Annotated in this window: 60 protein-coding genes and 2 pseudogenes (1 of these 62 running past the window's edge); 36 read left to right on the forward strand and 26 right to left on the reverse strand. The window is 56.8% G+C overall.

Translation table 11 applies throughout. From position 1 onward, the window contains the following. Positions 1 to 127: 127 nt before the first annotated feature. From J3A71_RS29720 to J3A71_RS29740, 5 genes are all read left to right on the forward strand, one after another. Positions 128 to 1,123, forward strand: coding sequence for a lambda-exonuclease family protein (locus J3A71_RS29720; RefSeq protein ID WP_232435465.1), 996 nt, complete (start codon positions 128 to 130; stop codon positions 1,121 to 1,123). Positions 1,124 to 1,217: 94 nt separating this feature from the next. Next, positions 1,218 to 1,763, forward strand: coding sequence for a hypothetical protein (locus tag J3A71_RS29725; RefSeq protein ID WP_004577629.1), 546 nt, complete (start codon positions 1,218 to 1,220; stop codon positions 1,761 to 1,763). Between the two features lie 402 nt (positions 1,764 to 2,165). Next, positions 2,166 to 2,315 carry a hypothetical protein gene (locus tag J3A71_RS29730; RefSeq protein ID WP_154670349.1) on the forward strand — a complete coding sequence of 50 codons (150 nt, stop codon included), beginning with the start codon at positions 2,166 to 2,168 and terminating at the stop codon, positions 2,313 to 2,315. A gap of 162 nt (positions 2,316 to 2,477) precedes the next feature. Next, complete coding sequence (locus J3A71_RS29735; protein WP_004577630.1) at positions 2,478 to 2,762, forward strand: hypothetical protein; 285 nt, start codon at positions 2,478 to 2,480, stop codon at positions 2,760 to 2,762. 24 nt (positions 2,763 to 2,786) lie between these two features. Then, complete coding sequence (locus tag J3A71_RS29740; protein WP_004577631.1) at positions 2,787 to 3,947, forward strand: hypothetical protein; 1,161 nt, start codon at positions 2,787 to 2,789, stop codon at positions 3,945 to 3,947. Positions 3,948 to 4,033: 86 nt separating this feature from the next. Here the strand turns inward: J3A71_RS29740 and J3A71_RS29745 are convergent, their stop codons facing one another. Beyond that, positions 4,034 to 4,402, reverse strand: a complete 369-nt coding sequence (locus tag J3A71_RS29745) for a histone-like nucleoid-structuring protein, MvaT/MvaU family (RefSeq protein ID WP_004577632.1) — start codon at positions 4,400 to 4,402, stop codon at positions 4,034 to 4,036. Positions 4,403 to 4,511: 109 nt separating this feature from the next. On the opposite strand from J3A71_RS29745, the gene J3A71_RS29750 reads away from it, so the two are divergent. Further along, positions 4,512 to 4,835, forward strand: coding sequence for a hypothetical protein (locus J3A71_RS29750; RefSeq protein ID WP_004577633.1), 324 nt, complete (start codon positions 4,512 to 4,514; stop codon positions 4,833 to 4,835). 39 nt (positions 4,836 to 4,874) lie between these two features. Here the strand turns inward: J3A71_RS29750 and J3A71_RS29755 are convergent, their stop codons facing one another. From J3A71_RS29755 to istA, 3 genes are all read right to left on the reverse strand, one after another. Further along, positions 4,875 to 5,492, reverse strand: coding sequence for a hypothetical protein (locus J3A71_RS29755; RefSeq protein ID WP_004577634.1), 618 nt, complete (start codon positions 5,490 to 5,492; stop codon positions 4,875 to 4,877). Positions 5,493 to 6,148: 656 nt separating this feature from the next. After that, positions 6,149 to 6,904, reverse strand: a complete 756-nt coding sequence (gene istB, locus J3A71_RS29765) for an IS21-like element ISPpu7 family helper ATPase IstB (protein WP_019437637.1) — start codon at positions 6,902 to 6,904, stop codon at positions 6,149 to 6,151. Positions 6,905 to 6,921: 17 nt separating this feature from the next. Continuing rightward, positions 6,922 to 8,436, reverse strand: coding sequence for an IS21-like element ISPpu7 family transposase (istA, locus tag J3A71_RS29770; RefSeq protein WP_019437638.1), 1,515 nt, complete (start codon positions 8,434 to 8,436; stop codon positions 6,922 to 6,924). Positions 8,437 to 8,755: 319 nt separating this feature from the next. Between istA and J3A71_RS29775 the strand changes: the two genes are divergently transcribed. The 5 genes and pseudogenes from J3A71_RS29775 (at position 8,756) to J3A71_RS29795 (ending at position 12,052) form a co-directional block, all read left to right on the forward strand. Next, positions 8,756 to 9,067 (forward strand): HNH endonuclease signature motif containing protein, encoded by a 312-nt coding sequence (locus J3A71_RS29775; protein WP_245353535.1) that lies wholly within the window; start codon positions 8,756 to 8,758, stop codon positions 9,065 to 9,067. A gap of 120 nt (positions 9,068 to 9,187) precedes the next feature. Beyond that, the gene (locus tag J3A71_RS29780) at positions 9,188 to 9,508 is read left to right on the forward strand and encodes a transposase (RefSeq protein ID WP_004575512.1); all 321 of its coding nucleotides are present in this window, start codon (positions 9,188 to 9,190) and stop codon (positions 9,506 to 9,508) included. Then, on the forward strand, positions 9,505 to 9,840 hold the full coding sequence (gene tnpB, locus J3A71_RS31595; protein ID WP_004575513.1) for an IS66 family insertion sequence element accessory protein TnpB: 336 nt from the start codon (positions 9,505 to 9,507) through the stop codon (positions 9,838 to 9,840). The genes J3A71_RS29780 and tnpB overlap by 4 nt, the downstream gene beginning before the upstream one ends. A 63-nt stretch (positions 9,841 to 9,903) precedes the next feature. After that, positions 9,904 to 11,445 (forward strand): annotated as a pseudogene (locus tag J3A71_RS29790) (IS66 family transposase). A 22-nt stretch (positions 11,446 to 11,467) separates the two neighbouring features. Next, a complete protein-coding gene (locus J3A71_RS29795) occupies positions 11,468 to 12,052 on the forward strand; it encodes a nucleotidyltransferase family protein (protein ID WP_080634931.1) in 585 nt (194 codons plus the stop codon). Between the two features lie 182 nt (positions 12,053 to 12,234). On the opposite strand, the gene J3A71_RS29800 is transcribed toward J3A71_RS29795, so the two are convergent. Then, positions 12,235 to 12,774, reverse strand: a complete 540-nt coding sequence (locus J3A71_RS29800; protein ID WP_004575516.1) for a hypothetical protein — start codon at positions 12,772 to 12,774, stop codon at positions 12,235 to 12,237. A 123-nt stretch (positions 12,775 to 12,897) separates the two neighbouring features. Here J3A71_RS29800 and J3A71_RS29805 point away from each other — a divergent pair, with 123 nt between their 5' ends. Continuing rightward, on the forward strand, positions 12,898 to 13,254 hold the full coding sequence (locus tag J3A71_RS29805) for a hypothetical protein (protein ID WP_004575517.1): 357 nt from the start codon (positions 12,898 to 12,900) through the stop codon (positions 13,252 to 13,254). Positions 13,255 to 13,274: 20 nt separating this feature from the next. Next, positions 13,275 to 13,823, forward strand: coding sequence for an N-acetyltransferase (locus tag J3A71_RS29810; protein ID WP_004575518.1), 549 nt, complete (start codon positions 13,275 to 13,277; stop codon positions 13,821 to 13,823). 538 nt (positions 13,824 to 14,361) lie between these two features. Here the strand turns inward: J3A71_RS29810 and J3A71_RS29815 are convergent. Continuing rightward, positions 14,362 to 14,568, reverse strand: coding sequence for a hypothetical protein (locus J3A71_RS29815; protein ID WP_004575520.1), 207 nt, complete (start codon positions 14,566 to 14,568; stop codon positions 14,362 to 14,364). Between J3A71_RS29815 and J3A71_RS29820 the strand changes: the two genes are divergently transcribed. After that, entirely contained in the window at positions 14,567 to 14,908 is a 342-nt protein-coding gene (locus J3A71_RS29820) for a hypothetical protein (RefSeq protein WP_004575521.1), read from the forward strand. The genes J3A71_RS29815 and J3A71_RS29820 overlap by 2 nt on opposite strands. 251 nt (positions 14,909 to 15,159) lie before the next feature. Here the strand turns inward: J3A71_RS29820 and J3A71_RS29825 are convergent, their stop codons facing one another. The 4 genes from J3A71_RS29825 to J3A71_RS29840 form a co-directional block, all read right to left on the reverse strand. Continuing rightward, entirely contained in the window at positions 15,160 to 15,408 is a 249-nt protein-coding gene (locus J3A71_RS29825) for a hypothetical protein (RefSeq protein WP_004575522.1), read from the reverse strand. Further along, on the reverse strand, positions 15,405 to 15,644 hold the full coding sequence (locus J3A71_RS29830; RefSeq protein WP_004575523.1) for a hypothetical protein: 240 nt from the start codon (positions 15,642 to 15,644) through the stop codon (positions 15,405 to 15,407). Before J3A71_RS29830 ends, J3A71_RS29825 begins: the two co-directional genes overlap by 4 nt. A 114-nt stretch (positions 15,645 to 15,758) precedes the next feature. Continuing rightward, entirely contained in the window at positions 15,759 to 16,355 is a 597-nt protein-coding gene (locus J3A71_RS29835) for a hypothetical protein (RefSeq protein ID WP_004575524.1), read from the reverse strand. A gap of 96 nt (positions 16,356 to 16,451) precedes the next feature. Next, a complete protein-coding gene (locus J3A71_RS29840) occupies positions 16,452 to 16,751 on the reverse strand; it encodes a hypothetical protein (protein WP_004575525.1) in 300 nt (99 codons plus the stop codon). Between the two features lie 681 nt (positions 16,752 to 17,432). On the opposite strand from J3A71_RS29840, the gene J3A71_RS29845 reads away from it, so the two are divergent. Then, complete coding sequence (locus tag J3A71_RS29845; protein ID WP_004575526.1) at positions 17,433 to 18,506, forward strand: HNH endonuclease signature motif containing protein; 1,074 nt, start codon at positions 17,433 to 17,435, stop codon at positions 18,504 to 18,506. Between the two features lie 738 nt (positions 18,507 to 19,244). Here the strand turns inward: J3A71_RS29845 and J3A71_RS29850 are convergent. The 4 genes from J3A71_RS29850 to J3A71_RS29865 all read right to left on the reverse strand — a co-directional run bounded on the left by J3A71_RS29850 (position 19,245) and on the right by J3A71_RS29865 (position 21,446). Further along, the gene (locus J3A71_RS29850) at positions 19,245 to 19,523 is read right to left on the reverse strand and encodes a hypothetical protein (protein WP_004575528.1); all 279 of its coding nucleotides are present in this window, start codon (positions 19,521 to 19,523) and stop codon (positions 19,245 to 19,247) included. Positions 19,524 to 19,958: 435 nt separating this feature from the next. Further along, positions 19,959 to 20,432 (reverse strand): hypothetical protein, encoded by a 474-nt coding sequence (locus J3A71_RS29855; RefSeq protein ID WP_004575530.1) that lies wholly within the window; start codon positions 20,430 to 20,432, stop codon positions 19,959 to 19,961. Between the two features lie 200 nt (positions 20,433 to 20,632). Further along, positions 20,633 to 20,923: a hypothetical protein gene (locus tag J3A71_RS29860; protein ID WP_004575531.1), complete on the reverse strand. Its 291-nt coding sequence runs from the start codon at positions 20,921 to 20,923 to the stop codon at positions 20,633 to 20,635. 46 nt (positions 20,924 to 20,969) lie between these two features. Continuing rightward, positions 20,970 to 21,446 carry a hypothetical protein gene (locus J3A71_RS29865; RefSeq protein ID WP_004575532.1) on the reverse strand — a complete coding sequence of 159 codons (477 nt, stop codon included), beginning with the start codon at positions 21,444 to 21,446 and terminating at the stop codon, positions 20,970 to 20,972. Positions 21,447 to 21,663: 217 nt separating this feature from the next. On the opposite strand from J3A71_RS29865, the gene J3A71_RS29870 reads away from it, so the two are divergent. Together J3A71_RS29870 and J3A71_RS29875 are read left to right on the forward strand one after the other, a co-directional pair. Next, entirely contained in the window at positions 21,664 to 22,716 is a 1,053-nt protein-coding gene (locus J3A71_RS29870; protein ID WP_232435432.1) for a hypothetical protein, read from the forward strand. After that, positions 22,704 to 23,468 (forward strand): hypothetical protein, encoded by a 765-nt coding sequence (locus J3A71_RS29875; protein ID WP_209953686.1) that lies wholly within the window; start codon positions 22,704 to 22,706, stop codon positions 23,466 to 23,468. Before J3A71_RS29870 ends, J3A71_RS29875 begins: the two co-directional genes overlap by 13 nt. Positions 23,469 to 23,542: 74 nt before the next feature. Here the strand turns inward: J3A71_RS29875 and J3A71_RS29880 are convergent, their stop codons facing one another. After that, positions 23,543 to 23,764, reverse strand: a complete 222-nt coding sequence (locus J3A71_RS29880; protein WP_016487020.1) for a hypothetical protein — start codon at positions 23,762 to 23,764, stop codon at positions 23,543 to 23,545. 199 nt (positions 23,765 to 23,963) lie between these two features. Next, the gene (locus tag J3A71_RS29885) at positions 23,964 to 24,206 is read right to left on the reverse strand and encodes a hypothetical protein (protein WP_004575536.1); all 243 of its coding nucleotides are present in this window, start codon (positions 24,204 to 24,206) and stop codon (positions 23,964 to 23,966) included. A gap of 508 nt (positions 24,207 to 24,714) precedes the next feature. Here J3A71_RS29885 and J3A71_RS29890 point away from each other — a divergent pair. The 3 genes from J3A71_RS29890 to dmeF all read left to right on the forward strand — a co-directional run bounded on the left by J3A71_RS29890 (position 24,715) and on the right by dmeF (position 26,560). Beyond that, positions 24,715 to 25,215: an arsinothricin resistance N-acetyltransferase ArsN1 family A gene (locus J3A71_RS29890; RefSeq protein ID WP_004575537.1), complete on the forward strand. Its 501-nt coding sequence runs from the start codon at positions 24,715 to 24,717 to the stop codon at positions 25,213 to 25,215. 131 nt (positions 25,216 to 25,346) lie between these two features. Continuing rightward, on the forward strand, positions 25,347 to 25,622 hold the full coding sequence (locus tag J3A71_RS29895) for a metal/formaldehyde-sensitive transcriptional repressor (RefSeq protein WP_004575538.1): 276 nt from the start codon (positions 25,347 to 25,349) through the stop codon (positions 25,620 to 25,622). 20 nt (positions 25,623 to 25,642) lie between these two features. Beyond that, on the forward strand, positions 25,643 to 26,560 hold the full coding sequence (gene dmeF, locus J3A71_RS29900) for a CDF family Co(II)/Ni(II) efflux transporter DmeF (RefSeq protein WP_004575539.1): 918 nt from the start codon (positions 25,643 to 25,645) through the stop codon (positions 26,558 to 26,560). 120 nt (positions 26,561 to 26,680) lie between these two features. Here dmeF and J3A71_RS29905 read toward each other — a convergent pair whose 3' ends face one another. After that, on the reverse strand, positions 26,681 to 27,748 hold the full coding sequence (locus tag J3A71_RS29905; RefSeq protein ID WP_004575540.1) for an NAD(P)-binding domain-containing protein: 1,068 nt from the start codon (positions 27,746 to 27,748) through the stop codon (positions 26,681 to 26,683). A 44-nt stretch (positions 27,749 to 27,792) separates the two neighbouring features. Beyond that, positions 27,793 to 28,131: a metalloregulator ArsR/SmtB family transcription factor gene (locus J3A71_RS29910; protein WP_004575541.1), complete on the reverse strand. Its 339-nt coding sequence runs from the start codon at positions 28,129 to 28,131 to the stop codon at positions 27,793 to 27,795. A gap of 127 nt (positions 28,132 to 28,258) precedes the next feature. Here J3A71_RS29910 and J3A71_RS29915 point away from each other — a divergent pair, with 127 nt between their 5' ends. Genes J3A71_RS29915 through arsJ form a run of 7 tightly spaced genes read left to right on the forward strand, consistent with a single transcriptional unit; the run spans position 28,259 to position 33,701 of the window. Next, positions 28,259 to 28,615: a metalloregulator ArsR/SmtB family transcription factor gene (locus J3A71_RS29915; protein ID WP_004575542.1), complete on the forward strand. Its 357-nt coding sequence runs from the start codon at positions 28,259 to 28,261 to the stop codon at positions 28,613 to 28,615. A gap of 19 nt (positions 28,616 to 28,634) precedes the next feature. Further along, a complete protein-coding gene (locus tag J3A71_RS29920) occupies positions 28,635 to 29,105 on the forward strand; it encodes an arsenate reductase ArsC (RefSeq protein WP_004575543.1) in 471 nt (156 codons plus the stop codon). Between the two features lie 18 nt (positions 29,106 to 29,123). Then, positions 29,124 to 30,185, forward strand: a complete 1,062-nt coding sequence (arsB, locus tag J3A71_RS29925) for an ACR3 family arsenite efflux transporter (RefSeq protein ID WP_004575544.1) — start codon at positions 29,124 to 29,126, stop codon at positions 30,183 to 30,185. Between the two features lie 4 nt (positions 30,186 to 30,189). Then, complete coding sequence (arsH, locus tag J3A71_RS29930) at positions 30,190 to 30,906, forward strand: arsenical resistance protein ArsH (protein ID WP_004575545.1); 717 nt, start codon at positions 30,190 to 30,192, stop codon at positions 30,904 to 30,906. Positions 30,907 to 30,918: 12 nt separating this feature from the next. Further along, complete coding sequence (locus J3A71_RS29935) at positions 30,919 to 31,422, forward strand: cyclin-dependent kinase inhibitor 3 family protein (RefSeq protein WP_004575546.1); 504 nt, start codon at positions 30,919 to 30,921, stop codon at positions 31,420 to 31,422. 32 nt (positions 31,423 to 31,454) lie between these two features. Then, positions 31,455 to 32,459, forward strand: coding sequence for an ArsJ-associated glyceraldehyde-3-phosphate dehydrogenase (locus J3A71_RS29940; RefSeq protein ID WP_004575547.1), 1,005 nt, complete (start codon positions 31,455 to 31,457; stop codon positions 32,457 to 32,459). 9 nt (positions 32,460 to 32,468) lie between these two features. Further along, positions 32,469 to 33,701, forward strand: a complete 1,233-nt coding sequence (arsJ, locus tag J3A71_RS29945) for an organoarsenical effux MFS transporter ArsJ (protein ID WP_004575548.1) — start codon at positions 32,469 to 32,471, stop codon at positions 33,699 to 33,701. Positions 33,702 to 33,724: 23 nt separating this feature from the next. Here the strand turns inward: arsJ and J3A71_RS29950 are convergent. Further along, positions 33,725 to 34,516: pseudogene (locus J3A71_RS29950) on the reverse strand (NAD(P)-binding domain-containing protein); the annotation flags it as partial. Positions 34,517 to 34,579: 63 nt separating this feature from the next. Here J3A71_RS29950 and J3A71_RS29955 point away from each other — a divergent pair. The 3 genes from J3A71_RS29955 to J3A71_RS29965 all read left to right on the forward strand — a co-directional run bounded on the left by J3A71_RS29955 (position 34,580) and on the right by J3A71_RS29965 (position 37,731). Beyond that, positions 34,580 to 35,730, forward strand: a protein-coding gene (locus tag J3A71_RS29955) for an IS3 family transposase (RefSeq protein WP_085983004.1) whose coding sequence is annotated in 2 segments (ribosomal slippage) — positions 34,580 to 34,814 and positions 34,814 to 35,730 — 1,152 coding nt in all. Because the reading frame shifts where the segments join, the coding sequence is not laid out codon by codon here. A gap of 51 nt (positions 35,731 to 35,781) precedes the next feature. Continuing rightward, the gene (locus J3A71_RS29960; RefSeq protein WP_231995379.1) at positions 35,782 to 37,014 is read left to right on the forward strand and encodes a hypothetical protein; all 1,233 of its coding nucleotides are present in this window, start codon (positions 35,782 to 35,784) and stop codon (positions 37,012 to 37,014) included. Between the two features lie 189 nt (positions 37,015 to 37,203). Beyond that, positions 37,204 to 37,731 (forward strand): hypothetical protein, encoded by a 528-nt coding sequence (locus J3A71_RS29965; protein ID WP_209953688.1) that lies wholly within the window; start codon positions 37,204 to 37,206, stop codon positions 37,729 to 37,731. Positions 37,732 to 37,832: 101 nt separating this feature from the next. On the opposite strand, the gene J3A71_RS29970 is transcribed toward J3A71_RS29965, so the two are convergent. The 3 genes from J3A71_RS29970 to J3A71_RS29980 all read right to left on the reverse strand — a co-directional run bounded on the left by J3A71_RS29970 (position 37,833) and on the right by J3A71_RS29980 (position 40,781). Next, positions 37,833 to 38,156 carry a hypothetical protein gene (locus J3A71_RS29970; RefSeq protein WP_080574869.1) on the reverse strand — a complete coding sequence of 108 codons (324 nt, stop codon included), beginning with the start codon at positions 38,154 to 38,156 and terminating at the stop codon, positions 37,833 to 37,835. A 117-nt stretch (positions 38,157 to 38,273) separates the two neighbouring features. Next, the gene (locus tag J3A71_RS29975; protein WP_209953690.1) at positions 38,274 to 38,948 is read right to left on the reverse strand and encodes a heavy metal response regulator transcription factor; all 675 of its coding nucleotides are present in this window, start codon (positions 38,946 to 38,948) and stop codon (positions 38,274 to 38,276) included. 489 nt (positions 38,949 to 39,437) lie between these two features. Further along, positions 39,438 to 40,781, reverse strand: a complete 1,344-nt coding sequence (locus tag J3A71_RS29980) for an OprD family porin (RefSeq protein WP_004576051.1) — start codon at positions 40,779 to 40,781, stop codon at positions 39,438 to 39,440. 404 nt (positions 40,782 to 41,185) lie between these two features. On the opposite strand from J3A71_RS29980, the gene J3A71_RS29985 reads away from it, so the two are divergent. The 5 genes from J3A71_RS29985 (at position 41,186) to J3A71_RS30005 (ending at position 49,647) form a co-directional block, all read left to right on the forward strand. After that, positions 41,186 to 42,457, forward strand: coding sequence for a TolC family protein (locus tag J3A71_RS29985; RefSeq protein WP_016487022.1), 1,272 nt, complete (start codon positions 41,186 to 41,188; stop codon positions 42,455 to 42,457). Positions 42,458 to 42,525: 68 nt separating this feature from the next. Continuing rightward, on the forward strand, positions 42,526 to 43,776 hold the full coding sequence (locus tag J3A71_RS29990; protein WP_004576054.1) for an efflux RND transporter periplasmic adaptor subunit: 1,251 nt from the start codon (positions 42,526 to 42,528) through the stop codon (positions 43,774 to 43,776). A gap of 24 nt (positions 43,777 to 43,800) precedes the next feature. Further along, positions 43,801 to 46,962 (forward strand): CusA/CzcA family heavy metal efflux RND transporter, encoded by a 3,162-nt coding sequence (locus tag J3A71_RS29995; RefSeq protein ID WP_004576055.1) that lies wholly within the window; start codon positions 43,801 to 43,803, stop codon positions 46,960 to 46,962. A 162-nt stretch (positions 46,963 to 47,124) separates the two neighbouring features. Beyond that, positions 47,125 to 47,448 (forward strand): DUF2790 domain-containing protein, encoded by a 324-nt coding sequence (locus tag J3A71_RS30000; RefSeq protein WP_004576056.1) that lies wholly within the window; start codon positions 47,125 to 47,127, stop codon positions 47,446 to 47,448. Positions 47,449 to 47,649: 201 nt separating this feature from the next. Further along, positions 47,650 to 49,647 (forward strand): heavy metal translocating P-type ATPase, encoded by a 1,998-nt coding sequence (locus J3A71_RS30005; RefSeq protein WP_004576057.1) that lies wholly within the window; start codon positions 47,650 to 47,652, stop codon positions 49,645 to 49,647. 91 nt (positions 49,648 to 49,738) lie between these two features. On the opposite strand, the gene J3A71_RS30010 is transcribed toward J3A71_RS30005, so the two are convergent. From J3A71_RS30010 to J3A71_RS30025, 4 genes are all read right to left on the reverse strand, one after another. Next, positions 49,739 to 49,963 carry a hypothetical protein gene (locus J3A71_RS30010; protein WP_004576058.1) on the reverse strand — a complete coding sequence of 75 codons (225 nt, stop codon included), beginning with the start codon at positions 49,961 to 49,963 and terminating at the stop codon, positions 49,739 to 49,741. A gap of 127 nt (positions 49,964 to 50,090) precedes the next feature. Further along, entirely contained in the window at positions 50,091 to 51,116 is a 1,026-nt protein-coding gene (locus J3A71_RS30015) for a hypothetical protein (RefSeq protein WP_004576059.1), read from the reverse strand. A 296-nt stretch (positions 51,117 to 51,412) separates the two neighbouring features. Continuing rightward, complete coding sequence (locus J3A71_RS30020; protein WP_016487023.1) at positions 51,413 to 52,720, reverse strand: OprO/OprP family phosphate-selective porin; 1,308 nt, start codon at positions 52,718 to 52,720, stop codon at positions 51,413 to 51,415. Positions 52,721 to 52,930: 210 nt separating this feature from the next. Continuing rightward, on the reverse strand, positions 52,931 to 53,899 hold the full coding sequence (locus J3A71_RS30025) for a LysR family transcriptional regulator (protein WP_004576061.1): 969 nt from the start codon (positions 53,897 to 53,899) through the stop codon (positions 52,931 to 52,933). 257 nt (positions 53,900 to 54,156) lie between these two features. On the opposite strand from J3A71_RS30025, the gene J3A71_RS30030 reads away from it, so the two are divergent. Next, a protein-coding gene (locus tag J3A71_RS30030) for a GtrA family protein (RefSeq protein WP_004576062.1) crosses the window boundary here: on the forward strand, positions 54,157 to 54,347 show its 5' portion. It continues 229 nt past the right edge of the window; the window shows 191 of its 420 coding nt (coding positions 1–191); it begins with the start codon at positions 54,157 to 54,159; its stop codon lies off the right edge, out of view.

Genomic DNA, 54,347 nt, shown 5'->3' on the forward strand with positions numbered 1-54,347 from the left:
TCTCCCTCCTTTGCTCATGGACCTAACCAAGGGCATCAAGATTCAGCTAGTACGTTATGCATCTCCCGTTATCAGGCCTCCCACCGTTCCGGTGCAGGTCACGTTTCCAGGAGATCGCAACATGGCAATGCGCATCATCACGGGCCCAGAGGCTCAGCAAAACTCAGCTGCATGGTTTGCCTGGCGAAGTGGAGGGATCGGAGCTAGTGAGGCGCCCCAAATTATGGGGACGTCGAAGTTCCGAAGCTCATACGAACTCTTCCGTCTCAGGCTAGGCATTGGACCTCCCCCGCCAGCGAACCCCTTTGTCGATCGAATTCGCGCTAGGGGCCATCAGTTGGAGCCCGTAGCAAGGGCTGCCTACGAAAGGCACACCGGCAGCACCGTAACGCCCATCATCGCTGAAAGTGACTCAATACCGATCATCCGTGCATCGCTAGATGGCTTCGACCCCTTCCAGCAGATCCCAGTTGAGATCAAATGCCCCGGGGAGACTGCTCATGGGCTTGCACTCAAAGGAATCGTCCCACCGGAATACATTGACCAGGTTCAGCACCAGATCTTTGTTGCTGAAGCCCGCTTCGCTCATTACTACTCCTTCGACGGATCTAACGGGGTGCTGCTCAAGGTCCCTAGAAATCAGAAGCGGATAGATCAAATCCTCAAGGCCGAGCTCGACTTTTGGGACCGGCTACAAACAGGAAAATGGAGCACTGATGAATGGGAGGCTGCAGCGGCCGCCTGGCAGCAAGCAAACCGGGTCCTTCAGGAAGCCACTGCTCGCGAGGAGGCAGCCCGGAGTGCTCTGTTATCGCAGATGCCCCCAGGCCGCAAACGACATCAAAGTGATGGTGTTTCTGTTCTGCTTTCCGCACGTAAAGGGAAGGTCGACTGGCGTGCCTTGCTAAGGGCACACGGTGTAACGCTGACTGAAAGCCAAATTGATGCCTACAGGAACCCCTCTGTAGAGAGTGTGATTGTTCGGGATCAGTTGGGTGCCCCCCTGAGTATCCCTGCGCTACCGGCGGTGAAGAACCCACACACTGTTCCTCCAACCGCACACTCTGGCCAGCCAGCATCTCAACCAACGACTCAAGACCTGAAGAGGGATTTCATCTTCTAACGCCACACAGCCCCCGGAAACGGGGTTTTTTTTGCCTTCTGTTTGCACAGCCATGTGCAGCATCACCTTTCATAAGGTAAACCCAGGAGAGCGAATGAAACGTATCAATAGGCATGTATCCACCTGGTTTGTCACAGTCTTTATTTACATTGTGTTAGTGGCAATGACAGATGTGGCGAACAAGCTAACGCTGTTTGGTTTGACAGTCCTTATATGTTTTCCGGTAATTGCCTGGTGGAAAACAGGGGATTTTACATACTGGCCAGCACTCCAGCCTCAGTCAAACCCCTCGGAATTTAGACCTCGCAAAACATACGAACAAAGAGATACAGAGCAACCTCAGCGCAAGCGGGATACGCCTAAGCCCTATGACCTGAGCGACATTCCATACCCCCCCAAAAGAAGCAGCGCCTCAAGCCTCAAGAGCCTCCCCCAAAGCAACGGCATAAGCCCACGCCCGACAGTAAAGCAGCCTAATGTTGCTCAGTGTGCCATCCTGACAAAAAGGACCACGCAACCGAGCAAAGTAAAGGCTGTACCTGTAATTGGATCTACCGGAGACCTGTTCGAGAGCGAAACCAGCATGGTAGACACCTCAGACGACATTCTCATTGTTCCTGATGGCGATGTCTTTCTCTAACTGCACCACATAAACCAGCGCCTTATTTAAGGTGCTGGTTTTTTATTCCACAAATAAACTACACTTTCGATACGCCATTCCTTAACCGCATTTTTGCAGACGTAAAATCGTGCATACCAAATTTTGCACGCATTAAAGTTAGCTTGCTACGGAACTTTTCTGGCGCCGATTCGTTGACCCCTCCGACATCACGTCCCTATAATTTGACAAACAGCGCCAATCAACGGACTGCCAATCAACGGACTAGATAGGGAATAGGGATACTGTATGTCTTTCAGCTTTGACACATACCAGGGAGCTACGGAAATTGGTCTTTCGTCGCTCGGATGCCTTTCAACAGATGGCAAGCCACATTGCCCGAGATTCAATAAAAGCTGCTCCAACAAGTGCGCGTCGAAGTGCATGCGCAAAGCGATGACAGACTTCCCAGAAGCTAAGACGGAAATTTTGCTTGCAGGTGTCGTCATCGCGTCAACTTTTGCATCTGATGTCACAGAGGTTCGTGCGGCACTGTTCGGCTTCGAACAGGCAATCCAGCTGACCTGTATCTGACCCCTCCTGCCTCACCAATCTCATGCCTGCGTAATGCACAGTACAACGATTGAAACCTGCCAATCTTCCACATACGCGTTATGGATTTGATTGACGTTATCTGTCACGTACGTATAATCAATAAAGGCGACCCTATGTGGCCGCTACCAGAGGTAATGCTTCATGATTCACGAGTACTCCCCAATCGAGATCGGCCTGGACGCCCTTGGTGTTGAGCCTGGTCAGAACCCCAGCACAGTGTTTGGGGTGGATGACCTCAACAGAGCGGACCAGATGCGGATAGTAGGTGAGCGGATCGAGCAAGCGATGAGTGCCTACCCTGAGATCAAGACTGAGATCTTGGCTGCCGGCATCAATGTCCTCCTTGATGTCTCCAGTTCTCTGGCGCAATTCAGGAGTGTCGCTCTCCCTCAACTGGATCGATCTGTGGATACCGTGGCTGCGTAGGATTGATAAATCAACGAGCCCTTTATGGCAGTAGAAAAGTTTGATGCCCTGGAGCAAGAAACTGCTTCAGGGCTTGCACTAGGCACCGACATCGAGCATCTCCCCTCCTCCGAGCCTTCCGGCCCTCCCTCGACCTTCGAAAAGCTGTGCGGGACTTACATCTCGAACACGGACCGATCGCGCACCTTTGTAAACCGCTTGGCCTACGAGATGGACCGCGATGAGCGCGTCCGCAAAATCTGCAGGGTGAAGCTTCGGCAGAACAAGTGCGAACTCACAGATTTTGATGAGGTCATGCAAAGGACGCTTGAGGTCTTCTTTGGCTCGATGCTGGCAAAAATCGAAGATCAAGACGCTGTGTATGCCGTTGTCTACGCAGTAGCGCATAACGTAAGTAGAGAAGTCCTCCGGGACCGCCAGAAGCTACTGATCAATCATCGCTCCATCGAGGACATGGAGGAAAAGGGTGAAGAGCTGGAGCAGGTCGGTCTTGCCGACCAGGTAGAAGTAGACCACGATCGAGATATCGATACAGAAGCTGCCACCATCAAAATGGCCGCAGCACTTAAACGAGTGATCAACGGAGAACAAACAGTGGCCAGTTCCGGCATTTATGCCATGGATCAAGATCCAATGGTGCGCCTTGTACAACCTAAGCCTTCGGACGAAGAGCACGAGACGGACACTACGTCACAAACCAAACCAGCTGACGCTAGCAGCAAGCGTCCTCGCGGCGGCAGCCGTGCCGAGCTTTCGGCAGATCAGCAAGAATTGGTCAAGATTGGCTCTGACCTGGGCTTGCGCAATCAAGATTATGCCTTTGCCCTGGGTATCGGTCTCCCTCGCCTATCCTCCTACATTTATGGTCGTACAGCGTCGGTGCCGGATGAAGTAATGGAAAAGGCTCGGGGACTTCTGGCAGAAGAACCGCACCGCAGGGAACGCCTTAAGCGTTTCGACCGAGACATGAGCGTCATTCTGACCGATTGGATGAAACGCCTCGGTACCAATGACGACGAAGACATGGGCACCACACTTGGGGTGACCAAAATGACGATTTACCGGTGGCGCAACAACGAGACCAAGCCCGATGCCACGGCTCTAGCCCGGTATGAGCAGCGGATTGACTACGAAATTCGTATGAGAAAAGCTGTAGAGCAGCGGCTTCAAGGTAAGCGCTCTTAAATATAAACCCGCACATATGCGGGTTTTTTTATGGCCCAAAAAAACCGGCCTCTGCGGCCGGTCTTCAGCTGAGGAGCTAGGCTTGCTTAGTTCTTCCATCCTTCAACGACATCACCGCCCCACTGCGCTTTCCACTCTTTCAGCTGCCGGTGATTGCCACCTTTGGTCTCGATAGTCTCACCGGTGTGTGGGTTCTTGTAGACTTTGACTTCACGTGGCTTGCGCTGCTGGCGATTGCTATCAGGGCTTGTAAACGATTTGCGCTGGACCGAAGCCGGATCGAGAATAGCGATTACCTTGCCCAAATTCGCATCGTACTCTTGCATCAAGCTCTTGAGCTTCTCTTCGAATTCAATTTCGCGCTGCAGACCAGAATCATTCTTCAGCGCTTCCAGGGCAGAAAGTTGCTCTTGCAGAGCTTTTTCAGCAGCGCGAAACTCAGCCAGCTTGCTCATGTGTAACCCTCAATGATGTAAGATTCGGAAAAGTAAATATAATTAATCTGTATAAAAAATTACTATACCTTAGGTACAGCGCATTTTCTACTGACTCAACGGAATTTCTATGATTTGCAACGCTGAAACCTATGCGGCAAGCGGCCATCACCACCACATAGCAACACTTCTAGCTGGCCGGAGCTTTGAGGGTGTTTACTTGATTGCAGAACCACCCGAAACCACATGCATTGATGGGGAAATGGGGTTGATCTTCATCGCATCCGATCTGACTGGCAGTATCAAATGTCTTGTTGATCCTGTGCGGGCGGGATGGGTGCAGGGTGAACACTTTGCGAGTATTCGAGTGCTACTGAAAGGCCAGGTGATTCTCATCGAGGATCAGCTGTGTGCGCGCATCAGCGAGTTACACCAACTGAAAATGCAGTGGTAAAAAAAAAGGACCTTCTGGAGAGTGTCCAGAAGGTCCTTTTTAAACCAAGGCCCGAATGCAGGCCTTGCTCAGTGCAACACGGGTGATGCTCGCCATAGTCAGTACTTGATATGCGGCAGCAGCCCTCCCTTCCTCCAGTGCCGCAGTCGCCAGCACCAGCAGTGCATCGGCCGGTACGAGCGCAAACTCGGCGGAACTGGAATCTTCGAAATCAAGGGTGATTTCCTCATCATCTGCCACCGTAGCGCCTGAACATAAACCGTCAAACGTATGAGGGGCTTCGGATAGGATGAGGTCGAAGAACTCAACAAAGGCGCTCAACTCGCTGGCAGAACCAGCAGAGAAGATACGGCCTTTGTCGAGGGATTTTTGAACGGTGTGGATCACATACTCGACAGCTTCAACTTCACTGAGGAGGTCCTGGCCAGCCGACAGAAGTGCGTCCTGAACAGACGAACCAGTCGCAGCATCCGCGAGCCCGGTGACATCTAGGTCTCCCCCAAAATCGCTGTAGCGACACTGGGCAAGCACCTTGATCTGGGCTTCGTAGGATGAGTCGGCATGGACCTCATGTGAGAACAGCTCCCCGTTGGGGAACAGCCCGGAAATCAGCAGGGATCGAGTTTGCGCTTGAGTGTGTTGAGGGTGCGAAATCATGTGGGGTCTCCTGAAAGAGTGTGCTGTTAAGGCTTCTCGCCTAACGGCCTTGCTTCAAGGGATGTGTCACATGCGTTTATAAAGTGAAATCACGAACACATAACGCAAAATACCAAATCATGCCATAGCGATACTGTAGGCGTATTTGTACGAGATAGAAGTTAGAGTAATTACTTCACTATGGCATTTTATCCCATCTGCGTTGAGCCTCACTCCTTGAATGATTAATGAACCATCCCCCCCTCAAGACGTTACAATTTGACTTTCTACCTCTGGATAGCTGACTCATATTCTCATTGAGATTTTTATGAAACCCCTGGCAAAAATTTTTCAGAATCCTGCAGCCTTACCAACGATCTCCTCGGTGGTAATGGAACTGCTAGCGATGTCGAGGGACCCTTCAGTACCGCTGGCCAACATTGTGAAAGCCGTGAGCCTTGACCAGGCTCTCGCGGCGAAGGTGCTACGCACGGCAAATTCTGCTTATTTCGGCAGGAGCGGTACTATTTCCCGTCTTGAGGACGCCATATCGACCATTGGCATTCACAATTTGCGGATTCCACGCCATTCGGACACTCAGCCCACGCTGATCCGGACACCTGTTCCACGCTCATTCGGACAGGCAGTCGGAGCGCAGCGACGCAGGGGTGGCATTGTTAGTCCGGGTTGGCTGGCGTCGTCAATTTCTGCGTCCGTTTGCGCATTGATTCACCCTTCAGATTGATCCGATAAGCGTTGTGCACCAGGCGGTCGAGGATGGCATCGGCCAGGGTCGGATCGCCGATCAGTTCGTGCCAGTTGTCCACCGGCATCTGGCTGGTGACGATGGTCGAGCGCTGGCCGTAACGGTCGTCCAGTAGCTCCAGCATGTCGCGCCGTTGCTCGCCGGTGAACGGGGCCAGGCCCCAGTCGTCGAGGATCAGCAGGTCGGTCTTGGCGTAGCTGCTCATCAGCTTGGCGAAGCGGCCGTCGCCATGGGCCAGACCCAGTTCTTCCAGCAAACGTGGCAGGCGCAGGTAGCGCACGCTGTAGCCCTCCCGGCAGGCCTGGTGGGCCAGGGCGCAGGCCAGCCAGGTTTTACCGACACCGGTGGGGCCGCCGATGATCAGGTTGAGGCCGTCGCGCAGCCACTGACCACTGCTCAGTTGCAGGATCAGCGCCTTATCCAGTCCGCGCGGGCTGCGGTAGTCGATGTCTTCGAGGCAGGCGTTGTGCTTGAGCCGGGCCTGGCGCAGGCGGCTGCTCAGGCGCTTGTCATCGCGTTCGGTCAGCTCGCGGTCGACCAGCAGGCCGAGGCGTTCTTCGAAGCTCAGGCTGTCGATGTCCGGGGTTTTCAGTTGTTCATTCAGCGCCTTGAGCATGCCGTGCAGGCGCAGGGTTTGCAGCTTGTCCAGGGTCGGATGGGGCAGCATGGTGGGATTCCTTGGGGTCAGTGGTAGTAGGCGGATCCGCGCAGGTTGGCGTGGTCGTCCGGTAGTAGCGGCAGGTTGGTTTGAGCTAGCGGCAGGTTTTCCAGCCCCTGGCGCAGGATCGATTCGAGGCTCTTGTAGCTGCACGTGCCGAGGCTGATGGCGCGACGGCAGGCCAACTCCAGACGCGCCTCACCGTGGGTTTTACCCAGGCGCAGGATGCCCAGGCAGGCCCGGTAGCCCTGCTGCGGATGGATGCGCCGTTCGAGGATGTGCCGGATCACGCCGGCGGTGTTCGGCCCGGTCTGCTCGGCCCAGCGGATCAGCCGTTGCGGCGTCCACTCGGCATGCTCGCGATGGCTCTTGGGCATGTGCTCGGCCTGCGTGCTGTGCCTGCCCTTGTGCATTGAGCGCAGGTGGCTGGCCACTCGCTGGTTGGCGTGGAAAAACTCGACGGTGCGCGCCGTCAGGCGCACCTCCAGCTGCTTCTTCACCAGTTGATACGGCACCGAGTAGTAATGCCCATCGACCTCGACGTGGTAGTCGATGTGCACCCGCGCCTTCTTCCACTCGGCGTAGACGTAGGGTTGCTCCGGCAGGGGGCGCAGCGCCGGACGATCCAGGCTGTCGAAGGCCGACTGCCGGGAGCCCGGCAGCTTCTTGAACGGGCGTTGGTTGAGCCGCTCCAGCAGCCCGGCGATGGCCGTGTTGAGTTCATCCAGGGAGAAGAACTGCCGATTCCTCAGTGCGGCGAGGATCCAACGCTCGACCACCTGCACGCCGACTTCGGCCTTGGCCTTGTCGCGCGGTTTGCGTGCCCGCGCCGGCACCACCGCCACGCCATAGTGCTCGGCCAGATCGCGGTAGCTCGGGTTGATGTCCGGCTCGTAGCGGTGACTCTTGCTCACCGCGCTGCGCAGGTTGTCCGGCACCACGATCTCCGGCACGCCGCCGAGGAAGGCGAAGCAGCGGGCATGGGAGCCTAGCCAGTCCGGCAGCTGCTGCGACCAGGTGGCTTCGGCGAAGGTGTAGCTGGACGCGCCGAGCACCGCGACGAACACCTGCGCCTGGCGGATCTCGCCGCTGTGGCGATCGATAACCGGCACCGTCTGGCCGGCATAGTCGACGAACAGCTTCTCGCCGACGCGGTGCTCCTGACGCATCACCACGTCCAACTTGCCCTGCCAGGCTCGGTAGTGCTCACAGAACCAGCTGTACTGAAAGCCCTGAGGCTGGCTCAGGCGGTACTCCTGCCAGAGCAGCGCCAGGGTCACCCCGGGGCGGCGCAGTTCGGCATGCACCCATGCCCAATCGGGTAAAGGCCGCTTCTCACTGGCAACCGCCGGGGCCGGCGGGAACAGTTGCTGCTCCAACTCGGCATCGGACAACGAACAGGGCCAGGTGAGGCCGCTGGCGGCAAAACGGCAGAGGTAATCACCGGCACTGCTGTGGCCAATGCCCAGGCTGCGGGCGATCTTGCGCACGGACAGGCCGCAGTCGAACTTGAGGCGTAACACCTCTCGGATTTTACGCATGGATAAACGCTCCACAACGACCTCTCTGCTTCGAAAAAGAGATCGATGGTAGTGAATAAATCCTGCGTGGCTGCCTGCCAGAAAAGTGTCCGGATGACCGTGGAGTCGGTGTCCGGATGCTCGTGGAATGAGTGTCCGGATCAGCGTGGAATCACTGTCCGGATGCGCGTGGAATGGGTGTCCGAGTCAGCGTGGAATCCGCAATACCCACCAGGTCGCGGATGTGTTGTGGCAATGGCCAGGTGTTGTCGATCTCGCCAAGCTGGTTGGGTTCCACCTGAAATCACATGACCTGGACGACACCTTCGACGATTGCCCGATGCCGGACTATTCAGCGTTAGGCCGTGACTTGGGGGAGAGGGTGAGCACCGTTAGGTCTCACGTGAAACGAGACCCTAAGGTACGACTGGCGGTTCTGGAACGAGCTCGGTACCGCTGTGAGCGATGCACTGAAAGTCGATCATTTCCTGGCTTCCTGGACGTCCACCACGTGCTAGGTGCCGACGTGTCGGATCGATTCTACAACTGCGTAGCGCTATGCCCGAATTGTCATCGAGAAGCTCACTATGGCGAGAATCGAGATGAACTGAACCAGCGGCTTCTGGAGTACGCGTCCCAGTTTCGAGCGTGAACGGCTTCTGCAGACTGTAGGTAAGCGTCCGGCGAACTCACCTTCCGAACTCCAGCATTAAGGGCGATGGTGTCCGCGTATTTTTAAGCGGACGCGATCACCCTTATCGCCAGGATTTCCATGCGCCAACGAAGCTCTTATCCGAAACCATTTAAAGCCCAAGTCGTGCGGGAATGCCTGCAACCTGGCGCAACGGTGTCCAGTGTCGCCATCAGCCACGGCATCAATGCCAACGTCATCCGCAAATGGATGCCGCTCTTTCGAGACCAGCCCGCAGCAACCTCGCTACCGGCATTTGTTCCGTTAAAGGCCGCACCTAAACGGCCAGCCGATTCGTCAGTGATCATTGAGGTGCCCATGGCCGGGCAATTGATAACTGTGAAATGGCCAGCCTCGGATCCTGAGGGCTGCGCACAATTCATTCGGGCTGTCGCTCAATGATCCGCATCGATGCGATCTGGCTGGCCACCGAGCCGATGGACATGCGCGCCGGCACCGAAACGGCATTGGCCCGAGTGATCGCGGTGTTCGGTGCGGCGAAGCCGCACTGCGCTTATCTGTTCGCCAATCGCCGGGCTAATCGAATGAAAGTGCTGGTGCATGACGGCGTGGGCGTCTGGCTTGCAGCGCGGCGGCTGAATCAAGGCAAGTTCCACTGGCCCGGCATTCGCCATGGCTGCGAGGTCGAACTCGACAGCGAACAACTCCAGGCTTTGGTGCTGGGCCTGCCGTGGCAGCGCGTCGGCGCAGGCGGTGTGATCAGCATGCTGTAACCGCCGGCCATTTGGCCGGTCTGCTTGTCGTCGTTCTGCGCCTGCTCTGGCACAATCGGCGGCATGACTTTCTCGCCCAACCTCGACCAGATGACTCCGGAACAGCTTCGTGCCTTGGCGGCACAGGCGTTGCAGTTGCAGTCCTAGGTCGAGGCGATGAGCAGGAAGATCCAGAACGATGAGATCCTCATCGAACAGTTCAAGTTCGAAATCGCCCTGCTCAAACGCCACAAGTTTGCCAAGCGCAGCGAGCAAATCAGCCCGGCGCAAGGCAGCTTGCTGGATGACCTGCTCGATACAGACCTTGAAGCGATCGAGGCCGAGCTGAAACAGCTTCTTCCCGCTTCGTCACAGGCCGAGCCACGGCAATCGCCGAAACGTGCCCCATTGCCGCCACAGTTTCCACGCACGGTGATTCGTCACGAGCCAGAAAGCACCCAGTGTTGTGCCTGTGGCTGCCAACTTCAGCGCATCGGCGAAGATGTCAGCGAAAAGCTGGATTACACGCCAGGCGTGTTCACGGTCGAGCAACATGTGCGTGGCAAATGGGCCTGCCGTCAGTGCGAAACTCTGACTCAGGCGCCGGTGCCGGCGCAGGTTATCGACAAAGGTATTCCGACCGCAGGCTTGCTGGCCCACGTCATGGTGGCCAAGTTTGCTGATCACTTGCCGCTCTATCGGCAGGAGAACATCTTCGGCCGCGCCGGGCTGGCAATTGCTCGTTCGACCTTGGCCCAGTGGGTCGGACAGACCGGAGTGCGACTCCAGCCGCTGGTCGATGCTCTGCGAGAAGCGGTGCTGAAGCAGGGCGTGATTCACGCTGACGAAACACCGGTTCAAATGCTTGCGCCAGGCGAGAAGAAAACCCATCGGGCCTACGTCTGGGCCTACAGCAGCACGCCGTTTTCGGCGTTCAAAGCCGTGGTATACGACTTCAGCCCAAGCCGTGCGGGCGAACATGCGCGCAACTTCCTGGGCGACTGGAACGGCAAGTTGGTCTGCGATGACTTCGCTGGCTACAAAGCTGGTTTTGAGCAAGGCATCACTGAAATCGGCTGCATGGCCCACACCCGCCGCAAGTTTTTCGATCTGCATGTTGCGAACAAAAGTCAGTTGGCCCAACAAGCGCTGCACTCGATAAGCGGCTTGTACGAGATCGAACGCCAGGCGCGGGACATGAGTGATGAAGATCGTTGGCGAATACGTCAGGAACTGGCGGTACCGATCAGCAAAACACTGCATGACTGGATGTTGGCTCAGCGCGACCTGGTGCCCAACGGCTCAGCCACAGCTAAAGCCCTCGATTACAGCCTGAAACGCTGGGTAGCGATGACGCGCTACCTGGACGATGGGGCTGTGCCCATCGACAACAACCAAGTCGAGAACCAGATACGGCCATGGGCACTCGGGCGCTCGAACTGGTTGTTTGCCGGGTCGCTGCGCAGTGGTAAACGAGCGGCTGCGATCATGAGTTTGATCCAGTCGGCGCGCATGAACGGGCATGATCCGTATGCCTATCTCAAAGATGTGCTGACGCGGCTTCTGCCGACACAGCGGGCAAGTGAGATTGGGCAGCTGCTGCCGCATCAGTGGGTGCAGGCCTAGCTTCAACGGGGTGATCTTCCAAGTGGACAATAGCTCGACAATCCAAGCAATCATTTCGGATGACCCCATTCGGCGTAGGATGCTCGAAATAGTGCGCTCCTTGAACTTGCCCGACTGCTGGATAGGAGCAGGTTTCGTCCGAAACGCGGTTTGGGATCATCTGCACGGTCGCAGCTCATCTACGGTCTCAACAGACGTTGATGTCATCTGGTTTGATGCCACACGTTGCACACCCGAGCAAGATGAAGCCCTAGAGGCAGCCCTCAGAGACCTAGACCCGAACGTACTGTGGTCTGTGAAAAACCAAGCGAGAATGCATGTTCAGAACGGCGATGAGCCCTATCAGTCGGCGACCGATGCAATGCGTTACTGGCCAGAAACTGCCACAGCACTAGCGATAAGACTGCGGGAGGACGGCACATATGAAATCGCTGCGCCGTTGGGCTTTGATGATCTTTTTGACTTGATAATCCGGCCAGCAGGAAGGTTCGCTACGGATAAAAATGCTATCTATCAAGACCGCGTCACGTCCAAAAACTGGTTGAAGATTTGGCCAATGCTTACGCTCTCGGGGCTATCTCCTAGACCTTGCGTCAAGGTGACTTAACCGGACGCTTACGACTGTAGCGCTCTCTGCTCTCTACTATGATGCGCAGCGTTGGGGCTACTACGCAGGCAGGGTCGCGGAAATGACGGGAGTGAGCGTCGACGAGATGGGGCGTGAGATCGACGAGGCTATTGAAACCAAAAGCGCTGCCGGCGATTAGTTAGCGGTCTTGGTACGCCCGATCACATTAGCGCGATCATCGCCTGGGTGATTGTGCAGCTGTGCTCCTTGGCGTAAGCCTCGATGGTTGCCATCTTGCGGACGTTGGCGAGGGTCTTGCGGGCCTGCTTTTGGCCGGACTGGATTCCGCCGAGAGACTGGTCCTTTGCGGGCTTCGTTCGCTTCGGCTTAGGCGGGAGAGGTGCCCGCCATCCCTCACGGTTGAAGTTTCTGCCCGCCTCGGGATCCCCATCGTGCTTGTACTTGTGCTCTGAGCCTTTCCCCTTGATGTGGGCGGGCAAAACGATGAGCCCGGTGGACAGGTATTCCTTGAGCAGTTGACGGGCCTGGGTCACCACCTTTGTCTTACTGATACCGCCATTCCCCGCGGCCGTACCCGCGGAGCCGTTCATCTGCATGCCCTTGAGCTTGCAGAGCTTGTACAGCAGCTTGTAGGCGTTCTCGCACCCAGTGACGCGAACCTCGGCAGCCATCAGCTCATCGATCACTGCCTGGAGCGGGTGGGCACCGGCTGGGTTTGTGGCCTTTAGTTCTTCAGTCATAGGGTTCTGGGGGTGGAGTAGGGCAGCAAATACTACCTGCAATAGGTTAGGTGCTGAAGGTGCCCCGTGGCTTTCGCAGCTGATAAAGTGCTCGCCGTTACAATCACCCAAGGATGGCAATCTATGTCGTTTCGCATCGCCGATCTGTATGACCAAAGTTACAGCTGTGCCGGCTGCGCTACGAGCGGTCTCGATCGCAGCGCGGTCAACGCGAGCACTTGGACCTGCCTGACCTGCGGCGAACGGCTTTGGATCGCGATGAGCGACCCCGCTGGCAACAGCTACCTGGTGGAGCGTCTCCCGGCCAAGGTTCTGGTAGTCGGTGACCAGGTGGTGTATCAGAAGCCCCGTGGCCTCGAGGCCGGTGAAGTCAGGGCATCGGGTCCTGGAAAGCGCAAAGGGAACTGGTGGTTCTTGGCGGTGGAGCGGTTTGGTTCCGATCATGTTGAGCCAGAGCGTTACATCAACCGCGCGGTCTGACCCTGCAAAGGCCCTTCGTCATGAGTGACCAGATGACCTTCGACCCGATTCGCGACTTCTTCCAGCGCCGTCAGGGAGCCCTGTTGGATGTCCAGGCGAGGGCATTGCAACTGGTCATCGATCGCAGTGAGCCCGTACGCGGCAATTTCTGTTTCCCAGGCCCGGATATCGACGCGGCCATCCAGCATCAGGGCGAGCACATTGGGAGGGTCTGGTATGGCTTCAGCCCGCTGCAGGATCGCCTCTACATTTACGATATCGAGATCAATTCGAGGTACCAAGGACGAGGCTTCGGCCAGGTGGCATTGTGGCTTTTATGGTCACGGAATCAACTGCCATTAACGCCGCTGTACGAGGTCATGAGGTCGCACGGCTTCTGGGCCAAAGTGCGAAAGCGCTTCGCCGCCGCCGGCGTCACCCTCACCCGCGACTTACGAACTGGAGAGCAAGAAGTCGAACAGCAGCGCTGGCAGCATCTGGTATCGGAGACCGACGCAGAGCGTCTCAACCGTGAATACTGGGAAGGGGAGGCCGCTAAGCTATCTGCCGGCCAGTTGAACAGCGACTAGCTAAGGCCGGGCACCCACGCAAATCTGGTGAGTGCCCTCGGCAATCATTACGAACTGCGCCACCTGGTGCAGCCGGGCGTCAGCTGATGCTGATCGGCGCGGCCAGCTGCTGGAGGCGGCCGTTGTTTGCCTTGACCAGGCGCAGCCCATATCCAGGCCACGCTAGTGCGTGCCGTAGGCCATGGATAGAGCTCCTATGGCTAACATGATCGCACCGCCAATCAGCACGACGTACTTCAACTTGCCGGGCTCATCGACCGTTACCCCATCACGGTATACCCGTGTGGTATCGCATCGAGAGCAATGTTGGTTACGCTCATAGACATCCGCCACGCCCCCGCCACTGTCCACCCACTGGTGTCTCAACCAGTAACATTCCTTTTTCGCTACCATTGATTATTTCCTTGTCTTGGCGCGAAAGCCGCGCCTTTCTAACGCATAAGCCCAGCGCATGGCCTGGTGTTAGGCGGTACCAGCAATTTTCATCGTTTTTGCCCATCGCACAACAGGCGGTAGTAGCAATTGTCTGGCCAGCTGCCTATGCCAAAGCGAGGGCATCTTGATTGACCGTCGCCTGAAGGCGCTGACTGATCCGCTCCAACTCCTCCTGGACAATCGTGATCTCTGCTTCGGTCAAGGTGGTGCCGGGCTGTTGATGGCTCGCTTCTGTATTCTGGAGCAGGCCTGACGCAAAGTTAGGCGCGAACGCGATTGCTACTCGTACCCTTGGCTTCTCAGCTGCCATGGTCATTTGTCCACTCTGGCGGCTACGCCGCAATCCAGCGCTCAACGCTGCCCTTGCTTCCGCATCGAATTGGCCGCAGGCCCTGCAGGCGGCGCTCAATGCTGTTGAACGGTCGGGTGCTTATCGGCTCGCAACCCGTTGGCAGTGGCTCGCCGCTTTCGATTCGATCTGGGACGCCTGCGATGCGTTCGAAGCCCTCGAGTTGCTGGTGGTGTGTGAAAAGCAGATAGCAGACTTGATCAAGCGTGAGATCAAGCGTGTCCCGCGGCATTCATTCGGCTTGAAAGTGAACCCGGCCTTCTGGTCAGCCCTTACGGCGTTGCTTTCGGTGCTTCCTTGAAGCAGTTCGTCGCAGGCTTCTTTGAGTGCCTGCTGGACGTGTTCAGGGCTCGTGCCATACACGTTGAGCGAGATATGAACTTGAAAAGGTAATTGCGCTGACATTGAGTGCTCCCCCGTGAGTCATGAAGTAACAGATTGTGGGCTGCCGCTGGTCTACGGCACCCGGATTCGGCATAAGCTTGCCGAATCTGCAGGTTTTCCCAGTAATCAGATTTCAGTGCTACCAATCCACTGGCCGTCCAAGAATCCTCATTTCCCTTCTCCTATTGCTGGTTGCGCAGGTACTGCGTGCCAGTTGATTCCGCTGCCAATGATGCTGGTAGCGGCCAGTTTGGCACCGCGAGCGCTGGCGTAGCGTCGGGGCAATTCCAGCCAGGCGGGGCTGCCGTTATGGCGCGTGCTGCAGGTAAGAGTGAACGGCAAGTGGCTTCGATTGTGCAACTCGATGCGCAGTTGATCACCACCCTCGGTTGCAGTGAACAGGGTGCGGCCGGTCATGTCGGCGTCCCCGCCCCCGCAGCTTGGGCGAGCTCGTCAGGCTGATAGTGCAGCTCCCAGGTTGGGTGAAACGGCATGGTGTGGCGCACACCGTCGAGCTGAATGTTGAGGTGGCCACCGCTCGCAGCGCTGCGGATCGTACCGTACTCCCGCTTGCCGCAGCCGGTGTACAGGACCCGCATGCCGCGTTTGGCCGGCACGCCATAGTTTTTGCGGACCCATTTCATGTTTGCCATGGTTCGTACCCTTCAGAATCAAAGCCAAGTACCGCTGCAGCAGCTACTTGCAAATGCCGCTGCGAGCACAGGCTGCCATGCACTCCTGAAACCGCAACGCCGGCTTCCGGCAGTCTAGAGGAGCTTGTTTGGGGACGGGCCTTTGTAGAAGCCTTCGGTCTGCGCCAGGATGCGCCTGGCGCGGGAGTGAATGGCGTCTTGAGCCTCGTCTGATAACAGCGGATGAGCCGCCGCATAGTAGGCCCCATACATCTCAAAGGTACTTCGCGGGAAGGCGAGAATCGGTAATCGCTTCCCAAGCATGCGCAGTACTCTGATCGTTGCCATGTAGAACCCGATGAAAAAGGCAGGGATACCAAATACAGGGTTGTGCACGACCACGAAGTACTCCTTGAACGCAGCGACGACCTCTGTCGCTTCAGGGTCGCGTTCGAAGGCAAACACCGCTTGGAGTGCCAGCGGACGAAGAAACATCGCCAGGGCTACAGCAGTCATTGCTGCAATTGAAAGTAGGCCCACTTCCTTGGCTGACTGCGCGTGAAGGTCATAGCGCACGGAGGAATACACGCGGTAACCGTAGCTAAGAAGAATGCCCCAAAAAATGGGCCGGGGGTTCGCCAAGTCTGCGGTATAGGCAGACAGCAAAATGTAGAACACCACGGTGCAGATTGCGACAACGAGGCACCAGGCTTGTTGTGAACGTAAGGGCATTGTTTACCTCGGAGTGGGTGTTGAAAGCACGTTTGGACTGCCGGCCTTCGCAAGTGGATGCCTGGCCACTGAATGGTATCTTCACCGTGGTAGGTATCAGCTGTCCGAACCGCCCCAGATCACGGTGCTGATGTCGATGAAGATCGGGTTGTCGATGGCATCCTGTGTTTCGGCGTGAGCCCCGTGCCAGCCGCCGTCGCACCATGCCTCTTGCATAAGGTCAGTGACCTTGTTGGGATCAACAGTGTTGTCGGGATTGAGCGGCAGGCAGCACAAGTCGCCGTCGATGATCGCCACGGCCTCGCCGCCGTCCTCTTTGTCGAGGCGCAGCGCTTTACCTGGGTTTTGCTCGAGCAGTGCTCGGTAGGTGGACATGGCGCTTTTGTAAGTCAGCATCGCGATTTTCCCTTGGTCACAATCAAGGGGAAGCCTCGCACGGACCGCTGAAAGCGCAACCCACCTCCGGCGCCTGGAGATTCCGACGCGCCTGGTTGCTAGACCGGTCTGAAACTGCGGTAGGGAGGAAGCTCGATCTCGGTGCCGGTTGCAACGTCCTGCCATATTGGGCGCATGTGCTGCCCAAGGCCAACAAAGCGAAGGACAAGGTTGCGCCCGTCGGAGAGGGTAAAGTGGTATTCACGACCTGGGGTAAAGCTCGCCATTAGGGATCCTCGGTTCAGCGTCCGTGTGAGTTAAATTCCTTTTACGACCTCGGCCACGGTTTCTTGAGTGGGACGATGGGGTAGAGGGCAACTTTCCAGGGTGACGAGCGTACCCGAGGAGACCTTGTAGTGCACCTGGCAATCCGAGAGTGGTTACGAAACTTTGCGCTAGCTCAAGCGCCTTGAGTGTGCCTGGTCCTGAGCGTTGGTTTGAGGCCTCCGTGCTGACAAAATCTGGTGGTGCGTTACGGTATACTTTGGGCTGCCATTACATGAGTGACGGACCACCGTGAGAACACCGGCCAGCCGGCCACGGGCCAAGCCCGGCCGAAAAATATCCAAACCGGGTAATTCGCGCACTACGTTGGTCGGGTACCGTAGTTGGTATCGGCACGTTCACGAGTTCATCACCTATATGGCTGAAGACCGCGATGGCTTGGTAACCGTCGATGGCATTTCGATTTCTCATCATTTGGCGCCGTATTCAGCCGGCAAGTTCTCCGCCGCCCTTGACGATGATCCACCGTGGCATCTGTACGCCCTCCAGGTCGAAGACCTTCTTGAATTCACCACTGATGACCTGGTGCAGGCGTGGGCGTGCCGCTCGCAAAGCTGCGGATCGAAGGAAGCGGCGGCGGAGATGTATGCGCTGGTCAGGGTGCTGGAGGGCATTGACGAATATTACGCCGGCGCCAGCGCCTACATTAGTCATCCAGAGGTCGTGGCCATCTTCGCGGTCGCGGACCAGGAAGAGCTGACGGATCAGGAAGAAGCAACAGTGGCGCCGGTGCATGTCCCTGACGCGGCGAACAGCGACGCAGCAGGGCTCACGCTGGCGGCCGTGAGCGAGCTCACCGTGGATGAACTCAGAAAGGCCTGGGACAACCGGCCGGAAAGTTTCGCATCGTTGGAAGCCGCGGCCGAGACATTGGCGATACTCCGATCGCTGACCGCAGAGGCACCTGAGAAACCCAGCTACCGCCGGATGCTCCAGCACGAGTTGGTTCTTGAATTGGAGGATGTCCTGCCTTCGGAGGTTCAGGCGCAAGCGCCTGCAGCTGCTCCTGCAGCGGAGCTGGCCTTACTCACGGTTGATCGGAGGGCTGTGCGCTCCCAGGTCGCAGTTATCCGGCCTGGGCAGGGGAATTTTCGGACAGCGATGCTGGAGCGATACGGTGCGGAGTGCTGCATCACCGGGTGCACGGTCGACACCCTGCTCGAGGCGGCTCACATCATTCCCTATCGCGGGGATCAAACGAACGACGTCACCAACGGCCTGCTGCTCAGAGTCGACCTGCACCGGCTGTTCGACGCGCACCTGGTGACGATCAATCCGCGTTCACTCACTGTCGAGGTGGCAAGCTCAGTGAACGATGCCGGGTACCAGGCCTATCATGGGAAGCGCCTTTTCGCTCTCAGCCCCAAGCCTCGAATCCTCTTTCTTGAGGCCCACTATCAGGCGTATGAGAAAGCCCGCCTTTGTCCCTGACGACTGCGTTTCACACCTGACAGTTGAACGACCCAGTTCTGACTGCACCGTGACGCGCCGCATTGAGCCCCTAGTACTGTCGGCCCGCTATCTGTTTGTGTGTCGCAGGGAGCACACGAGGTGCCAGGCTAGGCAGCCACACCTACCGCTGCCATTCCCAAGGCCCAGACGTCGAACGCCATCGGAGAAACTGGTCACATGCCGTAAGGTAAGTACTGTCGGCGAAGGCTCTTCGAATCAGTCAGAAGTGGTAGTAGACGCCCACTGCGATCAGAGCTCCTGTAGCAAAGAGTACGGCATGCCCGCGCCCGCTTGACTGAGCTAGCCATGCCCGAACATGGGCCTCACCAAAGCAGATCCAGCGGACGAGGATCCTCACGTTCATCATTATCAGTCCGCCGAAAAGCGCCGCTGAAAGGCCAAGCCAGATGTGCTCGAATGTGGCGCTGCCGACTATGACCCTGACGACCACTAAGGACAGCAACAGCAACACAAGCACCCGTGGCACGCGATCCCCACTCGGACCGCCGACTCTTTTGCTGCGGCCAGTGCAAGTCTCGCTATGTATGGGATTGGAGCGTTTGCCAAGCCCGGTGCACGCCCCATATTTGCCGTTCTGTTTCATTCTCTATAGCTCTATCGTGGTTCGGGATGTAGCTCAGCGCCTCCAAGGAGGACGCGGTACTTTGCACGGCCTTAGGGTAGCGGCGATGGCCACGCATGGCGTGCAGGGTTGGATTACCTGCTTTTCGGCACCGGCTCAGCAGCCTTCACTTGGCAACGTTCAGGCTTGCCTTCATGCAGCGAGGGGGTGATTCCTGATGGGCCATTCGATTGCCGTGTAATCAGGTACAGCTGATCGCCGATACACGCTTTTATGATCGTCTTCCCCAGGGCCCCACCGATGTAAATGGTTTCAACAGTCTCGGCGGGAGTTTTTGAATCTGCCAGTGTCTGGCTCGACAAGCCCAGCAGTAAGAGGGCCGCACAGGCCCAGGTACCGAGTTTCAGTTCCATACGAAGCGCTTCTCCGTGTTCGTGGGGGGGCGGGGCTCGCCCTCGGTTCAACTTCGGCAGATGCGGCACCGCGGGGGCCGCGGGTCATCCCTACTACTGGAAGTCAAGAAAACCGGGATGCTCAAGATCGACTGTGATGCTGCTCTCGGTCCGATCCATGCCCTCAAACCGTTTCGCCCATGACCGTCGCTGGGCCGGTGTCTTCGCAGCGCACGCACGCTCATGCCTACCACGCCAAGCCTTGCAAAGCCCCTGCATGTCGCGATTGAAGATCGAGAACAGGCGATACTCCGCGCCGCAGTGGGAGCAGCGAGCACTGCCAGTATTCCTGGCCATATCTTTCCCCTGCTTACCCCGGAATGTACTGCCGTTGAGCGCCGGGCGGGCTGAATTGACGACGGGTTTGCCTGGGGCAGGGCGCCGGATCGAATGAGCTCATGGTGTCCTCCGTGGCTCTCTCGTCATTTCACGAGCCAGGTAGCGATCACGTTCGGCCCGGTAGTCGTGATAGAAGGTGAAGAGGCTTGCGGCAGCGGTAAGAACGCCCCCCGCTGCTGCGAGGCGGTACACCCATTTCAGGTGGATTAAGCCGAACCACACGCACATCCAGGCGATAGCGCCACATACGCAAGCAGCAAGCAACGTGAAGCCCAACGTCAGCAAGACAGCCTGAACTCCGCTTAACTCGCTCGCCAGCTCAGGCACGGTCGGTGATGTTTGATGATCCTGTGCCTCCCGGTCGAGGCAGAGATTTGCCAGGGCGCGGCGCTCAAGCAGGTGATGCAGTGTTTTTGCGTCTCTGGCTGCATCAGCACAATCGCGGTCCAGGGCCGACTCAAGCGCCTGCTTGAGCCATTGACTCGACGCCGGCGCTGCGAGGATGGTGTTAATTTCAGATTCAGTAGTCATTGCGTTCCCTTCAAAGCCGTTCGAATGTCGACTTCCAGGAATCTTCCTCCATTGCGCGAAAGCGCAAGGGGCAAATGGATACCGTCATTGGGGCGAATAGCCAGGCGAGGGCAGCGTGTTCAGAGAAGAAGTCAAAGTCGATCGCTGCCGGCAACCGTACGCCTTCTGGTACACGGGGTGACCATTCAGACGTGGGCCGGTTACTTCTCGCGAGAATGGTGCTCGATGCAGGCGACTTTGCTCTCGAAAACCTGCTCGTCCCCGGAAAGGTCTAGCGGGATGCGAAGTCGCTCAGCCGTTCGCACAAATGCGTTTTCCTGGCCATTGATGAGCATGTGCCCAGCGCACTGCATGTCCGTCTTCTTGTCGCAGACGAACGAGTCGGCAGCGAGAATTTCGATGATCCGATCCTTGCCCAACCAACCCCGCAAAGAGTCCTTGCGAAACGGGCAGTCTCGGCAGGGCTTCTTGATGTGAGGCAGGTTGGACATGGCTCTGAAATTCCGTGAAGCCCACGCGGGCTGGGGCGGTGGTATGTTACAGCCGGTCGATGAAACGGGACACAGCTTCAATGGTCGGTTCGGCAAGCTCGTGGTAGGCACGGAAATGGAAGCCTTCCTCTTCTCCTTCCCACTCCGCCAGCTCATCAGCATCGAACGACCAGCGTTTGCCGGCATGGGAGAACTCTACGGGACCAAAGGAGAGCAGCCATTTCACTACAACTGCGCGCACATCCGGATGGTCTGAGGCAAACAGCCCGGCGGCGAGGCTGTCGCTGCCTACATCGGCCAAACGCTCGTACCAGATAGCACCATCCCACTCCTCGACCGAGTCGTCATGCAGAAAAGCGACTTGTTCCGCTGCGCTCTCGGCCAGCTTCAGCAGTGTGGCGTACCCCACGGCCACGAGGGTGCGGTCGAGATGTTCGGCATTGGCCTCCGCGTGGCTGAAGATGGCGTGAAGCAGTACGCCCACGTCCTCTGCATCTTTGCGGCGTTCGTTGGTGAGAATCATGGGGAAGTCTCCTGTCGGTTTGGGCTTGAGAGCCTTGCTCGTGTTGAGCACATTGCTAGGGTTCTTTACGCTGTGAGATGACAGTCTCACGAGCCTTCGGAAGTGCAAGGCAATGTGGCTTCCCAATTTTTCTGGATAATGTCGTAACCCATCTGAGACCCCAGTATTTCCTAGGCTGTAACATACTTTTTTGACGTGTAACCTACGGTGAGTTACAGTGAAAAAAACAGAGTTACAAGGTGCCGGGGATATGTCGAATCTACAGGACGACGCGAAGACCTACATCGAGGCTGTCCTCGGTGTGTCAGCGCACCTTGAACCGGTGGGATTCAAGGTGTCTTTCAACATCCGTGACAGCTACAAAATGTTCGAGTTGACCATTCCGCTGGCGAGCAACGCGGTTGTCGCCTTGGTCCTGTTGGTCCCTCGGGATGAGAAAGATTATCCAGGCATCGTAAAGCTGCAAAAGCACGTCGACCTGGTGCGTAAAGCTTCCAATCGGATCATCACCTACGTTTGCAGGTCCCTGACGACCCAGGACCGTCGGAGTCTGATCACGCATCAGGTCAACTTTATCCAACCTGGCTTCCAGATGTTCATCCCGGAGTTGGCGCTGGACCTGAGAGAGAACTTTCGTCAGCGACGAGAACAGGGTGAGGTCGCGGCCCTCCTACCAGCCGCTCAGGCAATGCTGCTCTCCTGCCTCTATGGTGGTAACACCGAAGACACGCTATTCACCACAAACGCTCTGATGGGCGACCTCAACTACAGCCGAATGACCTTATCCAGGGCAGTCGATCAGCTGACATCGCTATCGTTGATAGCCCCTGCGAAAAGCGAGCTGCAGTGGAGTACCTACGCCTTCAACGCATCACCTGCAGAAGTCTTCAGCAAGGCCAAGCAATACCTGCGGTCGCCCGTCAGAAAGAAAATTGGCATTACTCGCAATGCTATCCGGTCGGCACCCGGTGTCTTCCTGGCCGGAGAAACTGCTCTCGCCCAATACACGATGCTTGCGGAGCCGAAGCAAGCGGTGTGGGGGATGACGAAAAAAGTGTTCACCGACATGCTGGCGCTTCAAGCGTTCAAGATTGCCGAGTCGGTGGACACCATTGAAGAGTGCGTTGAGATCTGGGCGTATCCGTCACTCTACGAAAGACACCATATCGCCGACGAAGCTTCGTTGCTTCTGAGCTTGGAAGACAACCCCGACGAACGCATTCAGATTGCGTTGGATGAACTCAAGGAGAAGGTTACATGGCTAGCGTGAGAGGCCTAGAACTGTTCGGACACCACTTCCGCGACTTCCGTGATCGCTACGTACTGATCGGTGGCGTGGCCTCCGCTCTGGCAATGGAGGATGCGGGCGATAGCTTCAGGGCTACTAAAGACCTGGACATCGTTTTGGTGGTCGAAGCGCTGGATGCCGGATTCGTCGCGCATTTCTGGTCGTTCATAGACGCGGGTGGTTACCAGATCAGGCTGAAAGGCGGCGAAAAACCCTGTTTCTATCGCTTCGATAAGCCCACGGATGAGGCCTATCCGGCCCAGATCGAACTTTTCTCGCGGGCGCCGGACGGTCTAGACCACGAAGAGAACGCAACACTGATCCCGATCCCTACGGAAGAAACGGTCTCCAGCTTGTCGGCGATACTCCTCGATGATGCTTACTACCGCCTGCTTTTAACCGGCCGCTTGGAGAATGGTGAGTTGTCCTACATCGGCGCTGACCGCCTGATCCCGTTCAAGGTCAAAGCATGGCTTGACCTGTCTGAGCGGAAGAAGAACGGGGAGCAGGTCGAAAGCAAGCACATCCGAAAGCATCGAAACGACGTCCTGGCGCTGACCGGTTTGCTGGATGGCGAGGTCACTGAGCTGCCGGAAAGCATCATGGCCGACATGAAACTCTTCCTTGAACTGTTGCCTGCTGAAGACGTCGATTTCAAGCAGCTCAACCTCAAAACCAATATGGCAACGATCATCGATCGCCTTGGGGAATCCTTCGGACTGACAACCGCCTGACGTTTTCGCTCAGAGGCGCGACAGGCCTATCTGAAGCTCTTGGGAGCCGTCAGATCCCAAGGGCATGGGGAGCATCACCTGGCGTGCTTCTCCAGCAATGCATCCAGCGCGGTGGCCAAGTCAAAGGCGGCCCACTGGTAGGCGACAAACAGTTCAGCACTGCTCATTGATTCGCCGTGCCCTTGTCTCAGGTGTTCCGCGCGGGCAGCGCGGTAGCGATTAACGGCATCGACGGTGTGTTGATCAAAATGAACGTGGAACGGCAATTTCAATACGGTGGTGGGGAGTGTTGGCATTTTCTGGTCCATTGCTCAGGAAAAACTTAACTTTCCCTGGCAATGGCGGCCGTAGTCGATCAGCTATTTCAACAACAGCTGTAGGAAATGTCGCCACTGAGGGTAAGGAGTCACCGGCGCTGGTTCAAGCCGACCTTCGCTTCACCTGGATGTCGGGCCGGAACGAAGGTGGGGAGGTAACCTGCCATACTCCCCTCGTTCAGCTTCTGGGGTTGAGTGCGGGATCTTCCAGCTGATACTGGTCGACCCGATCCAGCACCTCCAGGTCGATCAGCCCCACGGCCCACAGGCCATGGACAAAGCCCCGGAAGGCCTGCGGCTGATAAACCGGGGTATGCGCCTCAAGGTCAGCGACATAGACCAGGACGGCTTCCGCCGCGCCGGCGAAACGCGCCGGGTCGTACTGCGCCGACTGCTGCAGATATGCCTGCAGGTAACGCACTTCAACGCCTTGTGGGGTGCTGCTCGTAGACGGGCAATCCTCTCCCTATTTTCTTGCAAGAGCTCGCAGCGCATTAAAACGAGAAACTCGCCCTTTCTTGTTCAGCGCAACGGACAAGGCAACTCCGATTGCTTGTAGTGGTGCAGCTACAGTTATCAAGGTCACGAATGCTGCGAGGAAGTAATCCTTCATCTGGTCAGTGGTTAACGCCTCTTATGCCGACTAAATCTGTAAACAAAGGCGGCATCTCGTTGAAAATGGCTGACTTTCCCACTCAGTACGAGATCAGAAAAGTCACAAACGAGGTTTTTCGAGCCCACAGTTTACAGATCCAGAGCTAGCCAACCAGAGGTGCCTCAATACTCGGGCTCAGCAATGCCGCCATACCTTCACTGAGGGGATCAGGAGGATTACGGCGAGCAGTGCAAACAAGTAGTTGGTGGGAATGAGGCCGAGCAATTGGCCGCCAATCCAGCTCGTTGTACGCACCAATCGAAAAGGAAGCCAGATGCACATCCGCCACGCTCAACTCGGTGATATTCAGGCCATTGCCGAGATCTACAACCAAGGGATCGAAGACCGTAGCTCTACGTTCGAGACCCAGCCGCGCACCTCCATGGATGTGCAGCCCTGGATTGCCGAGATGCCTCACTATCCGGTGCTGGTCGTCGAGATCGACGGCGCGGTAGTGGCGTGGGCTAGCCTGAGCAGCTACCGCGCGCGTTCGTGCTACGCTGGCATCGCCGACTTTTCGATCTACCTACGCCGTGATATCCGAGGACGCGGCATCGGCAAGACGCTGCTGTCCGCATTGTTGAGCGAAGCCGAGGCACGCGGATTCTGGAAAGTCCTATCCCGTATTTTCACCTCCAACGTGGCGAGTCTCGCGCTCTGCCAGTCCTGTGGTTTTCGGATAGTTGGAGTCTACGAAAAACACGCCCGCCTTGAAGGACACTGGTTGGATTGCGCGATTGTTGAACGAGTCTTTCCCGCGAACCAACACCCCTGACCCTCACCTGCCCCGCACAGTTGAGGCCGATCTCCAAAAGGGAGCCGGAGTTGATCCCGTTGGCCATTTGTCTTGCATAGGTATAGGGGCTATGCCTATCATGCGTGATGCATAGGTAGGGGGGGTATCTCGTGGGTCATATCGCAGCAAATAAAGACGATCTTCTCAAGCGCGTAAAGCGTATCGCCGGTCAAATCCAAGCCGTGGAACGGGCATTGGAATCGGATCTCGATTGCGCCAAAACTTTACACCTTGTTGCCGCCACTCGCGGAGCCATCAACGGCTTAATGGAGGAAATCATCGAGGACCATGCGCGGGAGCATGTTGCTAACCCTGCGCTTAGCGAAGAAGAGCGTAACAAGGGTGTCGAAGAGCTTCTTGAAGCCATTCGCCGATACTCCAAGTGAACGCGTCCAGGTATTCAGTCATGAGCAGCACCAACATCAACCACACACACGACCACATGTTCCTTGGCTCAGCGCACGATGAAAATGCCAAGCGCACGCTTTGGGTCGTGGCACTGACCGTTGTAATGATGGTTGGCGAGATTACCGCTGGCTATATCACGGGTTCGATGGCGTTATTGGCCGATGGCTTTCACATGGCAACCCATGCCGGAGCACTGGGCATCGCGGCGGCGGCATACAGATATGCAAAACGCCACGCTTCCAGCCAACGATACAGTTTCGGTACCGGGAAGGTGGGAGACCTGGGTGGATTTGCGTCGGCACTGATTCTTGGCATGGTCGCTTTGGGAATAGGCGTTGAGTCTTTCGTGCGCCTCTTGCAGCCAACAGACGTTCAGTTCGGCACCGCTACGCTAATCGCGATTGTCGGTTTGATCGTAAATATTGTCAGTGCCCTGTTACTGGGTCACGGGCACAGCCATAGTCACGATCATACTGATCATGACCATGTTCATCACGGGAATGACAACAACCTGAAGTCGGCCTATGTCCACGTCATTGCAGACGCGCTAACTTCGGTGCTAGCTATTGTCGCATTGCTCGCCGGTCGATATCTCGGTTGGGTGTGGCTGGACCCAGCCATGGGTATCGTAGGTGCCATCGTCATCGGACGTTGGGCGTGGACATTAATGAGGGTGACCGCAGGCGTGCTGCTGGATCAGACAGACGTGCATGTCGCCGAGGAAATCCGCGAATTGGTTGAGAAGCCAGGGGATGCCACTATTACAGACCTGCACGTCTGGCGGGTCGGACCGCAAGCTCATGCGGCAATCGTCAGCGTTCTTGGCGAAGTCACTGCAGACGCTGACAGCATACGTGAACGCCTCAAACCGGTTCACGAAGTCAGCCATCTGACGGTCGAGTATCGATCGGTCTGATTAGCACCTCCGCACTCTAAGTCTCAAGGAGCCGCAATTTCTTTCGGGAAATGTGAATCGGCGCAAATCGAATGCCGGTATATCTAGCCTTACACCGATGCATACGAAACAGTAAGCTGGTCAATTGCAGTGCAAATGACTGCTCAAGTGATGAAGCATTCGAGGTGCCAGGTAATCGGCGTCATTACCCACGCCTCTGATCGTTGCAGAGGCAAAGTTCCTTTGTTTGGGTAAGCCGACGAAGTACAAACCAGGCACCAGACTTGCCACTCCATTGCGCTGTAGCACACGTCCACTCCGGCCTTCGACTGGGAGTTGTGTCAGAAAATCGAGGTTTGGCCGGAAACCGGTGGCGAAGATCAGCGCATCAACCAGGGTGGTGCTTCCGTCTGGCCAGACCACCCCCTCAGACAGCGCCTCCTGGAACATCGCTTTGCGCTGGAGTCGTCCGGTGTCCAGGGCCTTCCGGTATTTGCCGGTGTCCAGCACAGGCGTGCTCTGGTCACTCAGCCACCGCGTGTGCTCCAACCGGGTGAGTTTCAGCCAGGCATGAAAGTCGAGCCCCAGGATCCGCTGCGGGAAAAATCGGATCCTCTCGCGGGTCGCCAGCACTACCTGCGCAACGCCGGCAAGCTCATAGGCAATTTGAACAGCCGAGTTCGCCGCGCCGACCACGACGACACGCTGGCCAGCAAAGGCCTCAGGCGTTCGATACGCCGAGCTGTGCAGACAGATCCCTGAAAAGCTTTCCATGCCAGGAATGTCAGGCATGTACGGACGGCTGAAGCCCCCCGATGCCACGACCACCGCACGCGCCGTGAAGGTCGATCCGTTGGCGGCGCGGACCTCAAATGCCTTGTCCTTCTGCACGACATCCAGCACTCGGGTACCGCCCTCAAAAGGCATCTGAAACTCGGCGGCGTATGACTCCAGGTACTGCACCACGTCGTCTCGCAGCGGATAACTCTTGGGATCACCGGGAAACACCATCCCCGGTAGTGCTGAATACTCCGCCGGGGAGAACAGCTGCAGGCTGTCGTAGTAGTTCCGCCAGTTCCCACCAGGGTGTGTTTGCTCATCCAGGATCAGAAAGTCCAAGCCGTGTTGCTGCAAATGCCAGCCAACCGCCAAGCCCGCTTGCCCACCACCGATGACGATCACATCCAACGCGCGAGTCGATTTATTCATGTATGCGCACTCATGCATATATCAGGACAAAAAATGGGCACGAGCTACGGGCAGCACAGCGAAACCAGACCCTTGGTTCGCTGGAGCAGGCCCTCAAGGCGCTCGACGATCGCCCCACCATTCACTTCGTAGAACACCTGCCGACCCACCTTGGTGGCCTTCACGATCTGGGCATCGTGCAGCACCTGCAGGTGCCTGGAGATCACCGATCGCTCCTGCGGTAGCTCTTTGGCGATTTCGCCGACATCCGCCCGTCCCAGTAGAAGCACGCGCTTGAACACCGCGACCCTGGAGGGCTCGCAGAGCGCTTTGAAGAAGACTTCGTCCAGCGACTCGATGGCAGCGTCGATGGCTTGGGTGCGGAGGTTCAGGTTAATCGTCATGTCGCCAATATATGTGCACGAATATGCACATGTAAAGTCATAGATCACAGCGGGGTTGCGATACATTCGAAAAAGCGTATATTCGAAAAACCATATGCGTGCAGTAATCCGCACATCGAGAGCCGATATGACTGACTCACTGACCCCTACCAAGGTTTTCAAATGCCTCGCCGACGAGAACCGCATTCGGATGATGCTGCTGATCGCCCGCGAGGAAGAGCTCTGCGTCTGTGAGCTGACCTGTGCGCTGGAAGAAAGCCAGCCCAAGGTTTCCCGCCACCTGGCGCAGCTGCGCACGTGTGACCTGCTGGCAGACCGCCGCCAGGGCCAATGGGTTTACTACCGGCTGCATCCAGAGCTGCCCGCCTGGGTACGCGAGATCCTGCAAACCACGCTGGAGGCCAATAGCGAGTGGCTGAACAGCAGCTCCACTCGATTGGACGCAATGGGTGACCGCCCACAGCGCGTCGCCACCTGCTGCTGATCATTGCCGAGCAAAACCGATGAAAGTTCTGTTCCTCTGCACCGCCAATAGCTGCCGCAGCATCCTGTCAGAAGCCGTGTTTAACCACCTGGCCCCGGCCGGTATGAAGGCCTACAGCGCCGGCAGCCAGCCCAAAGGCGAGGTACATCCGCTGTCCATCTCCGCGCTGCAGCGCGCCGGTATTTCCACCGATGGCCTGAGCAGCAAATCCAGCGATGCACACGCCGAGCTGGCACCGGACTTCGTCATCACCGTCTGCGACAAGGCCGCCGGCGAAGCCTGCCCTGTGTTCTTCGGGCCGGCAGTAAAAGCCCATTGGGGGCTTTCCGATCCTTCGTACCTGCAGGGTAGCGCCGCCGAATTGGATGCGGCTTTCGACATCACGCTTGAGCAGATCAAGCGACGCCTCAAGGCATTCCTCGCACTGCCTTTTGAACAACTGGATGCCGCGCAGCTCAAGGTCGAGCTGGCCCGCATCGGAACGCTCTGACGTTTAGGGAGATCCACCATGAGCAAAAGCCGACTTTCCTTCCTCGACCGTTACTTGACGGTCTGGATCTTTCTGGCCATGGGCCTGGGTATCGCCCTGGGCAGTTTGTTCCAAGGATTGCCCGCGTGGCTGAACAGCCTGTCGGTAGGCTCGACAAACATCCCCATCGCGATTGGCCTCATCGTCATGATGTACCCGCCGCTGGCGAAGGTGAAATACGAGGAACTGCCTCAGGTTTTCAAGGACAAGCGCATCCTCGTGCTGTCGCTGGTTCAGAACTGGGTAATCGGCCCGGTGCTGATGTTCGGGCTGGCAGTAGTGTTCCTTTCCGACAAGCCTGAGTACATGACTGGCCTGATCCTCATCGGCTTGGCGCGCTGCATCGCCATGGTGCTGGTGTGGAACCAGATCGCCGGTGGCAACAACCAGTACGTGGCGGGCCTGGTCGCCTTCAACAGCATTTTCCAGATCCTGTTCTTCAGCGTGTACGCCTGGATCTTCCTGGGCCTGCTGCCGCCGCTGTTTGGTCTTGAGGGTAGCGTCATCGAGACCAGCTTCTTCGACATCGCTCAGTCGGTGCTGATCTACCTGGGCATCCCGTTCTTGGCCGGCTTCCTGACCCGCAAGATCTTGATCAGCAGCAAGGGCGAGACTTGGTACCAGGAACGCTTCATTCCGAAGATCAGTCCGCTGACGCTCGTGGCGTTGCTGCTGACCATCGTGGCCATGTTCAGCCTGAAGGGCGACATGGTGCTGCAACTGCCGCTGGATGTGCTGCGCATCGCCATCCCGCTGACCATCTACTTCGTGGTGATGTTTTTCATCAGCTTCTGGATGGGCAAGCTGCTGGAGGCCGACTACCCACGCACCACCGCGCTGGCGTTCACCGCAGCGAGCAACAACTTCGAACTGGCCATTGCCGTGGCCATCGCCACCTTCGGCCTCGCATCGCCGGTTGCCTTTGCCACTGTCATCGGCCCCTTGGTGGAAGTGCCGGTGCTGATTTCGCTGGTAGGCGTGGCCTTGTGGCTCAAGCGCCGCTGGTTTGACCAGCCCTCAGGTGCCTTGTCTCAGGAGTAAAATCATGACCGAACATCACATCCCCAATATCGACAACGAACTGGTCGACCTGCCATCCGCCGATAAGCTAGCGATCGAGCAGCAGTCCACCCATAAACCGCGCATCCTGCTGCTGTACGGGTCGACCCGCGAACGCTCCTTCAGCCGTCTGCTGACAGAAGAAGCGGCACGCCTGCTGGAGCACTTCGGTGCGGAGACGCGGATCTTCAATCCCACTGGCCTGCCACTGGCGGATGATGTGCCCGATGACCACCCCATGGTCAAGGAACTACGTGACCTGGTGCTGTGGTCGGAAGGCATGGTCTGGTGCTCGCCTGAGCGCCACGGCGCGATGACCGGCGTGTTCAAGTCGCAGATCGACTGGATTCCACTGAGCATGGGCGCCGTGCGCCCGACGCAAGGCAAGACCCTCGCGGTGATGCAGGTCTGCGGTGGCTCGCAGTCGTTCAACGTGGTCAACCAGCTGCGCGTCCTCGGTCGCTGGATGCGCATGTTCACCATCCCCAACCAGTCGTCCGTACCCAAAGCCTACCTGGAGTTCGACGAGGCCGGCCGCATGAAGCCCTCAGCGTACTACGACCGTGTCGTCGATGTGATGGAGGAGCTGGTGAAGTTCACCCTGCTGCTTCGTGATCGCTCCGACTACCTGGTCGATCGCTATTCCGAGCGCAAGGAGTCGGCTGAAGAACTTTCCAAACGCGTTAATCAACGATCCATCTGAGGCTTTCTGACCATGCAACTGCACCCGTATTCCGTGCTGGCGACTCCCGAGCTGATCGGCCAGCTGATCTTCACCCCGTGTCCTGGTACCAAGGACACCTCGGTATCCCAAGCGCTGGCAACACTGCGCGAAGCCGGTGCGAGTGCACTGGTTACCCTGATGCCGAGTGAAGAGCTGCTGCAGAACGAGATCGACCTACTGCCCGAGGAGTGCCAACTGCTGGGCCTCGAATGGTTCCACCTGCCGGTGGAAGACGACCAGGCGCCCGGCGAGCCCTTTGCTGCCGCCTGGGAGATCCATCGGGAACGCTTGAAAGCGTTGGTGATGACTGGCAAGACGATCGCCATTCACTGCAAAGGCGGCTCCGGCCGCACCGGCCTGTTTGCGGCCCGCCTGATGATCGAGTGCGGTATTCCCGTGCAGGAAGCTGTTGCTCAGGTCCAGGCCCTGCGCCCACGTGCCATTCAGAACCCTGCGCACGTCGGCTACATCAACCAGTTCAGCGACACCCTCTGACCTTTCGCTAATCGTGATCCGAGAACAAGAACATGGCTATCAAAGTAGGTATCAATGGGTTTGGCCGTATTGGTCGATTGGCGCTGCGCGCGTCTTGGAACTGGCCAGAGTTCGAGTTTGTGCAGATCAATGACCCGGCCGGCGACGCCGAGACCCATGCCCACCTGATCAACTTCGACTCGGTCCACGGCCGCTGGCACCGTGAAGCCCGTGCTGAGGGCAGTATGGTGGTGATCGACGGCAAGCGCATTCAGGTCACCGCGAACAAGACCATCGCCGACACCGACTGGTCGGGCTGCGACCTGGTGATCGAGGCCAGCGGCAAGATGAAGTCGGTAGCCGTGCTCCAGGCCTACCTGGATCAGGGCGTAAAACGTGTAGTGGTCTGCGCTCCAGTGAAGGAGAAAGGCGCCCTGAACGTGGTGATGGGCGTCAACCAGCACCTGTTCGACCCGGCGCAGCATCGCATCGTTACCGCCGCCTCCTGCACTACCAACTGCCTAGCCCCGGTGGTCAAGGTGATTCACGAGAACCTGGGCATCCGCCACGGATCGATCACCACCATCCACGACCTCACCAACACCCAGAGCATCCTCGATACGCCGCACAAGGACCTGCGCCGCGCCCGTGCCTCGGGCATGAGCCTGATCCCGACCACCACGGGCTCGGCTACTGCGATCGCCGAGATCTTCCCCGAGCTGCGCGGCAAGTTGAATGGTCACGCCGTGCGTGTACCGCTGGCCAACGCCTCGCTGACCGACTGCGTATTCGAAGTGGAACGCGAGACCACGGCTGAAGAGGTCAACACGCTGCTGAAGGCGGCGGCCGAAGGCCCGTTGAAAGACATCCTGGGCTACGAAGAGCGCCCACTGGTATCCATCGACTACCGCACCGATCCGCGCTCCTCGATCATCGACGCGCTGTCGACCTTGGTGGTCAATGGCACCCAGGTGAAGCTCTACGCCTGGTATGACAACGAATGGGGCTACGCCAACCGTGCAGCGGAACTGGCCCGCCTGGTCGGCGCAGCGGAGTAAACAGCGATCATGAAGGCGTTGTCAGCCCTGTCTGCGGAAGTGCGTCAGTACCTGCTGGTTACCGGCAACTACTGGGCCTTCACCCTCACCGACGGCGCATTGCGCATGTTGGTGGTACTGCACTTCCATTCGTTGGGCTACACGCCGCTGCAGATCGCGGCGCTGTTCCTGTTCTACGAAGTGTTCGGCGTGATCACCAACCTGGTGGGCGGTTACCTCGGCGCCCGCCTGGGACTCAACCGCACCATGAACATCGGCCTGGGCATGCAGGTCGTGGCCTTGCTGATGCTCACGGTGCCGGCAACCTGGCTGACAGTGCCATGGGTGATGGCCGCCCAGGCACTGTCCGGCATCGCCAAGGACCTGAACAAGATGAGCGCCAAGAGCTCCATCAAGCTTCTGGTGCCGGACAGCCAACAGGGCACGCTCTACAAATGGGTGGCCATCCTGACGGGCTCGAAGAACGCGCTCAAAGGTGTGGGCTTTTTCCTCGGCGGAGCACTGCTCGCGTTGCTCGGCTTCACCCTGGCGGTGCTGGCCATGGCGGCAGTACTGGCCATGATCTGGATCGGCAGTCTGGTGCTGCTGAAAAAGGACTTGGGCAAAGCCAAGGCCAAACCCAAGTTCCGCGACATGCTGTCCAAGAGCCGGGCGATCAACATCCTCTCAGCCGCACGGCTGTTTCTCTTCGGTGCCCGAGACGTCTGGTTCGTCGTGGCGCTGCCGGTGTACCTGAGCACCGCGTTTGGCTGGGAATTCTGGCTGGTCGGCGGCTTCCTCGCCGTGTGGATCATTGGCTACGGCATCGTCCAGTCGTTTGCTCCTCACATCACCGGCAAGAAGCGTGGTCATGTGCCCGACGGCCGAGCGGCCTTCATTTGGGCTCTCGCCCTGGCCGGACTGCCTGCGCTTATTGCCGTGGGCCTATCAGCAGGCTGGTCGGCGCAGGTGGTGCTGCTCGGTGGGCTGATGCTGTTCGGCGTGCTGTTCGCGGTGAACTCCTCGTTGCACAGCTACCTGATCGTCAGCTATGCCAAGGAAGATGGGGTCTCGCTGGACGTAGGCTTCTACTACATGTCCAACGCCTTGGGGCGGCTGGTCGGTACACTGCTGTCAGGCTGGGTGTTCCAAGCCTATGGCCTGGAGGCCTGCCTGTGGGTTTCCAGCCTTTTCGTACTGGCTGCCGCGCTCATCTCGATCGGGTTGCCCAGACACAGCGAAATGGCGCAGAAGACCCACTGAGCACAGGGGAAGAGCGGAGGCACTCAAGCCTCCGCTTTCACCAGAAACTGCTCGATCTCAGCGACAGTGCTGCGGGCTGTGCGCGTCACCCCGATCAAGGTCGCGGATGCAGAGCCTGTCCACTCGCCATAACCCACGAGCCAAAGGCCAGGCTCATTCACTGCCCGTGTACCTGAAACTTCGACGCGACCGTCACCAGTGACTACCCCGAGCTCGCCAAGTGCCCCAGCGCCGGCTTGAATCCGGTGCACCAGATCACCGCATCGACTGCGGTCTCCGAGCCGTCTGCCCAGACCACTCCGTCGGGGGTGAAACGAACGAAAGGCCTCACTGCATGAAGAACGTCTCGCTCACGCGCCTCGACCACAGGCGTGACCATCACGATATCGCCCAGCCCACCGACTGGCTGGTCAATCACACGGCCCTCCATCTGCGCTTTCCAGCGCTCTGTCGCCCGTTCGAACAGCACTCGACCATCTACATCATCAGGCAGGAAGAGTGGCTCGGTGGGCGTATCCCAGTTCATCCGCTACTTGGGAAACCTCTGCGAGAATCTGTGCCCCGGAGTTGCCGCCGCCGACGACCAGGACCCGCTTGCCCGAGAACGCCTGCGGCTCAACATAGTGAGCTGAATGCAGCTGCTGGCCACAGAACAGCTTGGCACCGGGATAAGCAGGGATATTGGGGTTGCTCCAGGTGCCGGTGGCACTGACCACTGCTTTGGCATCCCAGTACCCGCGCTGGGAATGGACACGCAACGCACCGCCGAGGCGCTCGACGGAGGTGACCCGTACTGGCCGCTCAATAGGGAACTGTGAATCGCCCCTGGTTTCGTAGACACCTCCAAGCCTCATAATGAGGCCCAAATAGGAGGTGCCATGAGTCGTCAGCGTTACCCCGAAGAATTCAAGATCGAAGCGGTCAAGCAAGTGACCGAGAAAGGCAATCCTGTCGCCGATGTTGCCCAGCGCCTGGGCATGTCTGTTCACAGCCTCTACGCCTGGATCAAGCTCTACAGCAAACCCCAAGAGCAGCGTCAGCAAGACGATGAGCAGCAAGCCGAACTGCGCAAGCTTCGCGCAGAACTCAAGCGCGTGACTGAAGAGCGAGACATCTTAAAAAAGGCCGCCGCGTACTTTGCCAAGGAGTGCAACTGAAGTACGCCTTCATCAAAAAGCACTCGACGCATTACCCGGTGCGGCGCCTTTGCCAAACCCTCAAGGTGCATCCCAGCGGCTACTACGCTTGGTTGGCCGAACCTCAATCTGCCCGAGCCAAAGAAGATCAGCGCCTGCTTGGCTTGATCAAGCAGGCCTGGTTAGAAAGCGGCGGCGTGTATGGCTATCGCAAGATTCACGATGACCTGCGAGAGCTAGGAGAGATCTGTGGGCGAAATCGAGTCGGTCGCTTGATGCAGGCAGAGGGGCTGCGTTCGCAAACGGGCTATCGCCGTCGTACTGGGTTTTATGGCGGAAAACCAACAGTGGCATCCCCCAACCATCTGGCCCGGCAGTTCAAGGTCAGTGAGCCGAATAAAGTCTGGGTGACCGATATCACCTACATCCGCACCTATGAAGGGTGGCTGTACCTGGCGGTAGTGCTGGATCTGTTCTCCCGCCAAGTCATTGGTTGGTCAATGAAGCCCAGAATGAGCAGCGACCTGGCCATCGACGCCATGCTGATGGCCGTGTGGCGACGCAAGCCACAGCAGCAAGTGATGATTCACTCAGACCAAGGCAGTCAGTTCAGTAGCTCAGATTGGCAAAGCTTCCTGAAGGCCAATAATGTGATCAGCAGCATGAGCCGACGGGGAAACTGCCACGACAATGCCGTAGCGGAGAGCTTTTTCCAGCTTTTGAAGCGGGAGCGAATCCGACGAAAGATCTACGCAACGCGTGACGAAGCCCGAAGTGATATTTTCGATTACATCGAGATGTTCTATAACCCTAAGCGTCGACACAGCAGTGCTATGCAGCTGTCTCCAGTAGAGTATGAGAAACGCTATTTCCTGAGCTTGGAGAGTGTCTAGGAAAGCAGGGGCGATTCAAATATCCATTCCGGCAGCTTCGGAACTGTCACCTTGCGGCGTCGTGTCGATAGCGTGTGGGTGCTCCTCAGCCATAGTGAGTGCACCACTGGCGAGTCCGAAGCCCGCGCCTCAATCAGCCATTTTCTCAATACCCCAACCCATCTGCTTCCACTCCCTTCAGGTGAACGACGACGTGCTCCTCTAAGCAGAATGGGTAAGCGCACACCAAGCGTGGTGTTCAAATCACTATTTGATCCAAGCCGCCGTATTGGGGCGTGGGCGCTGAATCAACTGTATCTCGCACTGCCATCCCCAGACAGAAATTGGGTTCCCGATTGCCAGACTGAGAATTTTCACACCCGCCTTTGGGAGGCCCACCTGTTAGCGATATTTCGCGAACAGGGACTCTTGGTCACCCAGCCTAAAGAATCACCCGATTTTCACATCGAGAATAGGCTGGGAGATGAGGCCTGGGTTGAAGCAGTGACAGCCAACCCGGAAGAGCGGTATGAGCATTTTGGCGCCTCGCCGGTCCCCCCACCCGCTGACCGACATGAGCGCTTCTTAGGAGCGGCTGCAGAAAGGTTTGCGAGGACCATCCAAAACAAATTGGACAAGCGCTACGAATCCCTACCGCACGTGGAGGGTAAGCCGCTCATTCTGGCCTTAGCCGATTTCCATGCGCCCAGTTCAATGCTGTGGAGCAGGGAGTCGCTCATCAGCTATCTCTATGGCTTTGCAGTTCACTCATCTGCGCATCGTGGTACGCACCTGATAACTGTGGAGGAAGAGACATCTCTGCTATCAGGGCGCCCCAACGGCCTATTTACGCTAAGGGAAAATGCCCATCTTTCAGCGGTCATTTTCACCAATGCCTGCACAGTGCCAAAGCTCAGCCGAGTGCCGATCTCAGGTGGAGCTCATCTAGACGGGTACCGATACTTGCGGTTTGGTGAGTTTTTCGACCGTTCTCCAGGAGCATCACGAGGTATCCCATTTCTGTTGGATGTAGCGTCCAGCGACTACGGTCAGCTCTGGCCGCAATATGGCTACGAGCCGTGGTCTGCTGAAGTGGAGGTCTTCCATAACCCTATGGCACTACACCCGGTGCCTAATGAGTTGATACCAGAAGTCACCCACTGGAGAGAAGTAAACGGAAGAGTCGAGTCCGAATCTTTCTTTGATGTATCGATACTCCGATCCAGGACACTCGTCCTCAGTGCAAACGCTAAGGTTCCGTCACTCGATGAGTTGCTGACAGCAACCAGTCCTCCAGAGCTCTGACGGCGGCGGGGTGGCCGCATCTTTGCCACGCAGGTAGATGAGAATTTCTCAGCAAGCTACCCAGCCAGGGGAAGGACATGAGATCCCCTGCGCATTCAGGGCCGTTGAAGCGTCACCTCTCTTCGGGTAAAAGCATGACCGTTATACAACGCTACAACAGCGTCATACCCGAGAGCATAGGAAGAAAAAATGTCGATTCAAGGACTAAAACGATACTTTGGAAACAAGATTCACGCAGTGATAATGATGGCCCCGCTTAAGCGGGAAATGATACGCCTCGGTATATGCACCCTTATGGCGATTATTCTGAATATCATCTTGTATACCGGCGTTGAAGTAGACGGCACCATCAAGCCGTGGGCAGAAACCCCGATAAAACTATTTGCATCGTCGATGTTATTCGCCTTCATGATCAAGGCTTTTCTGCCAATTCTCGGCTGGACGATTCTGAAAGCAATGCTGTTGAGTGCGAACAATGCCTTCAGCGGCATCCTGAGTTTTTTGGGCAATCAGTTCACAGGCGTCATGTACTGTACCGGAATCATTATGGGTTCTATCACGATTAAATTGTATATGGTTTCCGGGGTTTTAGACTCTGAGTTTGCTTATCTGTCCGAAATCGTATTTACTTCCGGGATTTTATATTTCTATGTGCTGCAATGCGCCATTCAAAAAACAATGAGTCCAGCTCTGCGTACACCAGCAGTACCGCGTTAAGCCACTAGGCTGTGACTATTCATCTCTGGTGCTCAGTAGGCGCTCGCTCTGCTGAACCCTCACCCATACACAACCATTAATGGCCAGGCCCGCCTTCGACTTTATGAAGAAGGCGAGCGAGCACGTGACTGATTGCGCATGTATTCCGAGATGAGACTTCCGAAATTGATGTCCGCCTCTTCAACGAGAATATTGACGTGACAGTACAGCTCTTCAGGACCTCTGAGATAATTGAAAATCCTTGATCTAACGATGCCGCAAACCCCTTCTTTGACCGCCGTAGAGGGGAGGTTGATAACATCGCCAACGCACGGAATAAGAGCTAGGCCATGGTCGCTGTTGAAGACAATGTCAGCTGGACAGGCATTAATGCTGGCATCAGATTGCCCTTGCGAAACCTGCTGATAATCAATGCTATACCTCATGTACAGCCTACCTCATTTTTTGAGTGAGGAATCAGCGCCGCGGATCGTAAACAGAAACCTCAAGCTCGCAAGCGACGGGAGTATGTAGCGGATTTTCGGTACTAGAGAGCTTGGCAACTATCGTTTTTCAAGCACATACCCTACGCCCCGAAGCGTATGTATCAGTTTGGTCTCGAAAGGGTCATCTATCTTGGCTCTGAGTCTTCGAATCGACACCTCTACAACGTTTGTGTCGCAGTCAAAATTCATATCCCAAACCTGCGAAATAATTTGGGTGCGGCTCAGCACCACACCGGTATTACGCATCAGGTAATGCAGTAACGCGAATTCTTTCGTGGTCAGGTCAATGCGCTCACCGTCCCTGAATGCCCTGTGCCGGCTCTGATCAAGCTCCAGGTCAGCGACGCGAATGACCTCTACGGATGCAGGGTGATCTGACCTGCGCATCAAGGCGCGAACCCGGGCCAGTAGCTCAGGAAACTCAAATGGCTTGATTAGGTAGTCATCTGCGCCGCTCTCCAGCCCCCGGACCTTATCCGCCAGCCGGCTTCTCGCCGTCAGCATCATGATGCGGGAAGGGCAATTTTTACGGCGCAACAACTCAAGGACCTGCCAACCATCCATCTCTGGAAGGTTTATATCGAGAATAATCAGCTCGTATTCGTGCTGTTTGGCCAAGAACAATCCATCAGAGCCGGTGTGAACGCAATCAACGACATAGCCACATTCCGTCAGACCTTGACGCACATACTCCGCAGTTTTTACTTCATCCTCAATTACCAGAATTCGCATGGGATTTTGTCTCGATATCACTGAGCAATTAACCGCGCACGCGCGCCGGCATTATTGAAAGGGATGGTAAATCAAAATGAGCGTGCCGGGGCTCAAATGACGGATTTGTAATTTCTAGGTAATACAGTTGATAGTCTGGCGGTATATCTTGTCGCGGTTTGGGTTTGACAGTTGCGGGCCCGCTCTCCAGCAGGTGATTTGACCTTATGAAGTATTGGGTTATTTTCTTCTTCGTGCTGGCTTCGTTCCGCTCAGATGACGGCGAGGTTGCTCACATTGAGGAAACTGGTCATTGGTGTAGCCATGAACTTCACCGGCATGCGATGCGTGCAATCGAACGCCTACTTGAATTCTAGGCAAAAAAAAGGCGCCCAATGGGCGCCAAATATCCACCTTTTACCAAAGGAGCACTTAAGCCACTCAAGGTGAATTCGTAATGCTCGTTTTACTAATAGGACCAGCTAAGGAATAACTGGTCCAGTTAGCGAATTACAGAATCGAAAGCGGGTACTCGATGATTACACGAGTTTCATCCAGATCCGATTCGAATGCAGTAGCACGCGTGGTTGCCTGGCGCAACCGGAAGGACAAGTCTTTTGCCGGACCGGTTTGGACAACGTATTTGACTTCGACGTCACGCTCCCAACGCTTCTGATTGTCGAGCGGGTTGCCGTTGTCGTCGGTGCGCATGTAGAACTGGTTAGCGTTCGAGTAATCCGCGCCCGAGCCTCTGGCGTAGCGGGTCATGAACGTCAGGCCTGGAATGCCGTAGCTGGTGAAGTTCAGGTCATAGCGCAGCATCCAGGAACGCTCTTTCGGCGAGTTGAAGTCGCTGTACTGGATGGAGTTGTCGACGAAAATCGAGTCCGACTGACGCAGATAGTCGAAATCGTCGTCGCCGTTGTTGCGCTGGTGCGACAGGGCCAGGGTGTGAGCACCGTAACGCACGCCGACCTTGGCACTCCAGATGTTGTTGTCGAATTCACCCAGGCGCTTCTTACCTTCATCTACGGCTTTGTAGTAGTTGAAGCCACCGATCAGAGCCAGATCGTCGCTCAGCGGGTAAACAACGCTGGTACCGGCGTAGTACTGATTCCAGACGTCTTTCAGCTGGCTGGCGTAGACGCTCACAGTCCAGTTGTCGTTGATCGAGTAGTCACCACCACCGTAACCGATCCATGGCGAGTTGACCGGGCCGCCGTAGAAGGTCACGAAGTTGTCGTTCAGGTCACTGGAGAGTGGCTGGCTCATGGCGTGCAGTCGACCACCCTGAAGGGTGAGGCCTTGGATGCTGGTGTTCTCAACGGTCACGCCGCGGAAGCTTTCTGGCAGCAGGCGAGAGTCACCGGATGCAACGACCGGAGTCGATGGGAAAACATCACCCACTTTCACGATGGTATCGAACAAGCGGACTTTGGCTGCGCCGCCGACCTTGGTGTATTCGTCGCGAGCTTCGCCCTTGTTATCAACGGGTAGCACATCGAAGGAGCTACGGCCGCCGTTGCGGCCATCACCGGTGTCGAGCTTGAGGCCGATCATGGCGAAGGCATCAACGCCAAAGCCAACAGTACCCTGGGTAAACCCAGAGTTGAATTTGCTGATGATCGCGTGCGCCCAGGCTTCGGAGTAGCCGTTGGTATTGCCCTTGCCACTGTTGTAAGTGGGGGCCGAGCTGTCGCGATTATCACGGTTGAAGTAGAAGTTACGGTTCAGCACTGTAAGGCTGCTGCCTTCAATGAAGCCTTCTGGCTTGTCTTCAGCCTGTGCCGAAACAGCATAGCTTCCAGACAGCGCAGAAACTGCCGCCAAATACAGTGGTACTTTGATTTTCATCCGATGCTCCTTTGATTCACGGCAGTTTTTATTATGTTTACCTGCGCGGGTGTCGTTAATTGTTCTGACCCGGCGGCGCGCCTAGCGTAGCGCGAGCTCATATTTGCAGGCCGAAGATAACGGGAGGGTGATAGAACAATTACAATTTCGTCATCTGTCCGTTATTTGGCACCTTCGCGCCGCGTGTTTGCCATCTCCGTTGCTTGTAACGAAATCCTAGTACCGGGTTAGATTTCCCAGTATTTACGGGCATTACAGCGCTTTCTTACGAAATTGTAATTTTCTAGCCACCCCTCTGATAGCTACCGCTCTTTAGAGTGCCATCACCTAATCAAGTGGGGCTTGGCAGCTGTTTCGGCGTTCTCGCCAAGCTTTATCGAAGTTTGTGCACGAGGACCATCAAAGTGCCCCGGTATAACCGCAATGTCTTATCCAAGACCTCTGTCTCGCCCTGGAAGATCGCTGCACTCTGTGCAGTCATTTCTGGACTGATGGCACCTGCAGCTCTTGCCCAAAGCATCAGCTTGCCCCAGGCGCTTTCGACGGCCATGGATGCCAACCCTGACCTGGCCGCGGCCCGGCAAGAGATTGGGATCGCTGATGGTGCTCGCAAGCAGGCCGGGCTTATCCCCAACCCCACTATTTCGTACGACGTAGAAGACACCCGTCGTAACACCAGCACGACGACCGTGTCGCTTAGCCAGACCCTGGAACTGGGTGGCAAGCGGGGAGCTCGTGTTGACGTCGCCACTTACGGGCAGACCGCCGCACAGCTGGAGTTGGACCGTCGCGTGAACGGTCTGCGTGCAGACGTCGTGCAGGCCTTTTACGCCGCATTGCGGGCCCAGACAGGCCTTGACCTGGCCAAGCAATCTCTCGAACTGACTGAGCGCGGTCTCCGCATCGTCGATGGCCGTGTTCGCGCAGGTAAATCGTCTCCGGTAGAAGCCACCCGTGCCCAGGTGCAACTGGCCGAGGCCAAGCTGCAAGTTCGACGCGCCGAAACAGAGAAAGCAACCGCTTACCAACAGCTCGCTCAAATTACGGGCAGCTCAGTCACCGTGTTTGATCGACTCGAATCGCCAACCCTATCTCCGGGCTTGCCGCCTCGTACTGAAGATCTACTGGCAAAGCTCGACCAGACCGCAGAAATGCGCCAGGCCGTGGTACAGATCGACAAGAGCGATGCCTCGCTCGGCTCAGAGAAAGCTCAGCGTATCCCGAACCTTACTGTCAGCGTAGGTAGCCAGTACGACCGCTCTGTACGAGAGCGAGTCAACACTGTTGGCCTGTCTATGCCTTTGCCGCTGTTTGATCGCAACCAGGGCAACATCCTTTCCGCTTCTCGACGTGCAGATCAGGCCCGAGACCAGCGCAATGCCGTGGAGCTGCGCCTGCGCACCGAAACCCAAACCGCGTTGAACCAGTGGTCCACCGCCATGCAGGAGGTCGAGTCCTACGACAAGACCATTCTGCCGTCAGCCCAACAAGCCGTAGAGACAGCAACCCGCGGCTTCGAGATGGGCAAATTCGGCTTCATCGAAGTGCTGGATGCCCAGCGCACCTTGATCGTCGCTCGTGGCCAATACCTCGAATCGTTGGCAGCGGCGACCAATGCGCGTGCGCAGGTGGAAAGGGTTTATGGCGAAGTCGGCTCAACTGCCGGCGCTCGCTGAACGGGCCAAACATTTTCTTCGGCACACAGCCTTGAACAAGCCGGTGCCTACGATTAGCAGGAGTAGCAATGGATAACAAACGCAAGATCGCCCTCGCGGTAGCCGCTGTGGCAGCCCTCGGATTTGGCAGCCTTGCCTGGAACAACAGTTCCGGACAGCAGGCCGCCAGTACCGCCGAGCATGGCGCTAACGATGGTCATGGCGACGAAAAGAAAGCCGCATCTGCCGCCAAAGAGGAAGGTGATGAGGGCCATGGTGAAGAAGGTCACAGCGAAGAGGGTGGTGAAGAAGAGGGCAAGCTGAGGCTCAGCGCTGAACAGATCAAGGCAGCCGGCGTTGCTCTCGAAGCTGCAGCACCCCGTGACTTGGGTACAGTCGTGAGCTTCCCGGGCGAAATTCGCTTCGATGAAGACCGGACCGCCCACGTAGTTCCTCGTGTTCCTGGCGTTGTTGAGACTGTCCAAGCCGATCTGGGTGAGACGGTCAAAAAGGGTCAGGTCCTCGCTGTAATCGCCAGCCAGCAGATCTCTGACCTGCGCAGCGAACAACAGGCCGCACAGCGTCGCGTCGAACTGGCGCGTGTGACCTTCGAGCGTGAGAAGCAGCTGTGGCAGGACAAGATTTCCGCAGAGCAAGACTACCTCCAAGCACGCCAAGCGCTGCAAGAAGCGGAGATCTCCTTGGCCAACGCCAAGCAGAAGGTCGGTGCGATCGGTGCTTCGGTTAACTCCGTTGGCGGTAATCGTTACGAACTCCGAGCCCCTTTCGACGCCGTGGTGGTGGAGAAACACCTGACCGTTGGCGAAGTCGTCAGCGAGGCGACCAACGCCTTCATCCTTTCCGACCTGAATCAGGTCTGGGCAACCTTCGCCGTCCCGCCTACAGATCTGGGCAAAGTCACGACTGGTCGTGCGGTGAAAGTCTCTTCGCCTGACATGAACGTCGAGGTCGAAGGGAAGGTGGGTTATGTCGGGAGCCTGCTGGGCGAGCAAAACCGTGCAGCTACTGTCCGCGTCACCTTGACCAACCCCAACGGTGCCTGGCGTCCAGGCCTGTTCGTGAACATTGCGGTCACTTCCCAAACCGATCGAGTTGCCGTAGCGGTCCCTGAGCACGCAGTGCAGACCGTTGAAGACAAACCCTCGGTATTCGTACGCACCCCAGATGGGTTTGACACCCGCCCGGTAAAACTGGGTCGTCGCGATAATGGGTACGTGGAAGTCATCGACGGTATTGAAGCCGGCGCCCAGGTAGCAACCAGTGGCAGCTTCACACTCAAGTCCGAGCTCGGCAAAGCTTCTGCCGAACACGGTCACTGATGCGAACTGACAGGATGATTTCTCATGTTTGAACGTATCATCAGATTCGCCATCGAGCAGCGCATCGTAGTAATGATCGCTGTTCTGATCATGGCGGGTATCGGTATCTACAGCTATCAAAAGCTGCCCATTGATGCGGTACCCGATATCACCAACGTCCAGGTGCAGATCAACACTGCAGCGCCTGGCTATTCGCCGTTGGAAACCGAACAACGGATCACGTTTCCAGTTGAAACAGCAATGGCCGGTCTCCCGGGCCTTCAGCAGACCCGTTCCCTGTCTCGCTCTGGCCTGTCTCAGGTCACCGTGATCTTCAAGGATGGCACTGACATCTTCTTTGCCCGTCAGCTGATCAACGAGCGACTGCAGGTTGCGAAGGAACAGCTGCCAGATGGCGTGGAAGCTGTCATGGGGCCTGTTTCCACCGGTCTCGGTGAGATCTTCCTGTGGACCGTTGAAGCCGAAGATGGCGCGGTCAAAGAGGACGGTACGCCGTACACCCCGACCGACCTGCGCGTGATCCAGGACTGGATCATCAAGCCTCAGCTGCGCAACGTCCCGGGTGTGGCCGAGATCAATACCATCGGCGGCTATGCCAAGCAGTTCCTGGTTGCGCCGGATCCAAAGCGCCTGGCTACCTACAAGCTGACCCTCAATGACCTGGTTGCAGCGTTGGAAAGTAACAACGCCAACGTCGGCGCCGGCTACATCGAACGTAATGGTGAGCAGTTGCTCATCCGTGCGCCCGGCCAGGTAGGCAACATCGACGACATAGCCAACATCGTGATCACCAGTGTGGATGGTGCACCGATTCGTATCAGCAGCGTTGCTGACGTCAGCATCGGTAAAGAGCTCCGTACAGGTGCTGCTACTGAGAACGGCCGCGAAGTCGTGCTCGGTACCGTGTTCATGCTGATTGGTGAAAACAGCCGCACCGTATCTCAAGCTGTCGCCGCCAAACTGGCGGACATCAACCGCACCCTGCCAAAGGGCGTGGTGGCCGTGACCGTTTACGACCGTACCAACCTGGTTGAAAAAGCCATCGCGACGGTGAAGAAGAACCTGGTGGAAGGTGCGATTCTGGTAATCGCCATTCTGTTCCTGTTCCTCGGCAACATCCGTGCGGCACTGATCACCGCGATGGTGATTCCGCTGTCCATGCTGTTCACCTTCACAGGCATGTTCAACAACAAGGTCAGTGCCAACTTAATGAGTTTGGGGGCACTCGACTTCGGCATCATCGTCGACGGTGCCGTGGTTATTGTAGAAAACGCGATCCGTCGACTGGCTCATGCGCAGCATAAGCATGGCCGCATGCTCACCAAAACTGAACGCTTCCACGAGGTCTTTGCCGCGGCGCGAGAAGCTCGCCGGCCGCTGATCTTCGGTCAGCTGATCATCATGGTGGTTTACCTGCCGATCTTCGCCCTCACCGGCGTCGAAGGCAAAATGTTCCACCCGATGGCCTTCACCGTTGTGATGGCGCTGTTGGGTGCAATGATCCTGTCTGTTACCTTTGTTCCTGCAGCTATTGCCATGTTCGTCACTGGCAAGGTGAAGGAAGAAGAAGGTGTGGTCATGCGCACAGCTCGACTGCGCTATGAGCCGGTTCTTCAATGGGTGCTGGGACATCGGAACATCGCTTTCTCGGCCGCAGTAGCCTTGGTCGTACTGAGCGGCGTGCTGGCAAGTCGTATGGGTAGCGAGTTCATCCCAAGTCTCAGTGAGGGTGACTTTGCGATGCAGGCCATGCGTGTGCCTGGAACGAGCCTCACTCAGTCCGTCGAGATGCAGCAGCGTCTGGAGAAAGCGGTAATAGCGCAGGTGCCTGAAGTCGAGCGTATGTTCGCACGTTCGGGTACCGCGGAAATTGCATCTGACCCGATGCCACCGAACGCCTCCGACGCCTACATCATGCTCAAGCCTCAGGATCAGTGGCCTAACCCCAAGAAGCCTCGCGATGAGCTGATTGCTGAGGTGCAGAAGGCTGCAGCGGGTGTTCCAGGAAGCAACTACGAGTTGTCGCAGCCAATCCAACTGCGTTTCAACGAGCTGATTTCGGGCGTGCGTAGTGACGTCGCTGTGAAGGTCTTCGGCGATGACATGGACGTACTCAACAATACCGCCAACAAGATCGCGGCAGCGCTCAAAGCGGTACCGGGCTCGTCGGAAGTGAAAGTTGAGCAGACATCCGGCCTGCCGGTGCTGACAATCAACATCGACCGCGAGAAAGCAGCACGCTACGGCCTGAACATCGCGGATGTTCAGAACTCGATCGCTATCGCCGTGGGTGGTCGCCAGGCCGGCACGCTGTATGAGGGCGACCGTCGGTTCGACATGGTAGTGCGCCTGCCTGAGACCGTTCGCACCGACGTAGCGGGGATGTCCAGTTTGCTGATTCCGGTGCCTGCCAATGCGGCTCAGGGTGCCAACCAGATCGGTTTCATCCCGCTGTCGCAGGTCGCTAATCTGGACCTGCAACTGGGCCCGAACCAAATCAGCCGCGAGAACGGCAAGCGTCTAGTAATCGTCAGCGCCAACGTTCGAGGCCGTGACCTGGGATCCTTCGTTGAGGAGGCGACCGCTTCGCTGGATCAGAAGGTGCAAATCCCTGCGGGCTACTGGACGACTTGGGGTGGCCAGTTCGAGCAGCTGCAGTCGGCTGCCAAACGGCTGCAGATCGTTGTTCCAGTCGCCTTGCTGCTGGTCATGACCTTGTTGTTCCTGATGTTCAACAACCTGAAGGACGGCATGCTGGTCTTCACCGGTATTCCATTCGCACTCACCGGTGGTGTCGTGGCGTTGTGGCTGCGGGACATCCCTCTGTCGATCTCGGCAGGTGTCGGCTTCATTGCACTGTCCGGAGTTGCAGTACTGAACGGCCTGGTGATGATTGCCTTCATCCGCGGGCTAAGGGAGGAAGGGCGAACGCTCAGGCAGGCAGTCGATGAAGGTGCATTAACCCGTCTGCGACCTGTTCTGATGACTGCCTTGGTGGCGTCCCTGGGCTTCATCCCGATGGCCCTGGCCACCGGTACCGGTGCAGAAGTTCAGCGGCCTCTGGCGACGGTGGTGATTGGCGGGATCTTGTCTTCCACCGCGCTGACGTTGCTGGTACTGCCAGCCCTGTATCACTGGGCGCACCGCAAGGATGAAGATGGTGAGGAGGCTGAGGCGGTTAGCTGATAGCCGCCGCTAAAGAGAAGCCCACAACACGCGTTGTGGGCTTTTTTGTTTTATATGAGGTAGATGCGCTTACCTTTCAAAATTGTAAGTTTCTCGTCATGCCGGTGATGCCTGTGCATTGCTAAAGTTACGCCCGAGAAGATTTGAATTTGAGAGGTTCTTATGAAAAAGCTAATTATTGCCGCTGCACTTGTTGTGTTCTCGATGGCTTCGCAGGCTAACACTTTCTCTGAAAGCCAGCAGTTGCAATACACCAAAGAGCACCAAGCTGCGGTGGCCAAGTATGCCGAGAAGAATGGCAAGCCTATGCCGGAGATTCAGGATTACAAATATGGCATGAAGATAGACGTTGCTAAGTTTGTACGTCAGTCGCAGGACCCCCGTACCTGCCAGGTCTACCCACGGTTGATGACTTTCGAGGACTCCCAGGGCACGCTCAAGACTGTTCGTTACTCGATGTATTCGCAATGCATCAACAACAAGTAGTAAACGATTTGAACAGAACAATTAGAGAATTCATAAATGCCAGGCAGCGCCTGGCATTTTTTATTACGCCCGATGCTCCATAGCTTTGAAATATTAACGCCTGGGCCGGGGCAAACCGTGCAATAGGTCTTAGCTAACCAACCGCGACGGCTCCCAACTGCAGAGGGCAATTGGAAGCCTTGACCCCAGAAGGGACGAGTTATGAAAAGTTTGCTTGAACGCCCAGACGACCAAGCAGGGCACAAAGGCCATAGCCACGAGCATGGCAGTATCTTCGGCATGAATACCGAGCTGGTCTTCGCGCTGATCTGTGGTGTGCTGCTCGGTGCCGGAGCTCTCGCAGGAAAGCTCGGGCTGATCGATAGGCTGTCACTGGTTCTGTACGTATCTGCCTACGTGTTCGGTGGATGGTTCACTATCAAGGAAGCGATCAGCAACATCCGCCAGAAGCGCTTCGAGATCGATTCGCTGATGCTTCTCGCCGCAGCCGGTGCCGCGAGCATCGGCGCCTGGGCTGAGGGGGCTCTGCTGCTGTTCCTGTTCAGTCTGGGGCATTCCCTTGAAAGCTACGCGATGGGGCGGGCCAAGAAAGCGATTGAGGCACTGTCCAAGCTCGCACCGGCCACGGCGATCGTACGCAGAGCAAATGGCACGACGGAAATGCCGGTGGAACTGCTGGTTCCCGGTGACGTTGTCATCGTGCGCCCAAATGACCGCCTGCCGGCCGATGGTTTTGTAGTCGTGGGCTCCTCAAGTATCAACCAGGCGCCAGTGACCGGTGAAAGCGTCCCCGTGGACAAGCAACCTGTCGCTGATGTCGAGCTCGCACGTAGTAAGCCAGATGCAGTTGATGCAGCTTCGAAAGTCTTCGCCGGCACCATCAATGGCGAAACTCTCATCGAGGTTGAGGTAACACGGCGCTCCACTGAAAGTACCTTGGCGCGGGTCATCAAGATGGTCAGTGAAGCCGAAGTCAGGAAGTCACCGACCCAGCAGTTCACGGACCGCTTCCAGCGGGTATTCGTCCCGGTAGTTTTGCTGCTGGTAGTAGGGCTGCTGTTTGCCGGCATTTTTCTTGACGAGCCTTTCCGTGACTCGTTCTACCGGGCGATGGCCGTTCTGGTTGCAGCCAGCCCCTGCGCGCTCGCGATCGCTACACCAAGCGCCATTCTCTCTGGCATCGCCAGGGCAGCCCGAGGTGGCGTGCTGATCAAGGGCGGTGCGCCACTTGAAGAGCTTGGCGCCTTGAATGCCATGGCATTCGACAAGACCGGTACCCTGACCGAAGGGCGCCCACGCATTACCGATGTAATACCCGTGGGCGGCACGCAGATCGAGGATCTACTAAACGTCGCCATCGCTGTGGAGTCGATGAGCGACCATCCGCTGGCTGCGGCAATTGTGCGTGACGGTGAAGAGATGATTGGCACACGGCGCCGAATCCAAGCCAAGAACATGAGCAACATGATTGGCCGCGGCGTGCGTGCTGAGCTTGATGGGCAGTTCGTCTGGATTGGCAAGGTCGAGATGTTCGGTACCAATGGTATTCCCGCACTGAGCAAGGCTGCCCTGGAGGCTGCAGAGCGTCTACGTCAGTCGGGCCGCACAACCATGGTGATACGTCGTGCTGACAAGGATCTGGGCGCTATCGGGCTATTGGACACACCCCGAGAGGGGGCCAAAGAGGCACTCCAGAAACTCAGAGAGATGGGCATCGACCGCATGGTCATGATTTCTGGAGACCACAACCGCGTTGCAGAGGCGGTAGCCAAACAAGTTGGCTTAGATGAGGCGTGGGGAGACCTGATGCCGGAAGACAAGGTCAAGGCCATCAAGAACCTGCGCCTTAGCGCCAAGGTGGCCATGGTGGGTGACGGCGTGAATGACGCCCCTGCCATGGCCAATTCGAGCGTTGGCATCGCAATGGGGGCTGCCGGATCTGACGTCGCCTTGGAAACAGCTGATATCGCGCTTATGGCTGACGACATCAGGCAACTCCCATTTGCGGTGGGTTTGAGCCGTCACACGCGATCGATCATCCGCCAGAACCTGTTCGTCAGCTTGGGGATTGTGGCCATCCTGGTTCCGTCGACCATCATGGGCTTGAGCATTGGTGCTGCTGTTGCAATCCATGAGGGCTCCACATTGTTGGTCGTCTTCAACGCCTTGCGGTTGTTGGCCTACCGCAGAAGCACCTGATCCCTGAGCTTCAATCATGAAGCTAAGCAGGGAAATGACCTGAAGTAGAAGTATGGGTCGTGCGCGATCAGCGCACGACCCATACTTTTTCTCACTCGTCGATCCCGATGCGCTTGAGGCTTTCAAGGGCCTTTCCACATTCAGGTGAGCCGTGCCGTAAGCCGCAGGCCAACGCAGCTTTGAGGCTCATGACACCGGCTACGAAACCGACTTGATTGCCGACCCCGTGTCCGTTCGCAAATCCCTGATCATACGCAATCTCCACAAGTGCATTGATCGCCGCCAGGGTGTCTTGTTTGTTGGTACTGTTCTGCATATCTACTCCGCGAGCATTCAGCTCATATCGCTCGGTTAGATGGCGGCGCCTTCAGTTTTGGGGTGAGCGAATCCCGCTCCCATAGCCAATCCCTAACGGGGGGCATAGCCCGCCACCGTAAGGAAAATCAGCTATTGAGAGCAGGTGACTCGTTTTGGTCACCCGTACTGCTCGCCTCACCGCATTGGCACTGAGTGGGTACATCCGGATAGCCGCTGTGTTTCTCGACGAACAGCGTTTGGCAGGTGGTGCACCCATAAATCCGCGGCAGAGACTTCAGACCACCTGGCAGCACATCGCTCAAGGGCTCGTTACGCCAAGGAGCCCCGTCAAGGATCTGGGTGCGAAGGATATTTCCCAGCCGCCAGGTATTAGTTTGTGCGCTCCAGGACCACATTGGCGCCGAAAGCGAATACTGGATGAAGGTCTCCTCCGGCTGCTTGGAGAGCATCGAGTACTTGGGACGGGCCCAGCCGGAATCGATGATGCTGAAACCCATGCCCATCTCAGCACTCGGATAGGTCTGCTCACCGAAGAAACGGTCGTGAGTCGCGGGAGCCGTAGCATGATGGTCAGTCGGCGGAAATACCCATAAGTAGCACTCGCTTCGGGTCACCATTTCAACGAGTTGGCTCTGTCCCCGTAGAGGGAAAGCTGCAGCCAGGGCGAAGCGATCTTTCCACGTGTTTTTCGGAGGCGGTGCCATTCCCGCCGCTATGGCCAGCGTCGCCGTTTTCGGGACGAACCGATCGCCGAGCTCGTTCAGATCCAGATTCTTGCAGAGGGCCTTGAAGGCCTTTTTACGAGTCGTCGAAGTAAAGGAGGGGTCGAGGAGCAGGCGAACCTGGTTCACGCCGATCCCTGAAGCTCGTAGCACCTCGATGACTTCTTCAGCCGCGCCGACTGCTTGAAGATCGGTCAATCCCAAGCACTTTTTCGCTCGCTCGATCGTCTCGTAGAGGTTGTACTGCCTGTCGCTATCACGGCGCACCTGGATTGGCAGTTTGTCTTTGGAGGCAACTTCCGGGGCGACGGAACCAATGGCAGCGTGGAGCAGCTGGTGAATGTGCTGGTGAGGGTACGGGCGGCCGGAAGCCGAGAATGAGGCGTGCAGCTGAGCAGCGAGAGGTTGAAGCAGCTTTTTGGCAGACATGACTATCCCCTAATGAGCGACGTTGGGGTAGCTGCGCTTGTAGGGCCGTTAGACGCGAAGCTGGACGTCGAATCAGGTTCAATCATGAGTAGGAGTCAGGTTTGATTTGCTTGCACGGCCACCATGCAAATCCCGACGCGGCAATCTCACCAGATTCGCCGAGCTTTGGCAAGAGAGGTCATCGTAAGCGAATGGAGGTAGGAGGAGGGCGCTCCATGCTTGATCACGTCAGAAACACGAAAGCCGGAAGCACATTGAGCGCTTCCGGCTTTCTCACGTCAGACTGATGAGAGGGATCAGAAGACGTATTGCAGGCGGGTCACGATGGCATTGCCGCCGTCGTCGCCCACGGTATTCTCGTTGTTGTCGGTGCGCACGTTGATGTAGTTGGCACTGACTTTCACGGCCTCGTTGACGTACCAGTTCACACCCAACGTGTGGCTTTTGGCCTTGCGCTCGTTCGACTGGTCCGCAGCGGTGACCAGGTTGCCATCTTCGACCTTGATGTCGTCAAAGCGATAGAAGACTTCCCAGGCACCCAGTTCCTTGTTCTGTGGTTTGATAGTGTCGAATTTGGCACCGTCAAGCTTGTAGATGCGCGGCTCGCCGGTCAGCGTGTACGCCATCTGGGCGTAATAACCAGAGGCCTTCAGGTCATTGCTGGCCTGGTCAGCTTTCAGCTTGCGGCGAAGGTACTCGGCCTGAACCGAGAATGGGCCGGTGGCCCAGGCGCCCTCAAGCCCCCAAACCGAATCGTCCTTCCACAGTCCGTCCTGTGCTGCCGCACCGCCAAAGAGCATGCGGTTGCCGTTCGTGCCGGCATCACCGCCACCATTGGTATCGACGCCACGGACACCGAGGCGTGAGCGAATCCGAGTATCAACTGCGCTGTCCTTGAGGTCGCGATAGGCGTATTGGGCGCCGACGTGCAGGACATTCCCATCCGTGTTCAATGGAGCGAAGACACCACGCACGTTGTAGCGCTTGGTGCTGTCACCATCAGAATTGTTGTTGGTTTCGCTGAAAACGCTACCGGACACGTAAGCCATGTCAGCGATGGTGCTGGTGGCCTGGATACCCATGCCAGCGTTGTCGTTGATCCAGTCCGCCAGGTCGTACGAGAGGTTCCGCTCCATGGCGGTGGTCCACTTCGAACTGGTGGCTTTCTCAAGACCGAAGTCGGTGTAGAAACGGCCGAAGCGCAGTTGGACCGGCTTGAAACCGGTGTAGGTCAGGCTGGCTTCGTCGAAGTAGCCGTCGGAGTCGTTGCCCGTGTTGCGGGAGAGGTCGTAGTTGACCTGGTACTTCCAGTCTCGGTACAGGGTGCCGCCGAACTCAATGTAGGCTCGACGGAAGTAAGCCGCATCCGCGGTATCGCCATTCTTGGTGAAAACGCCATCGAATCGGCCGTAATCAGCCTGGACTCGACCGCCCAGTTTGAAACTGAATTCCTTGTCAGTAGTCGATACTTCAAGACCGCCCTTGGTCTTCAGAACGAGATCAGCCCCGTCAGTGGTTACTGTTCCGGAGAATGCTTGCGAGGAAAATGTGCCTACTATTGCGGCAGCCAACAGCTTTTCCCGCATGTTCGAAGAACGGATCATTGCTTGCCTCTCGTATGTTAAGTGCTTAGCTACCGACGTTGTATTTCGCCCTGCGTCGGCCTAAATTTATCTTGCAGATGGGAGCAGGCCACGGTTGTCACCTGCTGTAACAAGATGCCTTTGTTCTAAGCACTCTGACTAGATTGCAAGCGAATATGACAGTTGTGTTTCTATAGTGTTAAGGGGAAATTTTTAAACCTAACAAAACTGTTACCGAACAAGCCAGTCCTTCTTATCAAAAAAGCTCTTCTTGATCAATCTTCGGATTCCCAGAACGTGCGGATTACGGACAAGCTTCGTTTTGATAACAAGAAAGACATCTTTCTCCTCCAGATCGTCCAAAAAGCCCGGCACCGGCAGAATGTTCCTCTCCATCTTTCGACTGTAGTCGGGCAGCACACCGATACACGCGCCCCCTACGACAAGGCCACGGGATAAGCTATAGCTCTTTACCCGAGTGGTACCGCCCTGATGCTCAGCCATTATCGATGCCCACTTTCGTGAGCCCGCCAAGATCTCTTCATCCCAAGGGACAACGAGCATGAAGTTGTGCAAATCCAGGCTCTGCACTGGTAGGGTGACGCTCCTTGAGTAGCGGCTGGAAATGAACAGCGCGTGCCCAATCCGGCCGAGCCGTTCAAACCTATACGTAGGATGGCGATCAAAAGCGCCCTCATCATCTGGGCTCACGAAAGCGATACCCACATCGACTTCACACTCAGAAAGCATCTGCGTTGTGCACTCTGAATGGATTTCCAGCCGCATTTCGGCATGATCGCGTACGTAGGCGACTAGATCGCGGTTCACGATGTCGCTCAGCACTGGCTCTGTGATCGCGATGGTAAGCCTGGAGTCCTCCTTTTCACCAGACTTGCCCAGGCCTTCAGGGCCGAAGAGTTGGCACAGGTACTGGCTGACCCTCTCGCCTGTCCGGGTCAGAGCAAGCTTGTTGTGCTTGTAGACAAACACGGGAGCACCAATGTGCTCTTCCAGTTTCTCCAAGCGTTTGCGAAGGCCTACCACTGGCACATTGAGCCCTCGGGCAGCCTGTTTGAAACTGGCACAACGTGCTGTTGCGAAAAACTCTACGGCCAGCTGATCATCAATTGGCAGATCATCCAATATGTCAGGACTGTAAGAAACAACGCTGCTTGTATATGTTTCATTTTGTGTAACCATTCGATCCCCCTTCATTCGGGGAATCTAGCTCAATGTCGTCTGACATTTCCTTATCTTGACAACATTGTAATGCACAGGTCATGCGTGCGTTATTGGCAGGCCTTTATTTCAAAAGCGTAATCCTCAGGCAATCCCTCTGATATTGTAGCGTGCTAGTCTAGTGCGCCAACTCATTACTTATCATATATAGATTCAGCTAATTAAGCATTTACATTTAGTTCACTGTTTTTTCACCTTTGCCTCCATAGGCTTTGGCCATGGAAAATCAAAACCCACCTCTTATTACCTTACTAATTCGTTATCTGGGGATCGGCTTCATAGCAACGGGAATCCATTACGTGGTGTTCCTAGTGCTGGTTACGACAGAATTTGCTACTCCGTTGCTGGCCAGTATCTGTGGCGGCATGGTTGGCGCAATCGCAAGCTTTATTGGAAATAGGGCGCTCTG

It is taken from the genome of Pseudomonas sp. PvP089 (genome assembly GCF_017875165.1).
Classification (GTDB): domain Bacteria; phylum Pseudomonadota; class Gammaproteobacteria; order Pseudomonadales; family Pseudomonadaceae; genus Aquipseudomonas; species Aquipseudomonas fortuita.

What these genes read in the sequence shown, in the direction of transcription:
- J3A71_RS29805 (WP_004575517.1), top strand. Translation starts at nt 12,898, where the DNA reads ATGTCGTTTCGCATCGCCGATCTGTATGACCAAAGTTACAGCTGTGCC.
- J3A71_RS29850 (WP_004575528.1), bottom strand. Translation starts at nt 19,523, where the DNA reads ATGGAACTGAAACTCGGTACCTGGGCCTGTGCGGCCCTCTTACTGCTG.
- J3A71_RS29990 (WP_004576054.1), top strand. Translation starts at nt 42,526, where the DNA reads ATGGATAACAAACGCAAGATCGCCCTCGCGGTAGCCGCTGTGGCAGCC.
- J3A71_RS30010 (WP_004576058.1), bottom strand. Translation starts at nt 49,963, where the DNA reads ATGCAGAACAGTACCAACAAACAAGACACCCTGGCGGCGATCAATGCA.
- J3A71_RS29720 (WP_232435465.1), top strand. Translation starts at nt 128, where the DNA reads ATGCGCATCATCACGGGCCCAGAGGCTCAGCAAAACTCAGCTGCATGG.
- J3A71_RS29995 (WP_004576055.1), top strand. Translation starts at nt 43,801, where the DNA reads ATGTTTGAACGTATCATCAGATTCGCCATCGAGCAGCGCATCGTAGTA.
- J3A71_RS29735 (WP_004577630.1), top strand. Translation starts at nt 2,478, where the DNA reads ATGATTCACGAGTACTCCCCAATCGAGATCGGCCTGGACGCCCTTGGT.
- J3A71_RS29745 (WP_004577632.1), bottom strand. Translation starts at nt 4,402, where the DNA reads ATGAGCAAGCTGGCTGAGTTTCGCGCTGCTGAAAAAGCTCTGCAAGAG.
- J3A71_RS30005 (WP_004576057.1), top strand. Translation starts at nt 47,650, where the DNA reads ATGAAAAGTTTGCTTGAACGCCCAGACGACCAAGCAGGGCACAAAGGC.
- J3A71_RS30015 (WP_004576059.1), bottom strand. Translation starts at nt 51,116, where the DNA reads ATGTCTGCCAAAAAGCTGCTTCAACCTCTCGCTGCTCAGCTGCACGCC.
- J3A71_RS29970 (WP_080574869.1), bottom strand. Translation starts at nt 38,156, where the DNA reads ATGAGGTATAGCATTGATTATCAGCAGGTTTCGCAAGGGCAATCTGAT.
- J3A71_RS29935 (WP_004575546.1), top strand. Translation starts at nt 30,919, where the DNA reads ATGCAACTGCACCCGTATTCCGTGCTGGCGACTCCCGAGCTGATCGGC.
- J3A71_RS29975 (WP_209953690.1), bottom strand. Translation starts at nt 38,948, where the DNA reads ATGCGAATTCTGGTAATTGAGGATGAAGTAAAAACTGCGGAGTATGTG.
- J3A71_RS29940 (WP_004575547.1), top strand. Translation starts at nt 31,455, where the DNA reads ATGGCTATCAAAGTAGGTATCAATGGGTTTGGCCGTATTGGTCGATTG.
- arsH (WP_004575545.1), top strand. Translation starts at nt 30,190, where the DNA reads ATGACCGAACATCACATCCCCAATATCGACAACGAACTGGTCGACCTG.
- J3A71_RS29810 (WP_004575518.1), top strand. Translation starts at nt 13,275, where the DNA reads ATGAGTGACCAGATGACCTTCGACCCGATTCGCGACTTCTTCCAGCGC.
- J3A71_RS30000 (WP_004576056.1), top strand. Translation starts at nt 47,125, where the DNA reads ATGAAAAAGCTAATTATTGCCGCTGCACTTGTTGTGTTCTCGATGGCT.
- J3A71_RS29740 (WP_004577631.1), top strand. Translation starts at nt 2,787, where the DNA reads ATGGCAGTAGAAAAGTTTGATGCCCTGGAGCAAGAAACTGCTTCAGGG.
- J3A71_RS29750 (WP_004577633.1), top strand. Translation starts at nt 4,512, where the DNA reads ATGATTTGCAACGCTGAAACCTATGCGGCAAGCGGCCATCACCACCAC.
- tnpB (WP_004575513.1), top strand. Translation starts at nt 9,505, where the DNA reads ATGATCCGCATCGATGCGATCTGGCTGGCCACCGAGCCGATGGACATG.
- J3A71_RS29840 (WP_004575525.1), bottom strand. Translation starts at nt 16,751, where the DNA reads ATGCTGACTTACAAAAGCGCCATGTCCACCTACCGAGCACTGCTCGAG.
- J3A71_RS29775 (WP_245353535.1), top strand. Translation starts at nt 8,756, where the DNA reads ATGCCGGACTATTCAGCGTTAGGCCGTGACTTGGGGGAGAGGGTGAGC.
- J3A71_RS29920 (WP_004575543.1), top strand. Translation starts at nt 28,635, where the DNA reads ATGAAAGTTCTGTTCCTCTGCACCGCCAATAGCTGCCGCAGCATCCTG.
- J3A71_RS29800 (WP_004575516.1), bottom strand. Translation starts at nt 12,774, where the DNA reads ATGACTGAAGAACTAAAGGCCACAAACCCAGCCGGTGCCCACCCGCTC.
- J3A71_RS30020 (WP_016487023.1), bottom strand. Translation starts at nt 52,720, where the DNA reads ATGATCCGTTCTTCGAACATGCGGGAAAAGCTGTTGGCTGCCGCAATA.
- arsB (WP_004575544.1), top strand. Translation starts at nt 29,124, where the DNA reads ATGAGCAAAAGCCGACTTTCCTTCCTCGACCGTTACTTGACGGTCTGG.
- J3A71_RS29915 (WP_004575542.1), top strand. Translation starts at nt 28,259, where the DNA reads ATGACTGACTCACTGACCCCTACCAAGGTTTTCAAATGCCTCGCCGAC.
- istB (WP_019437637.1), bottom strand. Translation starts at nt 6,904, where the DNA reads ATGCTGCCCCATCCGACCCTGGACAAGCTGCAAACCCTGCGCCTGCAC.
- J3A71_RS29905 (WP_004575540.1), bottom strand. Translation starts at nt 27,748, where the DNA reads ATGAATAAATCGACTCGCGCGTTGGATGTGATCGTCATCGGTGGTGGG.
- J3A71_RS29730 (WP_154670349.1), top strand. Translation starts at nt 2,166, where the DNA reads ATGCGCAAAGCGATGACAGACTTCCCAGAAGCTAAGACGGAAATTTTG.
- J3A71_RS29980 (WP_004576051.1), bottom strand. Translation starts at nt 40,781, where the DNA reads ATGAAAATCAAAGTACCACTGTATTTGGCGGCAGTTTCTGCGCTGTCT.
- dmeF (WP_004575539.1), top strand. Translation starts at nt 25,643, where the DNA reads ATGAGCAGCACCAACATCAACCACACACACGACCACATGTTCCTTGGC.
- J3A71_RS29875 (WP_209953686.1), top strand. Translation starts at nt 22,704, where the DNA reads ATGGCTAGCGTGAGAGGCCTAGAACTGTTCGGACACCACTTCCGCGAC.
- J3A71_RS29845 (WP_004575526.1), top strand. Translation starts at nt 17,433, where the DNA reads ATGGCTGAAGACCGCGATGGCTTGGTAACCGTCGATGGCATTTCGATT.
- J3A71_RS29860 (WP_004575531.1), bottom strand. Translation starts at nt 20,923, where the DNA reads ATGTCCAACCTGCCTCACATCAAGAAGCCCTGCCGAGACTGCCCGTTT.
- istA (WP_019437638.1), bottom strand. Translation starts at nt 8,436, where the DNA reads ATGCGTAAAATCCGAGAGGTGTTACGCCTCAAGTTCGACTGCGGCCTG.
- J3A71_RS29820 (WP_004575521.1), top strand. Translation starts at nt 14,567, where the DNA reads ATGGTCATTTGTCCACTCTGGCGGCTACGCCGCAATCCAGCGCTCAAC.
- J3A71_RS29825 (WP_004575522.1), bottom strand. Translation starts at nt 15,408, where the DNA reads ATGACCGGCCGCACCCTGTTCACTGCAACCGAGGGTGGTGATCAACTG.
- J3A71_RS29830 (WP_004575523.1), bottom strand. Translation starts at nt 15,644, where the DNA reads ATGGCAAACATGAAATGGGTCCGCAAAAACTATGGCGTGCCGGCCAAA.
- J3A71_RS29910 (WP_004575541.1), bottom strand. Translation starts at nt 28,131, where the DNA reads ATGACGATTAACCTGAACCTCCGCACCCAAGCCATCGACGCTGCCATC.
- J3A71_RS30025 (WP_004576061.1), bottom strand. Translation starts at nt 53,899, where the DNA reads ATGGTTACACAAAATGAAACATATACAAGCAGCGTTGTTTCTTACAGT.
- J3A71_RS29755 (WP_004577634.1), bottom strand. Translation starts at nt 5,492, where the DNA reads ATGATTTCGCACCCTCAACACACTCAAGCGCAAACTCGATCCCTGCTG.
- J3A71_RS29780 (WP_004575512.1), top strand. Translation starts at nt 9,188, where the DNA reads ATGCGCCAACGAAGCTCTTATCCGAAACCATTTAAAGCCCAAGTCGTG.
- J3A71_RS29965 (WP_209953688.1), top strand. Translation starts at nt 37,204, where the DNA reads ATGTCGATTCAAGGACTAAAACGATACTTTGGAAACAAGATTCACGCA.
- J3A71_RS29815 (WP_004575520.1), bottom strand. Translation starts at nt 14,568, where the DNA reads ATGGCAGCTGAGAAGCCAAGGGTACGAGTAGCAATCGCGTTCGCGCCT.
- J3A71_RS29835 (WP_004575524.1), bottom strand. Translation starts at nt 16,355, where the DNA reads ATGCCCTTACGTTCACAACAAGCCTGGTGCCTCGTTGTCGCAATCTGC.
- J3A71_RS29890 (WP_004575537.1), top strand. Translation starts at nt 24,715, where the DNA reads ATGCACATCCGCCACGCTCAACTCGGTGATATTCAGGCCATTGCCGAG.
- J3A71_RS29855 (WP_004575530.1), bottom strand. Translation starts at nt 20,432, where the DNA reads ATGACTACTGAATCTGAAATTAACACCATCCTCGCAGCGCCGGCGTCG.
- J3A71_RS29865 (WP_004575532.1), bottom strand. Translation starts at nt 21,446, where the DNA reads ATGATTCTCACCAACGAACGCCGCAAAGATGCAGAGGACGTGGGCGTA.
- arsJ (WP_004575548.1), top strand. Translation starts at nt 32,469, where the DNA reads ATGAAGGCGTTGTCAGCCCTGTCTGCGGAAGTGCGTCAGTACCTGCTG.
- J3A71_RS29725 (WP_004577629.1), top strand. Translation starts at nt 1,218, where the DNA reads ATGAAACGTATCAATAGGCATGTATCCACCTGGTTTGTCACAGTCTTT.
- J3A71_RS29880 (WP_016487020.1), bottom strand. Translation starts at nt 23,764, where the DNA reads ATGCCAACACTCCCCACCACCGTATTGAAATTGCCGTTCCACGTTCAT.